Consider the following 55,697-nt stretch of genomic DNA (forward strand, 5'->3'; position numbering starts at 1 on the left):
GCCTTTGTATAGAGCCCGTGCCGGAGCGCATTGCGGTTGCCCCTGGGCGCCCCGGAGCCCTTGCCGCCATGCATCCGGCAGCGGGTAGCGCCTGCGATGGCGGGCGCACGGCAAGGCGCACCGCTTCGCGTGCGCGCCCCGCAACGCGGAGACCCCAGCATGGGTTCGGTGTTGCGTGGATGGTTCGAGGCCATGGCGCGGATCGCCTCACCCTTCCTCGTTGTGCTTGTCAACGGCAGCGATCAGCTGCGCGGTGAGCCCTGCGAGCCTGCAGGCCATGGCAAGCTTGCGCGAGCGGCCCGCGACGCGGTCGCTGATCCCGCGTGCGGTCTCGAAGCAGTCCATGGCAAAGTCATACGTCTCGCAGGATAGCTGCTTGAGCATCTGTTTATGCGCTGAGCAGACCTCGCCGTCCGAGGCGCCCTCGAGCTGGAAGCGGCGGCGGGGCTCCACGTCCTCGATGCTGGGCTTGGTGCGCGGCGGATCTTCCTCCCAGTCCACATCGCGGTAGGGATTGTGCCTGGGCACGGGCTTGCCGTCGGTTGCCGGTCCGTCGCCGGCACCATTGCCCTGCCGGGACGGCTGTCGGTCCGTGTCGCCCAGCCCAGAATAGGTAGGCTCCTCGAACCTGCCAGGAATGTCATGCTTGTCCATTGCCACTTGCTCCGCGTCGTTTCGCAGCAAGCGTGCTGTCACGACCTGCGGCGCGGCACCCAAAAATCGCATCGACACGCGGGTCGGCCATTTTGTCGGATCAACCCCATACACAGTAGCCAAGGCATCGTGGGCATACCCGCTCACCGCTGCACAAGTCGTCGGACGTCGTCCCTCTTTCCGCTGGACTGCCGGCCGCCTTGCGGCTTGTGTGCCGGTGCAGATTCGCACCGGGGCATGGGTGCCCCGGTCCGCTCCGGCGCCGAGCGTCCGGAGCTCATGGTGGTGAGAAGCAGGATTGATCCTGTGCTGATGGAGCCACCCGAACGCGATGCAGACCCTCGACCTGGACGCCGAACTCACCGCCCTTCCCCATATGTCGCGCCCCCAGCTGCGCCAGCGCTGGATTGACCTCACCGGCGGCCCTGCCCCGCGCGTCAGCGCAGGGCTGATGCGCCTTGCGCTCGCCTACGAGTTGCAGGCCGCGGTGCACGGTACGATGTCGCAGCGCAGCGCCAGGCGCCTGGAACTCGCCGCCGGCGGCAAGGATGCGACACGAACGGCCAAGCGCCGGCTGGTGCGCGAATGGCACGGAACCTTGCACACCGTGACCATTGCCGAAGACGAGACCATCAGCTGGAACGGCAGGCAGTGGAACTCGCTGAGCCAGGTCGCGCGCGCCATCACCGGCACGCGCTGGTCGGGTCCGGCGTTCTTCGGATTGAAGACGCGCAAGGATGCGGCATGACCCCGGTGCGCTGCGCGATCTATACAAGGAAGTCGAGCGACGAGGGCCTCGAACAGGGGTTCAACTCATTGGATGCCCAGCGCGAGGCCTGCGCCGCCTACGTGATGAGTCAGGCGAGCGAAGGCTGGGAACTGTGCCCCGAACACTATGATGACGGCGGCATCTCGGGCGGCACGCTCGAGCGCCCTGCCCTCAAGCAGCTGCTTGCCGACATGGCGGCGGGCAAGATCGACATCATCGTCGTCTACAAGGTCGACCGGCTGACGCGCTCGCTGCTCGACTTCGCCAAGCTGGTCGAGGCGCTCGACAAGGCCGGCACCAGCTTCGTCTCGATCACCCAGTCGTTCAACACCGCCACCAGCATGGGACGCCTGACGCTCAACATGCTGCTGTCCTTCGCCCAGTTCGAGCGCGAGGTCACCGCCGAGCGCATCCGCGACAAGATCGCGGCCTCGAAGGCCAAGGGCATGTGGATGGGCGGGATCCCGCCGCTGGGTTACGAGCCCGATGGGAGAAGCCTGAAGATCGTCGAGGACCATGCCGCGCTGATCCGTGATATCCATGCGCGCTACAGGAAGCTCGGCGCGGTGCGGCTCGTGGCCGACCAGCTGGTGGACGAGGCTATCCGCAAGCCGTTGCGCAACACGGCAGCGGGCAAGACCTACGGCGGCGGCTGGTTCTCGCGCGGCCAGCTCTATGCGATCCTCAGGAACCCGATCTATGCAGGATACATCGCGCACCATGGCAAGCTGCACCGCGGCGCGCACAAGGCGATCATTGCCCGCGAGGAATGGGACAAGGTCCAGAAGCAGCTCGACGGGAATGGAAACGGCAAGCAGGCCAGGACGCCGCGCGCGGCGTCGGCCCCGCTGGCAGGCCTGCTGGTCGACGAGGCCGGCGAGCCACTCGTTGCCACGCACACCCGCAAGGGCAGGCAGCGCTATACCTACTATGTCAGCAAGGTGCTCCAGCACGGAACACGCGATGCAGCCGACTCTGGCATGCGCATTCCCGCGCGCGAGATCGAGGACCTCGTGACCGGCGAACTCACGCGGCTGATCGAGGACCCGATCCGGTTTTGCGAACGAACCCGGCTCAAGTTCGATCCCGATGCCTTCGCCCCGTTCGTGACGCGGACCAAGGCGCTGGCCGAGAAGCTGGGCCGTTCGCGCACCAGCACGCTGCGCCCGCTACTGTCGCAAGTGCGCATCCTGCCCCGGAGCGTCGAGATCGCGCTTTCCGCCAAAGGCCTGCGCGCCGCGCTTGACCTGCCCGACGCTGAAGACCTCGCTGTCTCGCTCACCCTCACCTGCAATGTCCGCCTCACCCGCACCGGACGTGCGGTGCGGCTGGTTCACGACAACGGCGTCCCGATCAGGACCGGCGAGCCGGACCCTGCGCTCCTGCGTCTCCTGATGCGCGCCCGGGAATGGTGGGCGATGCTCGCCGAGGGCGAGTTCGACGTGACCACGCTCGCCAGGCGCGAAGGGGTCAACGATTCCTACCTGTGCCGTGTCGTGAGGCTGGCCTTCCTCTCCCCGCAGGTCGTCGACGGCATCGTCGCGGGGAAATTGAAGCCCGGGATCGATATCACCGCGCTGCTCAAGGCCGGAACGATACAAGGCGACTGGGTCGAGCAAGGCCAGGCCTTGCTGCGGTGATGACACGTTGACGGCACCTGCGATTCTGGTTCATTTTTAACCGTGAACCAGAATTATCACCCGGCCAATAGAGGCAAATCGATCCTTGCTGGTCAGCGGCTCAGTCTGGTTGACGGCCTCAATTTTGTTGACCCTAGTTGACTGGATCAGGGAATTTCTCCTCCGTCGGTCCGCCCGGTCAAAAACTCCCCGCAAATGCGACAACTAAACAGCCGCAATTGGAAAGCGTTGAACCCCGGGCATGCCAGGACTTCTGCGGCCTTCAGCGGCAACCTCGCGCTCGAGCGAGCGTCAACTTTGCGACAACAAATTGGCTGGATCGCGCAGGCCGATCATGGTTTAGCCAGTTCAAACACCTTGGCCGGCCGATGCGCACCGCCCCGGACATATTTCGTGGGCTTGAGTTTGCTGCCGTCCGAAAATATCCGCTCGAGCATTCGCTTGCGGAAGAGAGGCTTGTTCAAGCTGCGATTGAGCACCGCCTCGTGCGCCTGCTGCAACTCGAGCAGCGTAAAGTATCCCGGAACAAGCTGAAAACCGAGCATCGACCAATCGAGGATCCGGCGCAGATGGCGCACGGCCTCGACAATGATCTCGTCATGATCGAGCCCGGCCCTGACACTCAGCCCACCAAGGCTCAGGTGTGGCTGGGCCAGTTCGTCGTGAACCTCGACTTCGATCAATTGCATTTCGTGGGACACGCCCACGTGAGGCAAGATCCATGCTGACTGCACGGTTCCAAGGAAGCCGACACTTGCCATCCACCCCCGCGGGTCGCGTCCGGGATCGGCGAAGGTGTGGAATTGCTCCACCTTCACATCGACCGGTCCAACCTGGTCCATGAGAATGCTGTTGGCCTGATGTTCAAGCCTGGTCGGTCGTTGGACAAACGCGCCAGGAAGATAGAACAGCCCATCTTCTCGCTCTCGCATCACCACATGGAGCGAGCCTTCATGCACGGTGAGGAGAACAATCTCGATTGAAAGCTGCAGCGGCGACACGGCGGAGATTGCCCTCTGCAACTACGGTTGGGTCAGTGCATTGATCAAGCAGATCACGTCGCTGCACGCAATACATTGCAAAATCAATTATCTGCTGGACTGCCCGCGACCTTGCCCGCATGTGATGCTGTGTGATCGAGTCTCGGCAATGAAACTCATCAGCACACGTTGTCAGATCCGCACGACGGTCGGCACAATCACCAAATCCCGGCTCCAGAAAGGCCATCACCCCGCAAGCGCGAGATCGCGTCATTGCAGCGTTGTAGTTGTCGCCACTATCGCCATGTTGACTCTTCCCTTTTTTTGTCCGCCGAACGGTCAACCCGTCCGGGTTATAACTCAAGACAAAAAAGCGGCGTTCGAGCGCTGGGAGCGCCACGAGGCCAGCAAAACTGCCATTTTTTCGACATCAGGGTGGCGCCCCCAATCATGTTGACCGTTATTGACCCGACAACTTCGGTTATGTTGACCGTGGTTGTCAGGTCAACTTTTCCGCCTCCGAGACAACCAACTGCGCTGCAATGTCGCAGCGCCATTTTCCACCGCCTGTGGAGGGCCCTCGCCCCACCGATAACGGCGCCGATGGCTGACATTTGTTCGACCTGTGGGGCTCGCGCAGGAAGGGCGCATTCTCTCTGCCGGGGTGCGCGGAGAACAGGCGTCGGAAGCGTCGCAGTTGATTGCTCTCTGACAGTCAATCTGCTGCCCGAAGCCCGCGCAATTTCGCGGTCTTCTCTGGCGCTCTCCGGACTGGTAGCTGAGCCAAGGGGCTAGGTGGCGGAGCGGGAGGGATTCGAACCCTCGATACGGGGTTACCGTATACACACTTTCCAGGCGTGCGCCTTCGACCACTCGGCCACCGCTCCGCATGTCCTTCCGGCCAAGGCCACCGGGACAAGGGTTGCGCACCTAGCCGCGTGCGGGCGGCTTGGCAAGCGGGGCCGTGCATGGTTTGCAGGCACATCTTGAACAGCGGGTCCGCGCGCGCCAGATTATCGCGGTGACGCACCTCTTCCCCCACGATCCCACCGCGCACGAGATAGAGCGCATCGCGAGGAAGGCGATGTTGGGCCTTCCCTTGGAATTCCAGCGCACACTGGACGAAATCGTATTGCAGGTGGAAGAGTTCGCCGACCGCGAAACGCTTGAGAAAATGGGCATCGCCAGCCGCTGGCAATTGATCGGCCTGTACCAGGGCATCCCGCTGACAGAGCGCAGCATCGGCATGACCGGCCGTTTTCCCGACCGTATCCGCCTGTTCCGCCAGCCGCTGCTGGCCGACTGGCGCTCGCGCCCCGGCGAAACGCTGGAGCGCGTGGTCGCCCACGTGCTGATCCACGAGGTGGGGCACCACTTCGGCCTTTCGGACGGGGATATGTACGGGCTGGAGGACGAGCCGGAGTAGGGCGCGGGCGGAATCGCCACGCCCGTGCGTTTGCCCACCCCTGCCCCCTCCCGCAAGCGGGAGGGGAAATTCGGTCGCGTGTTCTCCCCTCCCGCTTGCGGGAGGGGCTGTGAGACTTGTCGAGCGTAGCGAGGCTAGTCGCAGCGGGGTGGGCGTGGCAGAACTCTTGCCATGAAGATACCGCTGCTTGCCCTCGCCGCGCTCACCCTCACCGCTCCCGCGCTGGCTGACGAGTCGAAACCTGCGCCCTCCCCCAATGAAATCGTCGAGGCCGCTCCCGCCTCGGACTGGGTGACGATCGCGCCGTCTGACCTCATCGTGATGGACCTCGCGCCTGACCGTGACGGCAACAAGCGCCGCGTGGTGATCCAGTTGATGCCGCCGCCATTTTCGCAAGGGTGGATCGGCAACATCCGCAAACTGGCCGAAGCGCACTGGTGGGACGGCACCGCAATCACGCGGGTGCAGGACAATTACGTGGTGCAATGGGGCGATCCCGATGCGGAGGACAAGGCGAAGGCCAGGCCGTTGCCGGCGGGCCTGACGAGCGTGCCGGAGAGCGAATATTCATCCTCTTCGTCACAGATCTGGCCGATCATCAAATCCGCAATTGGACATGAAACGATTGGAACGCCGCCGCCTGCACATCCGGTTGTCCTGAAGGATCCTTATGCCGATTCTTCGCTGGACTGGCACGGCTGGCCAATCGGAACAGACGGCGGGCGGATGTGGCCCATCCACTGCTACGGCATGGTCGGCGTCGGCCGGAACTATTCACCTGACACCGGATCGGGCGCCGAGCTCTACACCGTGATCGGCACACCGCCGCGCCATCTTGATCGCAACATCGCGCTGGTGGGCCGGGTAATCGAGGGGATGGAATACCTCTCCAGCCTGCCGCGCGGGCATGGGCTATTGGGGTTCTACCGCAACCCCGAACACCGCGTGCCGATCCGGTCGATCCGGCTGGGCTACGAAGCAAGCGGCCTGCCCGCCTATCAATACCTTTCCACCGAAAGCACCGCTTTCGCTAAATATGAAGACGCCCGCGCGAACCGGCGCGATCCGTTCTTTATCCATCCGGCAGGCGGCGCGGACATCTGCAACGTTCCCGTCCCCGTCCGCCGCGCGCCGTGACCCTTCGGCAAGCTCAGGGCAATCGGGAATCGCTTTGCCACGCCGGCCCGCTGTGGCGCTGGACCGGCCAGAGCGGCACCGGCAGCTGGCATTTTCTGTCGATAGACGGCGCCGCGGGCGAGGAACTGTCGGCCACCGCGCTGATGCGGCGGCTGGAAGGGATGACGCGCGGCTGGGGTTCGCTCAAGGTCACGGCAACGCTGGGACACAGCCGTTGGACGACATCGGTATTCCCGCAGAAGAACGACGGGCAGACCACCTGGCTGCTCCCCGTCAAACTGGCGATACGCAAGGCCGAGGATGTGGCCGAGGGCGACGAGGTATCGGTGACGCTGGAGGTGCTTTAGCGGCGGGGAAATAGCAGCGGCTATCCGGGAGCAATTGGGTCAGGTCGAACGGCGGAAATTACGGGGTTGGCTGCCCTCGCACATTTGCCTACCCCGCTGCGACTAGCACCACCTGCGGCGGCGCAAGTCTCGCTCCCCTCCCGCTTGCGGGAGGGGTTGGGGGTGGGCCGGCGCAACTTTCGCTTTCGGTCGGAAACACCGGATAGCGATAACCGCATCCGTCCGCGCGGCCTAAACCCTCTGCATCAGTTCTATGCGGTTGCCGAAGGGATCGTGGATGTCACCGCGGATATAGCCGTCAAGCGGCTTGCCTTCGGAAAAGTCGATCCCGCGCGCCTCCAGCCGGGCGACAAGTGCGGCAAGGTCATCCACCAGAAGGGCCGCGTGCGCCTTGCGCGAGGGGAAGAAGGAATCCTCCACGCCCATGTGGATGTGCGCCGCGCCGCCTTCGAACCAGCACCCGCCGTTGAGCGCAAGATGCGGCGGTTTCGGCACTTCGGTCAGCCCCAGCACTTCGCCATAGAACAGGCGCGCATCGGCCTCTCCGCCGTGGGGCATGGCCATCTGCACGTGATCGAGGCCGACCACCCTGCCCACGCGGGTTTTCGCGTCCGTCATCGCCTCAGATCCTTTCCGCCTGCGAAACCGCGTCGCTTGCGCGAAGCGCGGAGATGATGCGGGTCAGGTGCGCAAGGTCGCGCACTTCAAGGTCGCATTCGTACGTGTGAAAGGGGTCGTCGCGCTGGGTCATCTCGAGGTTCACCACGTTGGCGTGGTTCTTGGCGAAGATACCCGCCATTTCCGCCAGCGTGCCCGGACGGTTGAACAGCACCGCGCGGATGCGGCCGATCGCGCCGTCGGTCCGCTTGTCCCAGGCAAGGTCTATCCAGTCGGCATCGATACCGTTGGCCAGCGTCAGGCAGTCGATCGAATGAACCTCGACGCCCTTGTCCGGCAGGCGCAGGCCCACGATGCGGTCGCCCGGCACCGGGTGGCAGCAATCGGCCAGCTTGAATGCCATGCCCGGCGTCAATCCGCGAATGGCGATGGCGCGCTTCTGCTTGGGCCACTGGTCGGGATCGGGCAGGTCCGCCGCGCTGCCCGGCATCAGCGCTTCCATCACGTCGCGATCGTCCAGCTTGGCCGATCCGATCGCATGCATCAGTTCTTCCTCGGACGACAGCTTCAGCCGCTTGATCGCGTCCTTCAACGCCTTCTTGCCCACTTTTCCGGGCAGGCGCTCGACGATTTCCTCATAAAGCTTGGCCCCGATGGCGGCCACTTCGGCGCGTTCCTTCATCCGCACCGCGCGGCGGATGGCGGCGCGCGCCTTGCCGGTAACGACGAAGCCCAGCCACGAAAGCTGCGGTTCGGCGCTGTTGCTCTTGATGATTTCCACCACGTCGCCGTTACCCAACTGCGTGCGCAGCGGCACGTGGCGGCCGTTGATCTTCGCGCCTACCGCCTGCGCCCCCAGATCGGTGTGGACGGCAAAGGCGAAGTCAATCGGCGTCGCGCCCTTGGGCAACTGGAACAGCGCGCCCTTGGGGGTGAAGGCGAAGATGCGATCCTGGTAGATCGCCATCTTGGTGTTTTCCAGCAGCTCTTCCGCGTCGCTGCTCGCATCGAGAATCTCGACTAGGTCACGCAGCCAGCCCACCTGCCCGTCGGGCCGCCTGCCGCCTTGCTTGTAGGCCCAGTGCGCGGCCAGGCCGAATTCGTTGGTGCGGTGCATCTCGTGCGTCTTGATCTGCACTTCCACGCGCATCGACCCGCCATAGATCAGCGATGTGTGCAGGCTTTGATAGCCGTTCATCTTGGGGGTCGAGATGTAATCCTTGAAGCGTCCCGGAATCATCTGCCAGTGGCGATGGAGCACGCCCAGCGCGGTATAGCAATCGTCGGCGCTGTCGGTCAGCACGCGAAAGGCCATGATGTCGGTGATCTGTTCGAAGCTGACGTGGCGTTCGGCCATCTTGCGCCAGATCGAATAGGGATGCTTTTCCCGGCCCGAGACTTCCACCGTCAGCCCGGCTTCGGCCAGCGCCTGCTTCACTTCCAGCGCGATCTGCCCCACTTGCGCGCCACTTTCCTCGCGGATCGCGGCCAGGCGCCCGGTAATCGTGGCATAGGCTTCGGGCTCAAGCTGTTCGAAGGCGAGCAGCTGCATTTCGCGCATGTATTCATACATGCCCACGCGCTCGGCCAGCGGGGCATAGATATCCATCGTCTCGCGCGCGATGCGCTTGCGCTTGTCCTCGCGCTTGATGAAATGGAGCGTGCGCATGTTGTGCAGCCGGTCCGCCAGCTTCACCAGCAGCACGCGCAAGTCCTCGCTCATCGCCAGAAGGAACTTGCGCAGGTTTTCGGCCGCACGCTCGTTCTCGGTCATCTGCTCGATCTTGGAGAGCTTGGTAACGCCATCGACCAGCCGCGCGACATCGCCGCCGAACAACCGTTCGATCTCCTCGGTGGTGGCCAGCGTATCTTCCACCGTATCGTGCAGCAGCGCGGTCACGACCGTGTCGGAATCGAGCTTCAGTTCGGTCATCAGGCCGGCGACTTCGACCGGGTGCGAGAAATAGGGGTCGCCGCTGGCCCGCTTCTGCGTGCCGTGTTTCTGGACGGTATAGACATAGGCACGGTTCAGCACCGCCTCGTCGGCGTCCGGTTCATACGCTTTGACGCGTTCGACAAGTTCGTACTGGCGCAGCATTGCGCCCTAGATGTGCGAATTATTTGCAGAAGGGGCAAGAGGAGATGCGCGCGCAACGCAGGACGGTCGCCCGCGCGCCGAAACGCGGCAGGACCGTATCGCTCCCGTTCCTGCCCGGCCCGCGCGCGGCGGGCAAGCGATCAGCGCAGCGATCGCTGCAACTGCGCCACCAGGCCGCGCGCGGCGGGACTGAGCCGCGACGACGGCATCCCGCCGGCCTCTTGCGCCACGCTTGCGGCGGTGCGGCAGAACCGTTCGGGGGAACGCTGGTTGGAATAGCGGTTGTAAACGCGCGTCTGCTGGTGATCGAAGGCGCGCGCGCCATAGCGGTGCACCTCTTCCTGATAGGCCGCGGACAGCAGGGCGCGATGGCGGGCAAGCATCCGGCGATAGGCGGGCGCCACCGATGCGCGCGAACGGCCACGGCACGTGAGCGCCGCCACGTTCAGGCCAGAGCGCAATTCCCACACAGCGGGCGCGGCGCGGCCCGGCGATACATATCCGTTCGAAGGCGCGTTTGCAGGCGGACGCGACGCCAGCGGCGGTGGCCGCCGCGACCCCACACAACCACCCAGCAAAACAGTGCCCGTCACCACCGCGAGGACCGTCAGCCTCGCGGGAAAAAACCCGTCCAGATTCATGTGTCGACCCTTCCCTCTTGTCGGGACGGGGATGACCGTTCCGGACCTTTCGCGCCCGCGTCTTTCGGCAAGCCGTGGGCGCTCCGCGACGGGCGGAACCCAACCCGACGGCGTGACGTCAACTCCAGGTCGCTTCGGGCGGAAGGCTCATCAGGATGGCATCGATATTGCCGCCGGTCTTCAACCCGAACAGCGTGCCGCGATCGTAGACCAGGTTGAATTCGGCATAGCGGCCGCGCCATTCAAGCTGGCGCTGCTTGTCCTCTCCGGTCCATTCGGCATTCATGCGGCGGCGGACCAATTCGGGAAAGATCTCGAGGAACGCCTTCCCCACGTCGCGCGTGAATTCGAAGTTGCGTTCCCACGCCGCTTCGTCCGCGCATTCCAGGTGATCGTAGAATATGCCGCCCACCCCGCGCGCGACGCCGCGGTGCGGGATGAAGAAATATTCGTCCGCCCACTTCGAAAAGCGATCGTAATAGGTAGGGTTGTGGCGCGAACAGGCGGCGCGGAACGCCGCATGGAAATCGGCCGTGTCCTCTTCATAGGGAATCGGCGGGTTCAGGTCCGCCCCGCCGCCGAACCATGCCGCCGTCGTCGTCAGGAAGCGGGTGTTCATGTGCACGGCGGGCACGTGCGGATTGGCCATGTGCGCGACAAGGCTGATGCCGGTGGCGGTGAATCCGGGATTTTCCGCGCTGGCGCCGTTGATCGTGCGCGCGAACTCGGGCGCGAAAGTGCCGTGCACGGTCGAAACGTTCACGCCGACCTTTTCGAACACCTTGCCCTTCATCAGCCCCTGCACGCCGCCGCCGCCGTCACCGTCCGCATCGGCTTCGCGCTGCCACGGCCGGTATTCGAACGACGCATCGCTGCCGGCTTCGCGCTCTATCGCTTCGAATGCATCGCAAATGCGGGTGCGCAGGTCTTCGAACCAGTCCTTTGCGCGGGCGGTGTACGGGGTCCAGTCGGTCATGCAGCGCGGCTTGCCAAATGGCGCGCGCTGCGGCAAGGGAAAGCCCATGGTTCCCCTTTCGTTCGCGGATGAAGAATGGCGCACGGACGCGGGCCGATGGCTGTTCTGGCCGCGCGAGAACGCGCTGCTGGTGGCGGACCTGCACCTTGAAAAGGCCAGCTTCTTCGCCACCACGGGGCAGATGCTGCCGCCTTACGACAGCCGGGAAACGCTGGAACGGCTGGCGCTGGCGATCCGGGAAACCGGCGCGCGCCGGGTGTTCTGCCTGGGCGACAATTTCCACGACTCGGATGGTCCCGACCGGCTTGAGCCGCACGCGCGCGGAATGCTGTGCGCGCTTACCCGTGCGACCGACTGGGTGTGGATCACCGGAAACCACGATGCGGCCATGCCCGATGCGTTGGGCGAGACGGTGGGCGGCACGCTGGCCGAAGAGCTGGAACTGGGCGGCGTGGTGCTGCGGCACGAAGCCCGCGCCGGAGAGACGCGGAGCGAGATTTCGGGCCACTATCACCCCCGGATGCGGATCACCGCGCGCGGGCGCAGGGTGGTGCGCCCCTGCATCGTCACCTCGCAAGGCAGCGGCGGCGCGGGCGGACGCATGATCCTGCCCGCGTTCGGCGCGTTGACCGGCGGGATGGACGCGGCCGACCCGGCGATCCTTTCCGCCCTGCAACCCGCGCGGGCGATAGACGCGCACGTTCCCGCGGCGGGGCGGCTGGTCCGCTTTCCCCTATGGCGCGCCGCAGCCTGACGGCTGGCGCGCCGCGGCCTGACGGCAATCGCCCCCCGGAGCCGCGGCTGGTCCCTGTTTGGCGGGTGGCCCCGGATTGGCCCGCATCATCAAAAAGTTGCGAAACCGTGCCCGAAACCCCACATTGCAGGGTGGAAAGTCGCGCATGGCAGGCAATGCCCCCTTTATCGCATGGCACTTTGTGATATGAGCGCGCGCTAGTCGTTTGGAAGCAACCTGCAGGAGAAAGCACTATAGCTCCCCCACCCCGGCGCATGATGACGCCCCCCGTGAAGAGCGGGCCCCGTTACAATAACATGATCAACGTGCCCAAAGTGCGCGTGATCGACGAGAACGGCGAGAACCTGGGCGTCATGTACACCCGCGAAGCGATCGAGCAGGCGGCCGACGTCGGCCTCGACCTGGTCGAGGTGTCGCCCAATGCCGATCCGCCGGTCTGCAAGTTCCTCGATGTCGGCAAGTTCCGATACGAGGCGCAGAAGAAGGCGAACCTTGCCCGCAAGACGCAGAAGACCCAGGACATCAAAGAGGTCAAGATGCGTCCCAACATCGACGTTCACGACTACGACGTGAAGATGCGCAACGTGTTCCGCTTTATCGAGGACGGCGACAAGGTGAAGGTTACCCTGCGCTTCCGCGGGCGTGAGCTTTCGCACCAGCAGATCGGCATGGACCTGCTGCGCCGCGTGCAGGAAGACGTGGCCGAAATCGCCAAGATCGAAGCCTTCCCCCGCATGGAAGGCCGCCAGATGCTGATGGTGCTGGCGCCGAAGTAAGGCCTGCGCCCGGATCCGGACATTCGCGAGGGGGCGTGCCGCACGGCGCGCCCTTTTGCTTTGGCGCGGACCGGGCACAAACGCCCTCCCCCTTCCCGCACTGCACAAAAGCCGCTTGCGCCGCGCCCTGCGCCTGATAGCCTCTTGCAATCGGGGAAACGGGGACCAGCCGGCGCATGAACGCACGCAGTATCGGCTTCTGGATCGGCCTTTGCGCCTTCCTGCTGACGCTGCTTGTCCCGCCGCCCGGCTCCATGCCCGCGCAGGCGTGGCCGGTTGCGGGAATGGTGGTGCTGATGGCGGCCTGGTGGATGAGCGAGGCGATACCGCTTACCGCCACCGCGCTTGTCCCGTTTCTTGTCCTGCCGCTGACCGGCACGATGACCGCGGCCGATACCGCCTCTGCCTATTATTCGCCGGTGCTGTTCCTGATCCTTGGTGGTGCGTTCATCGCGCTGGCGGTTGAACGCACGGGCCTTCATTGCCGCCTTGCACTGGCGATCCTGCGCCACGTGGGCGAAGGCGGCGGCAGCGGGCGGCTGTTGCTGGCCTTCATGATTTCCGCCGCGATCCTTTCGATGATCATCTCCAACACCTCCACCACGCTGATCATGATGCCCATGGCGCTGGCCGTGATGGCGGGCGGCGGGATCAGGCCCGACGAGACGCGCGGGCTGGCGGGCGCGCTGCCCATCGGCATCGCCTTCGGCGCGACGATCGGCGGGCTGGGAACGATCGTGGGATCGCCCACCAACGCGATCTCGGTCGCGCTGCTGCGCCAGACGCTGGACTTCAACGTGTCGTTCGCGATGTGGACGGCGTTCGGCCTGCCGGTGGTGATCGTGGGCATCCCGCTTGCCGCCTTCATCATCGCGCGCACGCAGAAACTGGCGGACGACCGGTTCGACCTTCATGCCGCGCGCGACGCCATCGCGCAGTCGCACCACTGGACGGTGCCCGAACGACGCCTTGTGCCGCTGGTGGTGCTGATCGTGGTCGCATGGGTTTGCCGCCCGCTGTTCGACCCGCTGTTCCCGCCCGGCGCGCTGACGGACGGCACCATCGCCATTATCGGCAGCCTGCTGCTGTTCATCCTGCCCGACGGGACAGGCCGCCCGCTGCTGACCTGGGAAGAGGCGGACCGCGCGCCGTGGGGCGTGATCATGATGTTCGGCGGCGGGTTGGCGCTGGCAGCCGGCATGGGCGCGTCCGGCCTTGCAGGCTGGATCGGAGATATGCTTCTGCCGCTGGAAGCCGTGCCGCTTCCGGTGATGGCCGTCGCCGTTGTCGCGCTGGTCATCGTGGTGACAGAGTTTGCCAGCAACGTCGCCACGGCCAGCGGGATCATGCCCGTCGTCGCCAGCATGATCGCGGCGCTACACCTTGACCCGGTGCTGCTGGCCCTGCCCGTCGCGCTGGCTTCCAGCTGGGGTTTCATGCTGCCCGCCGGAACCGGCCCCAACGCCATCGCCTGGGCCACCGGGCACATCGCGCTGCCGAAAATGCTGCGCGCGGGCTTCATGCTGGACGTGGTCGGCGCCTTCATGATCGTGGCGCTGGTGTGGGCGATGGCGGCGCTTTTCTGATCGCGCTTCAACAGGTTGCACCGGCAACCGCCTTGCCTCTGCGGGCGCGATTTCCTATTCGCGTGGACGATCCGGCGGAGATGCGTTCCTGCGGAGGTTAGGAACCCTGGCCACGGTTGAAAATTCCGGCTCCCGCCTGCCTGGGAGCGTTGCAGGCGATGCTTTCGAGCGTCCGGGCAACGCCTGACAGATGCGAGGATAGCCATGAACGATCCTGTCACCCCCACAACCCCGCCCACGCCGCGGCGCAAGCCCAAGCCCGAAGCGACTACCATCGGTAACCGGCCACTGAAACCCGCCACCCTGATGATGGGCTTCGGATACGATCCCTCGCTTTCCGAAGGATCGCTGAAGCCGCCGATCTTCCAGACCAGCACGTTCGCCTTCGAGAGCGCGGCGGCTGGAAAACGGCATTTCGAAGGGATCACCGGCAAGCGTCCCGGCGGCGCGGAAGGGCTTGTCTATTCGCGCTTCAACGGGCCGAACCAGGAAATCCTGGAAGATCGCCTGTCGATCTGGGACGGCGCGGAAGACGCGCTGTGCTTTTCCAGCGGCATGACCGCGATCTGCGTGCTGATGCTGGCCTATTGCTCGGCCGGGGACGTGATCGTGCATTCCGGCCCGCTTTATGCGGCAAGCGAAGGCTTCGTCGCCAAGACGCTGACGCGCTTCGGCGTGACCTACCTCGACTTCGCGGCGGGGGCGAGCCGCGATGAAATCGACGCGGTGCTGGCACAGGCGAAGGACATGGCCGCGAAACAGGGCGGCAAGGTGGCAATGGTCTATCTGGAAAGCCCGGCCAACCCGACCAATGCGCTGGTCGACGTGGAAGCGGTGCGCGATGCCCGCGACGCGGTGCTGGGCAAGGGCGAATGCCCGATCGTCATAGACAACACGTTCCTGGGTCCGCTGTGGTCGCGCCCGCTCGACCACGGGGCCGATATCGTGGTCTATTCGCTGACCAAGTACGTCGGCGGCCATTCGGACCTTGTCGCGGGCGGCATCGCGGGGGCCAAGGCGTGGCTCGACCCGGTGCGCATGCTGCGCAACACGATGGGCGGTATCGCCGATCCCAACACCTCGTGGATGCTGCTGCGCAGCCTTGAAACGGTGGAGCTGCGCATGACCCGCGCGGGCGAAAACGCGGCGAAAGTCTGCGCCTTCCTGAAAGGCCACCCAAAGGTGGAGGGGCTGGGCTATCTGGGCATGATAGAGGACGCGCGGCAGAAAGACATCTTCGCGCGCCACTGCACCGGCGCGGGCAGCACCTTTTCGGTATTCATCAAGGGCGGCGAGGCGGAAAGCTTCCGCTTCCTCGACAGCCTGAAGATCGCCAAGCTGGCGGTCAGCCTTGGCGGCACCGAAACGCTGGCCAGCCACCCCGCGGCGATGACGCACCTTTCCGTGCCGGACGAGCGCAAGGCGAAGCTGGGCATCACCGACAACCTGGTGCGCGTGTCGATCGGCATAGAGGACGCCGAAGACCTGATCGCAGATTTCGACCAGGCATTGGCCGCGGTTTAACGGGCCGGCACGCAATCTGGCCCCGCGCCGTCCTTTGTCCTTTCCGGCAACCGGCGGTGCGGGGCTTCCGCACCGGACCCGTGTAAAGGCTTGGCAGTCCCGCCCTCCGCCCCTAGGGCAGCCCGGAAACGAACGGTTGGCCGGGAGAAACAAGGGCATGACGATCAGCGAACGGGCGAAGGGCATCGGGGCACGCGTGGAAGCCTTCGTGCGCGACATCGTGGTGCCGTATGAATCCGATCCGCGCCGCGACCATCACGGCGCGCCGACCGACGAGCTGGTTTACGAAATGCGCGAAAAGGCCCGCGCCGCCGGTGTCCTTACCCCGCATATCCTTGGTGACGGAGATCACCTGACCCAGCGCGAAACCGCCCATGTCCTGATCCGGTCCGGCCTGTCGCCGCTCGGCCCGCTGGCCTGCAACACGATGGCGCCCGACGAAGGCAACATGTACCTGCTGGGCAAGGTCGGCAGCCCGGATATCAGGGAGCGTTTCCTTGCCCCGCTGGTGGAAGGCCGCGCCCGTTCGGCCTTTTTCATGACCGAACCGGCGGAAGAAGGCGGCGCGGGATCGGACCCGTCGCTGATGAAGACCACCTGCCGGCGCGACGGCAACCACTGGGTGATCGATGGGCGCAAGGCCTTCATCACCGGGGCAGACGGTGCCAGCGTGGGGATCGTCATGGCAAAGGACGATAGCGGCGGCGCCTGCATGTTCCTGGTCGACCTGCCCGATCCGGCAATACGCATAGAACACGTGCCCAACACCATCGACAGTTCCATGCCCGGCGGCCACGCAACCGTGCTGGTAGACGGTCTGCGCGTACCGGCGGACCAGATGCTGGGCGAAGCGGGCGAAGGGTTCAAATATGCGCAGGTGCGTCTGTCGCCCGCGCGTCTTTCGCACTGCATGCGCTGGCTGGGCTGCTGCATCCGCGCGCACGAGATCGCCTCGGACTATGCCTGCCGCCGCGAAGCCTTCGGCAAGCAACTGGTCGATCACGAAGGCGTGGGCTTCATGCTGGCCGAGAACATGATCGACCTGAAGCAGGCGGAACTGATGATAGACTGGTGCGCAGGCGTGCTGGATACCGGTTCGCTTGGCACGGTCGAAAGCTCGATGGCCAAGGTGGCGGTGTCGGAAGCGCTGATGCGCATCGCGGACCGCTGCGTCCAGATGATGGGCGGCACCGGCGTGACCGACAAGACCATCGTGGAACAGGTGTTCCGTGAAGTGCGCGCCTTCCGCATCTATGACGGCCCCACCGAGGTTCACAAGTGGAGCCTTGCCAAGAAGATCAAGCGCGACTGGCGGCAGAACCGGGCGGACTGACGCGCCGTTCTGTCACCGGCGGGCGCCGTCCGCCTATTCGCCCCCCGATTATTCGTCCCCCCGATTATTCGTCCCCGATTATTCGTCCAGCGTGAAGCCGATCTTCAGCGTCACCTGGTGGTGAACCCGGCCATCGGGTTCGATATAACCGCGCGTACCGGTAAGTTCGTACCAGCGCACGTTGCGCAGCGTCTTGTGCGCGCGGTCCAGTGCGACGGCAATCGCCTTGTCGATTCCGTCGTGGGACGTGCCGACGATCTCTGTCAGCTTGTAGACATGGTCGCTCATGATGTTCTCCGTTCCTTGGTTCCGCTCCTTGGCCCCGTTCCCTGGCCATGCACGCGCGTTTCACGCGATGGGCACGCTGACCGGGAACGAACGGCGGGTTTGACGAGCGTGCCGTTTACTGGATATCGGGCCTGACCTTACCTGGAGACCCGAATGCCCGGCCTGCGCCCCGACATCGATCCCGATGGCCTGCTCGAATACTCGGTGGTGTTCACCGATCGCTCGCTCAATCACATGAGCGGCGCCTTCCAGCACGTCATGCGCGATATCCATCAGACGCTGTGCGAAGTTTACAACGCCTCGCGCGCGGTAGTGGTTCCGGGCGGCGGGACTTACGCGATGGAAGCGGTGGCGCGTCAGCTTGCCACCGGCGAAGACGTGATGGTGATCCGCAACGGGTTCTTTTCCTATCGCTGGACCCAGATATTCGAAATGGGCGCAATCCCTTCGGGCGAGACGGTGATGAAAGCCCGGCGGCAAGGCAACGGCGGGCCGGCCGACCCGTTTGCACCCGCCCCGCTTGACGAAGTGATCGCCGCGATCCGCAAGGGCAAACCCTCGCTGGTCTTCGCGCCGCACGTCGAAACGGCCAGCGGCATGATCCTGCCAGACGATTATATCCGTGACGTGGCAGACGCGGTGCACGAACACGGCGGGCTGTTCGTGCTCGATTGCATCGCTTCGGGCTGCGTGTGGGTGGATATGAAGACCTGCGGCGTGGACGTGCTGATCTCCGCCCCGCAAAAGGGCTGGTCCGCCCCGCCCTCGGCCGGGCTGGTGATGCTGAACGAAGCCGCGCTGGAACGCTGCAAGGCGCGCACCTCCACCAGTTTCGCGATCGACCTGGCGAAATGGCTTTCAATCATGGAAGCCTACCTGAACGGCGGCCACGCCTATCACGCGACAATGCCGACGGACGCGCTGCGCACGTTCCGCGACGCCATGCTGGAGAGCAAGGCCTATGGCTTTGAAAGGCTTTGCGCCGCGCAGTGGGAACAGGGCAACGCGGTGCGCGCGATGCTGGCCGCGCGCGGCGTGAAGTCGGTCGCCGCCGAAAGCTTTGGCGCGCCGGGCGTGGTGGTCTGCTATACCGACGATCCCGACGTGCAGAACGGCAAGAAGTTTGCCGCGCTGGGCCTTCAGGTCGCGGCGGGCGTGCCGCTGATGGTTGACGAAGGCCCGGACTACAAAAGCTTCCGGATCGGCCTGTTCGGGCTGGACAAGTTGAAGGATGTGCCCGCCAGCCTCGCCCGGCTGGAAGCCGCGTTCGATCAGGTGTTCGGAAAGGCCGGCTGAGCAGAGGCGCACCGCCGCGCCTGGATCAGTTCAGCCGGTCGCCCAGCCTGACCTTCGGAAGCGGCGCTTCCGCCTCCTCGTCCCCATCCGCGATCCTGTCGTGCCGATAGGAACGCGGCGCCGTTACCCGCAGCTTGTTGCCTGTCGCATCGACGAACGTGGTTCCGTCCAGCGGCTCGGCGAAGGTCATGCCGACCCAGGAACCGTCACGCCATGCGGCATGGCCGGTGACACGCGTATCGCCGAAGGTCAGTTCCACGATCTCTCCCACGTGCGGCCGGGTCGACACTTCGACCAGCGCCCCTTCCCGCGAGATATCGCGCACGCGCACATCCTGCGGGCCGGACAGCCCATCCAGCCGCCCGTGCAGAAGAACACGCGCACGCTTGCGCGATCGTTTTCTGGTCGTGGCCATCGTTTCCCCCCGGATAACCGGAGACAGGGGTAACCAGCCGCGGATTGACAAATCGCTAATCCGGGCCGGTTTGCCGATCGGTCCCGAAGCGGACAGCTGCCAGCAGACAGATCGTCATCCCGGCGCCAGATCGTCAATCCGGCGAAAGCCGGGATCGCTCACGGTGACGCGAGACGCGCGAACAGGGCACTCCACCCCGCACTGGATTTCGCAGTGGGGTCAATTTTCCATGCCCGCCCCGAACGGCCAGCGCGCGCCGTGCCTGTGCAGCAATTCCTGCACGAAATGCCGCTCCAGTCCCGAACGATGCAAGTCCACCCCCACGACGACCGATCCCTTCAGCACGCTGGCGGCATAGAATTCGGCCTCGCGGCCATCCACGTCTATATCTGTCAGCATCCGGGCGATTGCGCCGCCCGTGGCGCCCAGCGCCGATCCGAATGCGCCGATGCTGCCCAGCGCCTGCGCGGCGATGCCGCCGGCCGCGGCAAGGCCGCCTATTCCGGGGGCGAGCAGCAGGCCGACACCGAGCAGCGCGCCGACGATCCCCCCGCCCGATGCCGCGCTGGCGATGCTGGTCTTGCTGTGGCCTTTCGGGATGATACTGCCCGGCTGGATGAACTGCCCGGTGCGCCACATTTGCGAAATCGCCCGTTCGGGCACGCGGTTCGCCTTCAGGCCGATGATGGCCGCTTCGGCGCTGCTCCGGTCGGGGAATATGCCGGCAACGATGTGCGAACAGGCCGACACGTAATCGTCCAGCGCCGCCCTGAATGCCTTGTGGAAGCCGTTGCGCCTGCCTTCGGTTTCGAATTCCGCCCGCAGCCCGGCATTGGCCTGAAGCCGCCTGAGGTTGTCCGACAGGTCGGGATTGAACATGGTGCGCAGCAATTGCTCCACCGTCGACGGCCTCAGCGCCTGATCCGTGCCGCGATTGATCCACGCAAGCGCCACGGGCCTGGGATAGCCGGCCGCCAGGTAATTGAGCGCCGGAAGATCCTGAACCTTGATGACGAAGAAATGGATGGCGGCTTCTCCCAACCCGCTTGCCCCGCTACCCTTCGAAAATGGGCCTGGCGGAAAATGGGTCCGGTGGACGGAAAAGCAATATAGCACATACGCCAAGTCGCGGGCATCCGCCTTTCGTGCGCCGGCGGATGCGTTGCCGAAGGCTCGCTGACGCATAGCAGATGCGATTGCTGCACATTTTTTATCGCGTCCGGAATGAACCGGTCCGATTTTGTCTTATCTCAATGAGCGGACGCGCTTTGGCGGGCATTGGCCATTTCCATGACGCACGCACAGGCCAGGCCCGAACGCTATGCCGGCTGGGATTACTATCCCGAGCTGCTGGCAACGCCTGTTCCGCGCTATACCAGTTATCCCACGGCGGCCGAATTTACCGACGGCGATTTCGCGCCCGCGCATCGGCAGGCGCTGGCTGACTTGCGCGGCTCTGCCTCGCTGTATGTCCACATCCCGTTTTGCGAAAAGATCTGCTGGTACTGCGGCTGCAATACCAGCGCGGCCAATCGCACCGGCCGCGTCGCCAGCTATCTGGAAGCATTGCTGGCAGAAATAGAGATCGTTTCCGGCCTGCTCGATCCGTCGGTGCGCATCACCCGCATCGCGCTGGGCGGGGGAAGCCCGAACGCCATCACGGCCACCGATTTCGTGCGGCTGATCGATTGCCTGTCGCTGCACTTCCGTACCGAAGCGCCCGATATTTCCATAGAGATCGATCCGCGCAGCCTTACGCGCGAATGGCTGATGGCGATGCGCGGCGTGGGTGTGAAGCGCGCCAGCCTGGGCGTGCAGACGCTCGATCCGAAAGTGCAGGCCGCCATCGGGCGCATCCAGCCGCGCGAGGATATCGAACGCGCGGTGGAAAATCTGCGCGAAGCGGGCGTCGCCTCGCTCAATTTCGACCTGATGTACGGCCTGCCTTTCCAGGACGACACGGTGCTGGCCGAAACGCTGGACGCCACGATCGGCATGGCGCCCGAACGCATCGCGCTGTTCGGCTATGCCCATGTGCCGCACATGATCGCGCGCCAGCGCAAGATCGACGATAGCGAACTGCCGGGACAGGTGGCGCGCTTCCGCATGGCGGCCGAAGGTTATGCGCGGCTGGCGCGCGCGGGGTATCGCCCGGTGGGGTTCGATCATTTCGCGCTGCCGCACGACGACCTGGCCCGCGCCGCCGACAGCGGAACGCTGCGCCGCAACTTCCAGGGGTTCACCGAAGACCAGGCGCCTTCGCTGATCGGGCTTGGCGCGACCGCGATCAGCGAGTTTCCCGGCCTGCTCGTCCAGAACGAGAAGAACGCGGGGCGATACAGGATGCTGTCGGCCGCCGGCAAGGTGACGGGGCGGCGCGGCGTGCGGCGCACCGATGAAGACCGCCGGCGCGGCGCGGTGATCTCCGCCCTGCTGTGCCAGGGGCAGGCGATGGTCGATCCCGAACTGCTTTCGGGCGTGCGCGACCGGCTTGAACCGTTCATCGCGCGCGGGCTGGCGCGGCTTGACGGGCGCCATCTGTCGCTGGAATGCGGCTCGGAACCCTATGCGCGGACCATCGCCGCGCTGTTCGATGCTTATCGCGCAGGGCCGCACAAGTTCAGTTCGGCGGTCTGATCGCTTCCAGGAAATAGCTATTCGTTGCCCCGCGACCCGCGTTTTGCGGGTGCGAAACGATCCGTTGCGCGTTACCCTTCTGTCGCAAACAGCGAGAGGGACAGGCACGTGAGCGCGATCGAAACCATCATGCGGACCGCCCCGGTCATCCCGGTTCTGGTGATCGAGGATGTGGAACACGCGGTTCCCGTCGCCCGCGCGCTGGTGGCGGGCGGGCTGCCCGTGCTGGAAGTCACGCTGCGCACGCCCTGCGCGCTGGACGCGATAGAGGCGATGAAGACGGTGGAAGGCGCCATCGTGGGCGCGGGCACGGTTATCTCTCCGCAAGACCTTGCCGCCGCTATTGCCGCGGGCAGCGAGTTCATCGTCTCCCCCGGCCTGACGGAGCCGCTGGGCAAGGCCGCCGTGGGGGCGGGCATCCCGTTCCTGCCCGGCATCGCCAACGCGGGCGACATCATGCGCGGGCTGGACCTGGGCCTTACCCACTTCAAGTTCTTCCCGGCCATGGCGTCCGGCGGCCTTCCCGCGCTGAAGGCGCTGGCCGCGCCGTTCTTTCAGTGCCGCTTCTGCCCCACGGGCGGCATCACCGCCAAGTCCGCGCCCGAATGGCTGGGCTTCGATCCGGTGCTCTGCGTGGGCGGAAGCTGGGTGGTGCCCAAAGGCGCGCCGGACGAGGCCCGGATCGAGGCCGCCGCGCGCGAAGCGGCGGGGCTGGCCGCATGAAGTCGCTGGAAGCCCTTAGCGATCGCTTGCAGGAACTGCACCGCCAGACTGCGGAAACGCCGCTGTTCAACCCGGTGTTCCAGCTCAGCCACGATCTTTCGCGCGAACTGGAAGCCGGTCGGTCGACGCTGGACGATGTGGAAACGCTGGTGGCCGGTCTGGAATGCCGCGCGCTGAAGACCCGCGCGGAGCGGCTGCACCGCCTTGTCGCCCCGATCGGAGACGCTGAGAACGCCGCCGCGCTGGATGGCCTGTTGCCTGACGAGGACGGCTTCGCCCAGTTCCGCGCGCGCTGGGAACGCCCGCTGATGCACGCGGTGTTCACCGCGCACCCCACCTTCCTGCTCACCCCCGCGCAGGCCGATGCCGTGGCCGCCGCCGCATCCAGCGGTGACGAGATAGACGCGACAACCTGCACCGGGCCGGGCGAAGGCCCGCAGGTTACGCTGGAATTCGAACATGGCGAAGTAAGCCACGCGATCGGGGAAGCGGCGGCCGCGCGCGATGCCATGGTGCGCAGGCTCTATGCCCATGCGCGGCAGCGCTGGCCGAAAAGCTGGCTGGACTTCAGGCCGCTGCCGTTCCGCTTCGCTACCTGGGTCGGCTATGACATGGACGGCCGCACCGATATTTCGTGGACCACCTCCATCGCGTTTCGCCTGCGCGAAAAGGCGCTGCGGCTCGCGCGGTATCGCGCGTCGCTGGAACAGGCCGATCCCGCGCACCCGTTGATCGACACGCTGGCAAGGGCGCAGGCACGCGCCGGCGAGATGGCGGAGGCGTTCTCGCGCCCGCTGGACGATCCGGCGGAACTGGCCGACGCCGCCAACACGCTGACCGCCGATCACCCGGACAAGCTGTTGAGCCTTGCCCCGCTGATCGAAGCGCTGGAACGCGATGCGCAGGACTGCGAGGACGAGGACCGCGCGCTGGCACTGGCCACGCTGGCCGCCGCGATGCGGGCAGACGGGCTGGGGCTGGGCTGGATTCATTTCCGCGTCAATTCCTCGCAACTGCTGAACGCGCTGCGCCGCCGGATCGACCCGGAGGGCGTTCTGGACCTTGCAAGCAAGAGCGCGCTTTCGCGCCTGCGCGAACTGCTGGCGGAAGTTGAGCCGCTGCGCGTGAACTTCGCCGCGCTGGCGCTGGAGACGTCAACCGCGATGCGCCAGTTCCTGGCGATGGCGCAGATCCTGCACCACATCGATGCCGATGCGCCGATCCGCATGCTGATCGCCGAGTGCGAACAGCCGCAGACGGTTCTGGCCGCGCTCTATTTCTCGAAGCTGTTCGGCATCGCGGGCAAGGTGGACGTTTCGCCGCTGTTCGAAACCGAAGCCGCGCTGGAACACGGCGGACGGTTCCTGAACGCGCTGCTGGCAGAAGATGCCTATCGCGAATATGCCCGGCAGCGCGGGCGCGTGGCGATACAGACCGGGTTTTCCGATGCCGGACGCTTCATCGGCCAGATACCCGCCGCGCTGGCGATAGAGCGGCTGCAGGGCCGGCTTGCCCAGGCGATGAAGGCCAACGGCCTGACAGACGTTGCCGCGCTGGTGTTCAACACCCACGGCGAAAGCATGGGGCGCGGTGCGCATCCTTCGGGCTTTACCGACCGATTGACCTGGCCGCTTTCGCGCTGGGCGCGGCAGCGTTTTGCCCGCGCGGGCATCGCGCTTGAACCGGAGGCGAGCTTCCAGGGCGGGGACGGATATCTGTTCTTCCGCAACCGCGCGCTGGCGCTTGCCACGCTGACGCGCATTGCAGAGGCCGAAGTGGCGCTGGCGGGCGGCAACGGCGACGATCCGTTTTACGACCGCACCGACCTTAGCCTGGACTTCTATCGCTCCATTCGCCGCGTGCAGCGCGACCACCTGGAATCCGCGACCTATTCGCGCGCGCTGACCGCGTTCGGCCTGGGCCTGCTGAAAACCACCGGCAGCCGCGTTTCGCGCCGCCAGTCCGACATCGGTTCGGACCGGTCGATGAGCCTGCGCCAGATCCGCGCGATCCCGCACAACGCCATCCTCCAGCAACTGGGCTATCCGGTGAACGTGATCGCCGGAGTGGGCACGGCCGCGGGGGAAGAAACCGAAGCGATTGCCGAATTGCTCGCCGCGTCCGAACGCGGGCGGCAACTGGTTCGGCTGTTGAAATCCGCCAATGCGCTGGCCAGCATCAAGACAGTGGCCGCGCATGGCGAACTGTTCAATTCCGCCTATTGGGCAAGCCGCCCCTATCGCGGAACAGAGGAACAGCTTGAACCCGCCTGCCTGGCGCTGGCCGAGCACCTGACGCGCGACGATCGCACCGGGGTTTTCCGCCGCCTTGCCTCTCGCCTGCGGGTCGACTGGATGAAGCTGCACCGCCTGCTGGCGCTGGTGCCGGGCGGCAGCCGCGAACGCGATGCGCGCGGGAACGAGGACCGGCGCATCATCGGCCTGCTCCAGGCGCTGCGCCTTTCGCTGCTGATGCACATGTTCCTGCGCACCGTGGAAGTGCCGCCCTTCGCGCGCGCCAACGACGTAAGCCGCGATGACGTGCTGGAAATGGTGCTGTCGCTGCGCGTGGACGATGCGCTGGCCCAGTTGCGCCGCGCCTATCCGGTGGCCGCGCCGGAACTGGGCGATTTCGCGGTGGACGAACCTAGCGACTATCCCGATCATCCCGGTGAAGACTATGGCGCGGTGCGTGCCCGCTTCATCGACCCGATCGAACGCGCCCACACGCTCAATCTGCGCATAGCAGTCGCCATCGCGAACTATTTCGGCGCGCACGGATAATACCAACCTGCACTGATCCGTTCGAATGCGTTGGTTTTCCGCGGGTCGTCAGCCGGAATCGCCGGTCCGCTTGCCGGAACTGTCGATTTCGTCTTCGTCCTCGTCGTCGATCAGGATGCGCGCGGCGGCGCCGTCCAGGTCGTCGAACTGGCTGTTGCGCATCGCCCAGAAGAACGACGCCAGCCCGACCAGCCCCATTCCGATGGCAATCGGCACAAGGAACAGCAGGTTGTTCATTTCGCCGCCCGCACCAGCCGCAGCGAATTGCCGACCACCAGCAGCGAGCTGGCCGACATGGCGACGGCGGCGATCAACGGCGTCACCATTCCCGCCATCGCCAGCGGCACCGCCAGCACGTTATAGATCACCGCCAGCGCGAAGTTCTGCTTCACCACCGCCATCGTCGCCCGCGCCGCGCGCACCGCGCGCGGGATGGCGAGCAGCGAATCCCCGGTGAACACAAGGTCCGCCGAATGGAGCCCCACGTCGCTGGCCGAACCGGGCGCCATCGATGCATCGGCCTTCATCAGTGCCGGCCCGTCATTCAGCCCGTCCCCCACCATCAGCACCTTGTGCCCGGCCTGCTGCAACGCGATCGTCGCGTCCTGCTTGGCGGCGGGCGATACTCCGCCCCTGCCCGCAAGCCCCGTCTGCCCGGCCACTTCGGCCACGGCCTCGGGCGCATCGCCCGACAGGATGGAAGCCTCCACGTGCAGCGCGGAAAGCCGCGCCAGCGCCTCTGCCGCGTCGGGCCGGAGCGCATCGGCAAAGCGGATGAGGCGCGGCGGCGAGCCGTCTATCGCCAGCACGCTTGCCGTCCCCTCGCCCCGCTCGGGCCGACCGAGAGAAACGGTGCGCCCGTGCCACAGCGCGGTCAGTCCGCGTCCCGGCTCTTCGTGCACATTTGCCAGCGTCTCGGCGCGAACGCCCCGTGCGGAAAGCGCGGCGGCCAGACCGCGCGAAAGCGGATGCTTGCTGTTGCTGGCGAGCGCCAGCGCCACGGCGGCCTCTTCCACCCCCATCGCCTCTATCGTGGCGGGATCGGGAACCGGGCGGCCCATGGTGAGTGTGCCCGTCTTGTCCAGCAGCGCGCGGTCGACCCCCGCCATGCGTTCCAACGCGGAGCCGTCCTTCACCATGATCCCGCGCTTCATCAGCGCGCCCGCCGCCACGACCTGCGCCACCGGAACGGCAAGCCCCAGCGCGCAGGGACAGGTGATGATCAGCACCGCGATGGCGACGACCAGCGACTTGTAAAGCCCCGCCCCCGCGATCATCCAGCCGACGAAGGCCAGCGCGGCCAGCGTGTGCACCGCCGGGGCATAAAGCCGCGCGGCGCGGTCTGCCACGCGGACATAGGCGGACTTGGACTGGCTCGCCGCTTCCATCAGTTGCGCGATTTCCGCAAGCGCGGTGCCGTGGCCGGTGGCGGTAACCCGCACGTCCACCGGCGCATCCAGGTTCAGTGTACCCGCCAGCACATCCGCCCCCGGACCGACGGGAACGGGCGCGCTTTCTCCGGTCAGCAGCGACTGGTCGAAACTGCTGGTGCCGGACAGGATCGTGCCGTCGGCGGCAAGGCGTTCGCCCGATGACACGCGCATCACCATGCCGGGCGCCAACCGCCGCGCCTCTACCCATCCGGTCAGCCCGCTATCGTCCACCACGGTCGCGCCGTTGGCGGCCTGTCGCAGCAGGGCATCCACCCCGGCGCGCGCGCGGTCGCGCATCATGGCGTCAAGCACGCGGCCGATCAGCAGGAACACCAGCAGCATCAGCGTGCCGTCGAACCACGCGTCCTTGCCGCCGGTCACGACCTCGTAAAAGCTGAGCGCGGTCGCCAGGATCACGCCGATGGAGATCGGCACGTCCATGTTGGTGGTCCACTTCTTCAGCGCCGCCCATGCAGAGGTGAAGAACGGGCGGCCCGAATAGGCGATGGCGGGAACCGCGATCAGCGCGGAGATCCAGTGGAACAGGTCACGCGTGGCGCCGCCCGCGCCCGCCCATACGCTGACCGAAAGCAGCATCACGTTCATGCCTGCGAAGGCCGCCACCGCCAGCGGCGCAAGCAGCGGCTTCACCGCGGAAGGCGGCGGCGCGATGTCTTCACGCGGCTGGGCCTCGAACCCCACGGCGGCCAGCGCGTCCACGATCTGCGGTATCTGCACCTGCCCGTCGTGGATCACTTCCACGCTGCGCGCGGTCAGGTTCGCGCGGGCGGACGTCACGCCGGGCAGGTTTCCGAAGGCGCGTTCCACCTTGGCCATGCAGCCCGCGCAATGCATCCCCGGCACGTTGAGGACGCTGCAGGTTCCCGGCGCCTCTTCCCGCGCCGGGGCGTTCACTTTACTTCCCCGGCCGTCCGCCAGGACCGTCCCTCGGCCTTTACCAGCACGCGCACGTACCAGCGCCCTTCGGGCAGCGCGCCGGAATAGGTGCCGGGCGCGCCTTCGACCAGCGCGATGTTGACGGGCGGTTTGCGGCCCAGCGGATGTTCGGCGAACAGGCGGACCTTTGCCGAAGCGATCGGCTTGCCCGCGCTATCCACAAGCCGCGTCTGGAATGCGCCGGCGCCGTTGCGTTCAAGCGAGGCTTTCCAGCCCAGCGCCTTTTCGCGGTCCGCTTCGGCCAGCCACGTGTTGAAGTGCTGGCTGGCGACATAGGAGTTTTCCACCACCAGCCCGCCGAATGTCGATACCGCGAAGCGCGCCATCAATACGTTCACCGCGATCACCACGCCGAAGAAGGCGACCAGGATGATCGTGATGTGACGGCCCGTGAACTGACCCTTGCGGGACGGCCGGGGTGTAGAGCGGCTTTCGGGGATCATGGCCTGTCTCTTTTCCTGGTTGGTTCAGTCCGGCGTGGTGAAGGTGGTGCGTTCGGTATCGGTGCCGCCTTCCTTGTCCATCGCGCGCAAGTTGAACGAGAAGTCTCCGCCCTCGGCACCGGGGCCTTTTTCGGTCACATAGACGCGCAGGCGCATCGTCTCGTCGGCGGGAACCTCGAAGGTGAGTTTGCGGGACGCGTCGGTCGCTTCCATCTCGTCGGTATACATCGATCCAGCGGCAAGCCCGTCAAGCGTGACTTCCATCTTGCGCGGGCGGTCTTCCATGTTGCGCAGCTTCACGGTGTAGCCGTTGCGCACCGATCCGCTGGACAGCAGCACGTATTCGGGATTGCGGTCCTTGGCCACCGACAGGTCGAGCCGGGTGCGATGGCCCAGCATGAACAGCAGGCCAAGGCCCAGCGCCGCCCAGATGCCGAAATAGATCAACGTGCGCGGGCGGAACAGCGTCTTCCTGATCGGCGTGTGCGGCTCTCCGCGCAGTTCGCGCGCGGTATCGTCAAGCGTGGTGTAATCGATCAGGCCGCGCGGACGGCCCACCTGCCCCATCACGCGATCGCAGGCGTCGATGCACAGCGCGCAGGTGATGCAGCCCACCTGCGTACCTTCGCGGATATCTATGCCGGTGGGGCAAACCGCGACGCACTGGTTGCAATCCACGCAGTCGCCAAAGGCATCGGGGTTCTTTTCCGCCTTCTTCACGCTACCGCGCGGCTCTCCGCGCCAGTATTTATACGTGACCAGCAGGCTCTTTTCATCGAGCATCGCGGTCTGGATGCGCGGCCAGGGGCACATATAGACGCACACCTGTTCGCGCATGAAGCCGCCCAGCCAGAACGTGGTGAAGGTGAGCACGCCCACCGTGGCATAGGCGACGGGCGCCGCCTGCCCCGTCCAGAATTCGTGCTGAAGCGTGGGCGCATCGGCGAAATAGAAGATCCACGCGCCGCCGGTAAGGAACGCGATCAGCAGGTAGATCGACCACTTGAAAACCCGCCGTGCCACCTTGGCCGGCCCCCACGGCGCCTTGGCCAGCCGCAACTGGGCGTTGCGGTCCCCGTCAAGGAAGCGGTCCACGTGCTGGAACAGGTCTGTCCACACGGTTTGCGGGCAGGCATAGCCGCACCACGCCCGGCCCACCGCGCTGGTGACCAGGAACAGGCCGATGCCCGCCATGATCAGCAACCCGGCCACGAAATAGAATTCCTGCGGCCATATCTCGATATTGAACATATAGAAGCGGCGGTGCGCCAGGTCGATCAGCACCGCCTGGTCCGGCGCATAGGGGCCCCGATCCCATCGGATCCACGGCGTCCCCCAATAGACGAGCAGGCAGAAAGCCATGATCGCCCACTTGAGGCGGCGGAATGTGCCGTCGATCTGTTTCGGGAAAACCTGCTTGCGCTTTTCGTACAAGCCGATTTCATTCGAGTGATCGACGGCGACGGGATCGGGGCGGTTCATGTCAGACGACCTGTGCTTTTACTGCGCTTCACCGGCGGGAGCGGCATCCGCCGCGGCCGGAGCCGCAGCCGGGCTGGCCACGCCACCGCCACGCGAGTGGACATAGGCGGCCAGCATCTTAATCGTAACCGGATCGAGACGCCCACCCCAGTTCGGCATCTGGCCGTAATGGGCGTTTGTCACCGTGTTGATCAGATCCTTGCGGTCACCGCCGTAAAGCCAGATCGCGTCGGTCAGGTTCGGCGCGCCAAGCGTCTGGTTCCCCTTGCCGTCCGCGCCGTGGCACACCGCGCAGTTCTGCTCGAAGATTGCCGCACCGGCCTGCGAGGCCGCGCTGGGCTTTTGCTGGCCGCTGATCGTCTGGACGTAGGTTACCACCTGGTCGATCTGGCTTGCCGTAAGGATGCCGTCCTTGCCGAACGAGGGCATCTGGCTCATGTGGCTTTCCGGATCGGCCGCCTGGCGCACGCCATGCGTGATCGTGTAATCGATCTGGTCGATCGTGCCGCCCCACAGCCAGTCGTCGTCGTTCAGGTTGGGATAGCCCTTGCTGCCCGCCGCGCCCGCGCCGTGGCACTGCACGCAGTTCACCTTGAACGCGGCCGCACCGCCTTCGATCGCCGCGCGCATCAGCTTCGGATCGTTCGGAAGCTGGTCGAGCGGGGTCTTGGCAAGAGCGGCAAGGATCGGTGCGCGTTCGGCCTGCTCGGCTTTCATTTCCTTGTCGAACTGGCCGCGGCTGGTCCACCCCCATATCCCCGGCGTGCCGCCGTTGATCAGCGGGATCGCCGGATAGACGACCACGTAACCGATCGCGAAGGCGATGCAGGCATAGAAGGTATAGAGCCACCACTTGGGGAGCGGCGTGTTGAGTTCCTCGATACCGTCCCATTCGTGCCCCATGGTCTCGGTACCGGTGGCTTCGTCGATGCGCTTATCTGCCATCGTCGTTTTCCTTCTTCGGATCTTCTTCGCCGGGTTCGTCGTCGTTGAAGATCATGTTCGCGGCGGCGCGGTTCTTTTCCGTGGAACCGGGCCGGAAGACCCAGGCGGCCAGACCCAGGAAAACCAGGGCCATGAACGCCAGGCCGATGCTGTCGGCAAAGTGCCGCAGCCCCTCGTAGATCGAGTGTTCGAACCCGGTCACCGCCCCGTCTCCTTGGCCAGGTCTTCCTGCGCGGTGGCGTCGTTCACGTCGACCATCGTGCCAAGAACCTGCAGGTAGGCGATCAGCGCGTCCATTTCCGAAAGCTTGTCCGGATTGCCGTCGAAATCGCGCACCTGCGCCTTCGGATACCGCTTCAGAAGCCCCGCGCTGTCCGCGTTGGGATCGGCCTGCGCCTTGAGATCGGCTTCCGCGTTATCGAGGTCTTCCTTGGAATAGGGAACGCCAACTTCCTTCAGCGTTTCCATCTCCTTGCGGATAGAACCTTCCATGTCGCCGGAACTGAGCGCCGTTTCCTTGAGATAGGCGTAGTGCGGCATGATCGATTCCGGCACGACCGATTGCGGGTTGCTGAGGTGCTGGACGTGCCATGCATCCGAATAGCGTCCGCCGACGCGCGCCAGGTCCGGCCCGGTACGCTCCGACCCCCACTGGAACGGGTGGTCGTACATCGATTCCGCAGCAAGGCTGTAGTGGCCATAGCGTTCGACCTCGTCCCGGAAGGGACGGATCATCTGGCTGTGGCACACATAGCACCCTTCGCGAACATAGATGTCGCGACCGGCCTGTTCGAGCGGGCTGTAGGGACGCATCCCCTTCACCTTTTCGATGGTGTTGTGGATCCAGAACAGCGGGGCGATTTCCACGATCCCGCCGATGGCCACCACGATGAAGGCACAGATGGCCAGCAGCGTGATGTTGCGCTCGATCGTCGCGTGACGCTCCAGGATAGTTTTTGCCATTGTGGTTTTCCCTTCAGCGCGCGGTTGCGGGAGCGAGCGGAACGTCGGCCGCGGCATCGTAGGTCGCGCCGCCCATGGGCGCTTCCTCGCGAAGCGTGCTTCCGGCGATCGTACGCCACACGTTGTAGGTCATGACCGCCGCACCGGCGAGGTAGAGCATACCGCCACCCCAGCGCAGCATGTACATCGGATGGATCGCGGCCACCGTTTCGGCGAAGCTGTTCACCAGATAGCCATCCGGCCCGTATTCGCGCCACATCAGGCCCTGGGTGATCCCGGCCACCCACATGGATGCCGCGTAGAACACGATACCCACGGTCGCGAGCCAGAAGTGCCAGTTGATCATGCGGACCGAATACATCCGTTCACGCTTCCACAGGCGCGGAACCATGAAATAGAGCGCGCCGAACGTCACCATGCCGTTCCAGCCGAGCGCACCGGAGTGCACGTGCCCGATGGTCCAGTTGGTATAGTGCGACAGCGAATTGACCGTCTTGATCGACATCATCGGGCCTTCGAAGGTGCTCATCCCGTAAAAGGCGATGGACATCACCATCAGGCGGATGATCGGATCGGTGCGGACCTTGTCCCATGCGCCGTTCAGCGTCATCAGACCGTTGATCATGCCGCCCCAGCTGGGCATCCACAGCATGACCGAGAACACCATGCCCAGCGTCTGCGCCCAGTCGGGCAGCGCGGTATAGTGCAGGTGGTGCGGACCCGCCCAGATATACAGGAAGATCAGCGCCCAGAAGTGGATGATCGACAGGCGATAGCTGTAAACCGGTCGTTCGGCCTGCTTAGGCACGAAGTAGTACATCATGCCCAGGAAGCCCGCGGTCAGGAAAAAGCCCACCGCGTTGTGGCCGTACCACCATTGCGTGAGCGCGCCCTGCACGCCCGCCATCACCGGATAGCTGCGCGAACCGAACAGGCTGACCGGGATCGACAGGTTGTTGACCACGTGCAGCATGGCGATGGTCAGGATGAACGAGAGGTAGAACCAGTTGGCCACATAGATATGCGGCTCCGTCCGCTTGACGATCGTTCCCACGAACACGACGAGATAGGCGACCCAAACGATGGTCAGCCAGATATCGACGTACCATTCCGGCTCGGCATATTCCTTCGACTGGGTAATGCCGATCAGGTAACCGGTCGCCGCCAGCACGATAAACAGCTGGTAGCCCCAGAAAACGAAGCGGGCGAGGCCGGGGAAGGCCAGCCTCGCGCGGCAGGTGCGCTGGACCACGTAGAACGAGGTCGCGATCAGCCCGTTGCCGCCGAATGCGAAGATAACCGCCGAGGTATGCAGCGGCCGCAGGCGTCCGAAGTTGAACCAGGGCGCGATGTTCAGTTGCGGCCAGGTCAGCTCGGCAGCGATATAGACGCCGGCAAGGAAGCCGGCCATGCCCCAGAACACCGTCGCGATGACACCCCAGCGAATGGGCTCGTCATCGTACTTTGACTGGTCCTGCGGCTTCAGGATGCCGCGCGCGATCCCCTGATAGTCGGCGCGGCTGACGGTATACCATATGGCCAGCGCGGCGGCGGCCGCCACGATGCCCATGTGGATGGCGAAACCGCCGTCGGCCGCAAGCGCGGCCGCTGCGACAGCGGCAATGAGCGCAACGAACAGGATGCCCGTGCGCATGACTACAGATTCCATGGAGCCTTCCCTTCCATGACTTGATCCCCCTTGGAGTGAACAGGATGCCCCCTGCGCCGCCCCGCGTCCATCCTCATTGACCCGCATCAAAAATGAACTTTCTCCGGTGGATAGTTTCGCGGCGGCGAAATTTTTGCGCTTCGTCAATGTGAACCGATTCGCACGGGTGCAAATGGCGAGCCAAGCCAGGGGCCAACACATTCGACACGGGTCCGCGAGGGGCGGGCCACTCCTGGTGCAGGATGAATGCAATGAAAAAGCTGATCGCCGCCGCGCTTTGCGCCGCCTGCCTTACCCCGCTGCCCGCCATGGCCGGCTCGCCGGACGGCAAGCTTCAGGTCAAGGTGATGGGCACCGCGGTCCTGCCCGATGGCAAGATCGACAAGATCCAGGAAATCCGTCCCGATATCGCCACTGCGGTTTCGGGCCTGACGTTCGATACGAAGGCCAACGACAACTATGTCCCGACCGTCGCGATCGAATATTTCGCCACGCCCAACGTTTCGATCGAAACGATCTGCTGCCTTACCACGCACCACGTAAATGGCACGGGCGATCTTGCAGGCGCGCGCCTGGTGGATCACGTGATGATCCTGCCTGCCACGCTGACGCTGAAGTATCACCTCAACGCGGGTCCGATTAAGCCCTATGTCGGCGTCGGCCCGACGGTGTTCTTCGTGTTCGACGAACGCCCCGGTTCGGGTGCCACCGCCGCGCTGGGCGCCACGCGCGTGAAGATGTCGAACAGCTTCGGCGTCGCGCTGCAGGGCGGCGTTGACGTGCCGCTCAACCAGAACGGCCTGGGCCTCAGCCTCGATGCCAAGAAGTATTTCGTGAAGCCCACCGCCAGCTTCTACGACGCATCGGGCAGCCTGTTGCTCAGGACCAAGCACCAGCTCGATCCCTGGGTGCTGAGCGCGGGCATCGCCTATCGCTTCTGATCCGCAGGCTTCCTTCGCCTATCCCCGCCCGGCACGGGGGGAGCGGCGAAGGGAACCGGGGGCGGGTCGGCCGGAGGTTCTGGGATCACCGCCGGCAGGCCCGTCTCCACCCTGATCCGATGAACCCGGAGTCAGGCATCAAGGGGCCGTTTCGCTCAGACAGCGGAACGGCCCTTTTTTGTCCGCCGCTTCCTCCGCCGCCTAAAGCCGCAGCGCGCCAAGCCTTTCGGTCCAGTCGAGGCGCAAGGATTTCAACACCCGCTCGCGCGCGAGGCCGCTGTCCTCTTCGCCAAGCCGCTCCAGGATTTCGAACGCGAAGGCGCCCTCCCCGTGTTCGTTCCACGCCTGTTGCAGCGCGCGGTGCGTGTTGCGCCCCTGCCGCAGCGTGAACCAGATGCGGTTGCGGATCGTGGAAAGGTCTGGCGCGCTGCCCACCCACACCTGCGCGGACGGCGCGCAGCGCACCGCATAGATGCCGGCTTCCACCTCGCGTTCCTTGTAACCGCGCACGGCCGCCTTGCGGTCTTCCTGCTTCATCGAATCGTTCCTTCCGGTTTCGGGCGCGATAGCGCGACGAGGCGCGCCGCACAATATTATCCGGATAATATTGACTCACACATTTTTATCCGGATATAAAACTCCGCGAACAAAGGACCGTCCATGACCGATACCCTGTCCAGACCCTGCACCGCCTTTGCCGGCACGCGGCGCATCGCCAGCGGATCGCTGGCGGACGTTGCGCTCGCCATCAAGGCGGAAGGCGAAGCAGACGGGCCGGTGCTCACTTTCGACGATGCGACCGGCGCTGTGATCGACCTCGACCTGCGCGGGACGACCGCCGACATCGTCACCCGCCTTGCCGAACACGCGGAGCTTGTGGCGCTTGCCGCCAGCACCGCCCGCCGCCCCTCGCCCGCATCGTCCCCAAGTCCGCCGCCCACCTCGTCATCCGCTCCGCGCGGGCGCGGGCGGCCGAAACTGGGCGTCGTCGCGCGCGAGGTCACGCTGTTGCCACGTCACTGGGAATGGCTCTCCGCCCAGCCCGGCGGCGCTTCGCAGGCGCTGCGCCGCCTGGTCGAGCACGCGCGCCGCGCCGATGGCTGGCACACCCGCGCCCGGGCCGCGCGCGAAGCCGCCTATCGCTTCCTGTCCGCGCTGGCGGGCGACCTGCCCGGCTACGAAGAGGCGATCCGCGCCCTTTTTGCCGGTGACGACGACGCATTCGCGCATCGCATGGCCGATTGGCCCGAAGACATCCGCGCCCACGCACTGAAACTGGCCGGGGCGACAACACCGAAGGACACAGCATGACCACGCCGCACCCGCGCAAGCAGCGCCTTGCCGAATTCATCCGCGCGATCTGGGACGAAGGCGATGCCGACGCCGCAGACCGCTTCATCGCTGAAACCTATACGATCCATCACGATCCCGGCGATCCGTGGCACGGGCAGACGCTTGACCGGGCGGGCTTCAGGGACCGGCTGGTGAAATCGCGCGCCGCCTTCCCGGACCAGCGCTTTCACACACAGGCGATGTTCGCCGACGGCGACAGCGTGGTGATGACCTGGCTATGGTCCGCCACGCACAGCGGCGACATTCCCGGTTTTCCCGCCACGGGCAGGACGATCCGTATGTCGGGCGCCACCGTTTATGGCTTCGACCGGGACGACCGGCTGACCGGCCACTGGCAGATCACGGACAGGCTTGGCGTTTACCAGCAGTTGCAGGCAAACCTGATGGCGGCGGAGTAAGACTGCGCGGTCAGCCCGCCTGATCGACCAGCGCGCCGTGGTTCAGGATTTCCACGTCGCGGCGCGAAGGCAGGTCAATCACGCCTTCGTTCTTCAGCCGCGTGAACTGGCGGCTTACGGTCTCGATCGTCAGGCCCAGCACGTCTGCCACCTGCTGGCGGGAGAACGGCAGGGTAAAGCGCCTGCGCGGCCCCAGCGGGATGCAGCCGGGTTCCGCCAGCCGGTCCGACATTTCCAGCAGGAACGTGGCGATCTTTTCCGCTGCCGTCTTGCGGCCCAGCAGCATCATCCAGCTGCGCGTGCGGTCCAGTTCCGCCAGCGTGCGTTCCAGCAACTTGTGTTCAAGTTCGGGATGGTCTTTCGCGAAGCGATCGAAATCGCTGCGCGCAAACACGCAGACGCGCGCATCGGTCAGCGCCACGACGCTGGCCTTGGTGGTCTGGCCAAAGGGCCGCCCGATGAAGTCCGAGGGATAGGCGACGCCCACGATTTGTTCGCGCCCGTCCTCCGTACTGGTCGTCAGCTTCAGGACGCCTTCGATCACGTTCGCGACGAGAAGCGAATCGTCATCTTCCCAGATCAACGGTTCCCCGGCCGAAACCGCGCGGCGGCGGCCCAGCTGGTTCAGCGTGTTGATTTCCTGTGTGTCGAGCGCCGAGCAGATGGCCCGGTTACGCACGACGCATGTTTCGCAAGACGACATGATTGCCGCAATTATCACCGGAGTGGGCCATCGGCAATCGAAACGCGCGCGAAAAGAGACCAAAAAAATGGGCGGCACGCCAATGCGACCGCCCAAGTCGGGGAGAATTCGCCAGATGGAAGACTGCGAACAGCCGGTTTCCAACCGCCGAGTGCTCTTTCTTGCACGCTCCACGGAAATGACTTTGACTGCGGTCAAGTTTCAAGGACTTTACGGTATTTTTTCGCTCCGGAATGAAGACAACGGTCGGCGGCGCGGGTCCGATCGCAAGAACGCCATCATTGCCGTTTCATCGAACGCGGCAATGGCGCGCCACGTGCGAACAAAAGCAACGGGCAGGCGGCCCGATCCCACCGAATCTTAATCCCTTTGTGCAAGAAGCACCCGATTGCCGCTTTCGCGAAGCACCGAGGTACAAGTGAAGAATACGCTTACTCTCTCCCTTGCGCTGGCCCTTGCCGGATGCGGGCTCAGCCCCGGCGAGCAGTTGGACAGGGCCAACGCGGCCTACAAGGCGCACAAGTACCTGGATGCCAAGCTGGACCTTGTCGATCTGGCGCAGGAACAGGACGCACCGCTTCAGGCAAAGGTCCTGCTTGCCCGCACGGTGCTGGCCATGGGAGACGGAGACGGCGCCCGGACCGCGCTGGAAAACATTCCCGCATCCGGCCACCCCGCCGACTATGCGCTGCTTCTGGGCGAAGCCGCACTGTTGCGGAACCAGCCGGACGAGGCGCTGAAGGCCGTTCGCGACGCAAACGGCGCCGAGGCCGAACGCATCCGCGCCCTCGCCTACCTGGCGAAGGACGATCGCGAAGGCGCCGCGCAGGCATTCGCGAAGGGCGCGCAATCCGGGCCGAACGATCCCCGCTTCCTTTCGGACTATGCGCTGTTCACGCTGAAGAACGGAGACACCGCGAAGGCGCGGACGCTGGTAAACAAGGCGCTGCACGCCGATCCGCAATCGATAGACGCGCTGCTGGTGGACGGCGAAGTGGCAACCGCCGAAGGCGACCTGGCAAAGGCGCTGTCAGCCTATAGCAAGGCGCAATCGGCCTATCCCGGCAGCCTTGCGGCCATCGCCGGAAAGGCCGCCGCACTGGGCGACCTGGGCCGCACGGCGGACATGAAAAAGACGCTGGACGGCGCAAGGGGCATGATCGGCAGCGACGGCAAGCTCGCCTATCTCCAGGCGAGGCTGGCTGCCGCGCGCAACGACTGGAAATCGGCGCGCAAGATCCTGCAGGCGAACGAAGCGTCGATCAGGGGCAGGCCGGAAGCGACCCTGCTCTATGCCGAAGCGCTGGACCACGTGGGGCAGACCGAACAGGCGCGCGCGCATCTTGTTCCGCTGGTGAACGGTTCGCCCGATAACGCGCCCGCGCGCCGCCTGCTGGCCGGAATCCAGATGAAACTCGGCGATACGAAGGCTGCCGCCGAAACGCTCGCCCCACTGGCAAAGGCGGCCACCGCCTCCGCCGCGGACAAGCGGCTTTATGCGCAGGCGGCAAAGGCGGCCGGGCTTCCCGATGCCGACGCGATGGCGAAGAGCGCCACCTTCCCCAACCCGCAAGCGCTGGGCGCCGCGATGGCGAGCGCCGATACCGCGCTGAAAGCGGGCAACTGGGGCAACGCGGCCGCGATCTACGAACGCATCCTTGCCGCAACCGACGGCAAGAATCCGCTTGTTCTGAACAACCTGGCCTTCGCGCAGAGCCAGCTGGGCAACAAGGCGGACGCGCTGCGCAACGCGACGAAGGCGCTGCAATACGCACCCGGCAACGCATCGGTCATGGATACGGCCGCGTGGCTCATGTTCGAGACGGGCTCGGACAAATCGAAGGCGCTGGCCCTGCTGCGCAAGGCGGCCGCCAAGGCCCCGAAGAACGAGACGATCGCAAGGCATCTGGCCGCGGTGCAAGCGGACGCCTGACCGCTCGGCTGCGATTGGCACGGCCTTCGGCGGCGCAAATCTCGCTCCCCCCTCCCGCTTGCGGGAGGGGTTGGGGGCGGGCAAATTCGCAACGTCCGCAATTGCGTCGTCTCCAGAACGTCCTCTTTCGGACCATTTCAGGCAAAGTCGCCCCGTCCTCCACTCGCCATCCCGGCAAAGGCGCAAAACCGTGATGGCAATCGGCCGGGGTCCGGTCTGCGCCTGCTGTCCCGCCTTTCGGTCAACACCCACCTCGGCGCGAAAAAGGGGGCCATTGCTGACCCCCTTCTTGCGTGAACCGACAGGATCTGGCCGCGTCAGGCGTAGGCCGGGCGAAGCTCCTGGCGCAGCGGAAGCAGCCGCTTGCGTCCGAAATAAAGCCCCAGCACACCCAGCGCGAACAGCGTCAGCATGCCCGGTTCGGGAACCGGGGTGCCGCCGCTCGACGACGAGGTGATCGTGCCCGAGCCGCTGGCCGAGGAGATGCCCGGAACGCCCGAGATCGACTGGTAGCGCACATAGAAATCGCTGAGCGTCAGCGAGGAAACCGGCTGCGAGAAGCTGAGCGTGAACGATCCCGTGCCGGTGGTGCCCAGGTCCAGCCCGCCGCTGCCGCCGCCCGAGCAGCTGCCGGTGTTCGCGTCCTTGAAGCAGACGTCGACAGTGCCGATGCCGTTGGGATAGTTCTTGCCCGTCGTGGTATAGCTGAACGCGCCGGTGCTTGTGGCGCCGGTGATGTTCGGATCGGTGTTGAACGCGAAGCCGGACAGGCGCGACGCCGTCACCGGGTCCGAGCTGGTGTTCGATACGCTGTAATCGAACGTGTAATCGTTGCCCGAAATGCCGGTAAGCGTGAACGTGGTCGCCCCGGTCAGCCCGTCGATGGTCGTCCCGCTCGAATACCCGTCATAGTTCAGCGTGAAGCTCGAACCGATGTCGCCCGAGCCGAGCGTGATCGCATCGGCATAGGCCGGAGACGAAAATGCCACCGCGGACAATGCCGCCAGGCCATATACAAGCTTGCTGTTCACGTCGTTCCCCTACGTCCTGTCGCTAACCTTTTGGTTACCGATCAGATAAGCAAACGGTGTGCCAAACGCGGAAATCCAACCATTATGATGGTTAACGCATCGGTAGGTTGTAAACCTAACCGACACTAACGCGCCTGTTCGGGCCGGATTTCGGTGTGGGAATGCGGCGGACCGGCGGCGCGCGCAGCGCTCTAGCGCCGGTCAATCGCCGGTGATGCAGGCCAGGTCGTGATAGGCGCCGCGGAAGAAGGTCAGCGGGGTTCCCGCCGCGCCCTTGCCCAGCGCTTCCACCGCGCCCACCGCCAGGTAGTGATCGCCGACCTCGACCACGCGCTCTATCGTGCAGTCCACCCAGGCGAGCGCGTCTTCCAGCAGCGGCATGCCCGAGGGGCTGTGCCCATGCGCCAGCTCAGCGAACTTGTCCTCTCCCCGCGCGGCGAAGCGGCGGCACAGTTCCAGCTGGTTCGATCCCAGCACGTTCACGCAAAAGCGCCCGGTCGCCTCTATCAGCGGCCAGCTGCCCGATCCCTTGTCGGGGAAGAAGCCCACCAGCGGCGGATCGAGCGAGATCGAGGTGAACGTGCCCACCACCAGGCCAAAGCGGTTCCCCGCCTCGTCCGACGCGGTGATCACGCACACGCCGGTGGGATAGCAGCCAAGCACTTCGCGGAAGACGAGCGGGTCGATCATCGCCCGCCTGCCTGTCCGTTAAGGCGCGCGCCGTCAACCCGCGCGGCGGCGCACTCCCCGGATCGCGGCCGCCTTATTCGAAGAATGCGATGCAGCGCACTTCGATGGAGTGGCGCGTCCTGGTATCGGGCAGGCTGGTATCGTGGAACGCGGTGTGCGGGCAGCGCCAGGTTACCGAATGGTCGCTGTCCTGGAACTTGAACAGCAGCGCGTCGCCCGCGTCCATGTTCGAGAAATACCACCAGCGGTGCGCGGGATCGTGCCGGAAGATCGATGCCGCGATCATCTGGTCCTCTCCCTCCACCGGCGCGGTGAGCGCATCGCCTTCGGGGAATTCGTCCACCACGAACAGCGTATTGCTCGCCTCTGTCCCTTCCTTCACGCTGCGCCCGTCGCACACGGCCAGCGGCCAGTCCTGCGGGCCGGGCGAGAAGGTGCGCCAGAACGAAAAGCAGATATAGCGGCTGTATCCCGGCCCCTGCGGAAAGGCATCGGCATAGATCCGCTCTGCCGCGCGCTTTCCGGTGATCACGTTGTAATCGACGTGCGCCTCGCCCGCCGGGGGCTGGATTCCGCCGGAGTGCTGGTAATTCTCCGTCTTTTCCCCCGCCCGCTGCGAAAGATCGGCCGAGGTGCGGATCATCCACCCCTGCGCCGACACGCACGATGCGCCGGTAAGCGCCTTCACCGCCGCTTCCGTTTCGGCGAGGTATTTCGCGTCCACGTCTGCCTTGTCGTTGAAATCGGTCACCGCGCTTTCGTGCCGCGCGATCATGAAGCCGTGGGTATCCAGCGTGAAGTGATCGCGGATCGGCATCCCGTCACGCACCACCATTTCATAATCGAAATAGTCGCCCGTGTTCATTTCCGCGCCCTGCTTCACATAGCGGCGCGTTACATAATCGTCCGGCCCCAGATAGCGGATCAGCGCCGGCGCCTGGCGGGCGGTTTCTTCCACGTCGCGGGGTTCAAGCTGGGTGGCCATGCGCGTTCGTCCTTCTCCCGTGGCCGGGCGAATCCACTGCGCGCCGGCCTTTCGTCAGCGTTTACACGTTTGTGTAAATCGCGTCCATACCGAGAAATCGCACATCCGGAAATCGCTGTCCTACACGCCCCGCTTCGGTGCAGGCTCCCCGGCCCTTCCCCGTCTATCATGGAGCCCCGGCCATGACGATCGACAAGCGCCGCAAGCCCGCGGCCAAGGGCACCCTGCCCGATTTCACCCCCGTCCCGCGCCAGTGCAAGCGGCATGACGGCTGGACGCCCGAACGCCAGCGCGGCTTTATAGAGGCGCTGGCCGATACCGGCAGCGTGAAGGCCGCCGCGCACGCGGTGAACATGACGCCCGAAGGCGCTTACCTGCTGCGCCGCCACCCGCAGGGGAAAAGCTTTCGCAAGGCGTGGGAGGCCGCGCTGGCGCTGGGCGTGATGCAACTGGAAGACATCGCCATGCAGCGGGCGCTTCATGGCGTGGAAGTGCCGGTCTATTCCTATGGCAAGCTGGTGGGCAACCGCGTGGTGCATAACGACCGGCTGCTGATGTTCATGCTGCGCAACCGCGCCCCCGCCCGCTTTGCGGCGGACGCCCGCCCCACCAGCGGCAGCATGGGCAGCCCGCACGCGACAGAGCTTTCGCGGCTGAAGCGCAAGTGGCGCAAGGAATGGCAGGCCGAACAGGACGAGCGCGCGCGCGAGGAAGATGAGGCCACCACCGACGAGATCGACGCCAGGCTGGACGCGATGCGCGCCGACTGGCTTTCCGCCATGTCCCCGCGCACCCGCGCCGCCTATGACGCGTTCTGCCGCATAGAAGCCGAAGAACGCCCCGCCCTCCCCGCGCCCGATGCGGGCGGAGCGGATGGCGATGAAGGTGGGGAAGATGGGGAATGAGCGTGGGGATGCCGGCGATGAGGGATCGCGGGGACGTGGAGCAAGCTAGTCCTTGAAACAGTTTTCGCGATGCCACGCCAGAAACTGCGGATGCGGGCGTTCCGCTTCGCGCGTAGGCGCGAGGGCTTTGCCCGAGCGATTTATCATCGCTTCGACACTGGGCCGGTCGTTGACCTGCCGCGAGATCAGAATATCGAGGTTATCCGACAGGCTGATGAGCCCGCGATCGAACATCCAATGCGCCGTGCCGGACAAGGCGAGGCCATTTCGGACGCTGTCCGGCCCGCCCTGCTCGACCGGACGGATGTGCGCTGCTTCGGCTTCTGCTCTGCCGCCACCGTTGATGAGCTTCCAGCCAGTTACCGCACACCGCTTGTCATAAGCATTGAGCACAGCGCGCCGAAACGCGCGGTCTCTGAACGGACGGCTGACGAGCGATTGAACAATGGGGCGCTCGATTTCGAAAGGCACACGCTCGTCATGCAATCGGTCAAACGGTTCAAGTTCGCCGGTGCGCGGCAGCGTGTCATCTTCGGGCAGTCCCAGCGCGATTATGCGCGCGAAATCAGAGTTCGACAGCGGACGCACCGCAGCTTGCTGATTGGCCAAATCCCGTTCGACAGGTTCACCATCCACCACATGCGGGACAGTTGGTGAGAACGGCAGATAACTGCCATCTTCGATCGAGGCGCGGAAGTGATCCGACTTGTCAGGATCGGGGATGATCTGCTCAACCTTCGCCACGGCGAAGAAGCCTTTGGACTGTGGGACCTTCACCGGCTCGCGATACACGATCCAATCGCCGACCATTTGCTTGGCGCGGCTGAGGTAGATCTTCGGGAACTGGTAGCGCACTTCGGGAATGTCGTCGTAGATCGACCCATCCTTATGCATGAAAACGCCGAAGACCATTTGATCGCTTTCGTTCAATTCCTAGCGGATGCACCGCAAAACAACCAACACAACCCTAATATTGCTAGTTTTTCTTGACAATGACATTCAACACAAGGCTTGATCAAAGCAATAGCAAGTAGATTGGAGTGGCAAACTGAATATGCGAAAATTCGGTCCTTTCCATCGCAAAGAAAGCCCTACTCAGACGCATAAAGTCGCCGTCAAGCAGACGCAATCTTCTGAGGTTTGGGGAGCGACACCTAAAAACGGCGGCATGGTCCCAACCGTGCAAGCGTATCCTGGTATGCTGCCAGCTTGCAGAGGTGTAGAGTTCACCACCGACATATCCATTCACCCTGGTTCTTGCCCCATAGAAGCGAGATGGTACCTTGGCATCACCCTTGGGGTAGAGGAGCGAAGAGATTCAGCAGGCGAAATCTATGCGTGCATTCCGGCAGATGTCGTGAATAAGCAGCCATGAAAAAGAATGAACAAGCTGTCCATCGGCAGCCGATCCCTTGCCTTGAGGACGTAATCCCTCAAGCCATCTTGTGGCGGACAATATATTGCTTTGCCCTTGACCCCGAACGTTGCGAGGATGAATTGGACCAATTTCATGGCGCATCGTTTACAATCGGAAATCAAATTTCTTTTGACCTTAGGCATTACGATGGCCATCCGGAATCAACGGTCACCATTTACCTTCCCATCGAGACTCGCGCCAACGAAGAAATCGCGGAGGCCGTAGATGTGGTGCTCACCGGCCTTGAAGTTCCCGAAACCGGAGTAGCGTGGCGCCGCGGAGAAGACTTCGAATTCGGGAAGTTGCCACGCAGGGCCGAAGATAGACTGCGTGAATCTGAAGCTCGCCTTCTTGCCTTAAAAATAGCAGCGGAATGCAAAAATTTTGAGGCTACGACAACTTATATCAAAAATAGAATTCCAGAAATTGTCCCTCTCACCGAGAAGGATTTGGAACAGTCAAAAAGTCGTCCTCGAGAGAAGCTTTGGCAGCAAATTGTCGGAAACGTTATATCTCACTCCGGAACTTCAAAAAGTATTTTTGCACGCGGCTTTGCCACTCGAACAAATGAGGGCATTAGAGTGACCAAAGCGGGAATTAATTATCTAAAAAGCGTAGGGTTTCTATTCTCATGATCGTAGCGGGCTTTATACCCTAGCGGAATCCATTTTAGTTCTGTTGAGCCTATACTCTCTTTGTCCCAAACAAACCATGCGTACGCCGTTGTGCCAGAACCTCTCTTTTCAGCATTTGCTGGGTAAAATGTAATCCGTTCGCTGAATACCCACACTCGCGTCGGCGGAGTTTTTAAAAAAATCGTCTTTTGCCGATTTGCTCCTTCCAAAAAGGCTAGACGAAGCAACAAGGCAAATTTCCGCCGTGTTAATTGGAGCGATTTAGCCACAAACCCTTCGGCCGCGTTGAAAGGCGGATTGGTTATTATATTATCGACTTCCACATCTGTTTTCAAAAAATCTATGCCCGTAGTACCAAATCCTCGATCATAAAGGTCTGTTGCCCTGACACGATGGCCAGCTGCCTCAATTACCCGAGCCATCGTCCCATCGCCGCATGCAGGTTCCCAAATTTCTCCGTCAAACTTCTCATTGTCCACTAGTGCGAAAGTTGCCCATGGTGGAGTTGGATAGAAATCGGGACCGTCGAGATCAGCGAAACGCTTCGTTGCAGGCTTAGGCGCTCCCTGCAAGTTGTAGGTCTTGTCGATTGAATGCCCGGTTTTGTTCACTCTTCACCCATCCTCAAAGCCGCGATAAACGCCTCCTGCGGGATCGACACGTTGCCATATTCGCGCATCCGCGCCTTGCCCTTTTTCTGCTTCTCCAGCAGCTTCTTCTTGCGCGTGATGTCGCCGCCATAGCACTTGGCGGTCACGTCCTTGCGCAGCGCGGCGATGGTTTCGCGGGCGATCACCTTGCCGCCGATCGCGGCCTGGATGGGGATCTTGAACAGGTGGCGCGGGATCAGGTCTTTCAGCCGTTCGCACATGCCGCGTCCGCGCTCTTCGGCAACGCTGCGGTGGACGATCAGCGATAGCGCGTCCACCGGCTCACCGTTCACAAGGATGTTCATCTTCACCAGATCGCCCTCACGCAGGCCGATCTGTTCATAGTCGAAGCTGGCATAGCCGCGGCTGATGGATTTCAGCCGGTCATAGAAATCGAACACCACTTCGTTCAGCGGCAGCTCGTATGTCACCTGCGCGCGGCCGCCCACGTATGTCAGTTCGCGCTGGATGCCGCGCCGGTCCTGGCACAGCTTCAGGATCGCGCCCAGGTATTCGTCGGGCGTATAGATCGTGGCCTTGATCCACGGTTCCTCGATCGTCTCGATCCGGCTGGGATCGGGATAGTCGGCCGGGTTGTGCAGCAGGATTTCGCGCGCGTCGTCGTTCTTGCTGGCGCGCAGCTGGATGCGATAGACAACCGATGGCGCGGTGGTGATCAGGTCAAGATCGTATTCGCGGCTCAGCCGTTCCTGGATGATTTCCAGGTGCAGCAGGCCCAGGAAGCCGCAGCGGAAGCCAAAGCCCAGCGCCGCGCTCGTCTCCATCTCGTAACTGAAGCTGGCATCGTTGAGCCGCAGCTTGCCGATGGATTCGCGCAGCTTTTCGAAATCGGCCGCGTCCACCGGGAACAGCCCGCAGAACACCACGGACTGCACGTCCTTGTAACCGGGCAGCGCCTTGGTCGCGCCGTTCTTCACGGTGGTGATGGTGTCGCCCACGCGGGCCTGCTCAACTTCCTTTATCTGCGCGGTGATAAAGCCGATCTCGCCCGGCCCAAGCTCGGGCAGGTCGGTGCGCTTGGGGGTGAAGCAGCCCACGCGGTCAATCAGGTGTTCGGTGCCGCCCTGCATGAACTTGACCTGCAGGCCCTTTTTGATCGCCCCGTCGATCACGCGCACAAGGATGACGACGCCCAGATAGGGATCGTACCAGGAATCGACCAGCAGCGCCTTCAGCGGCGCGGCGCGGTCGCCTTGGGGCGGGGGGATGCGCTTTACCACGGCTTCCAGCACGTCTTCGATGCCGATGCCCGATTTCGCGCTGGTCAGCACCGCTTCGCTGGCGTCAAGGCCGATGATATCCTCGATCTCGGCCTTGACCTTTTCGGGCTCGGCCGCGGGAAGATCGATCTTGTTGATGACGGGAACGATCTCGTGATCGTGCTCTATCGACTGATAGACGTTGGCCAGCGTCTGCGCCTCCACGCCCTGCGCCGCGTCAACCACCAGCAGCGCCCCCTCGCACGCGGCAAGGCTGCGGCTGACCTCATAGGCGAAGTCAACGTGGCCGGGCGTGTCCATCAGGTTCAGCTCATAGGTCTCGCCATCGTGCGCGGTGTAGTTCAGCCGGACGGTCTGCGCCTTGATGGTGATCCCGCGCTCACGCTCAATGTCCATGTTATCAAGGACTTGCTGGCTCATCTCGCGCTCGGTCAGGCCGCCGGTAAGCTGGATCAGCCGGTCGGCCAGCGTGGACTTGCCATGGTCGATATGGGCAATGATGCTGAAATTGCGGATCTTTGAAAGGTCTGTCATCGAATGTCTTTGCGAAGGTCACGGCGCCCCTGCGCCCTTGCCCCGCCGTTAGACGCTTGCAGCCGCCCTGTCAGCCCACCTTACACCCTCCCCCGCAACTTGCCGCAATGCGCCTTGCCGCTTTTGCCGCACATGCGAACATGATAGGCGCACCCTGCGCCGATTCACCGGCACGCAATTGCAACACGGGGACAACCGGTTGAACCGGCCATCACCAAACTATCGAACAATAGGTGTCACCGGCCGCCGCATCCGCATCGGGGAATGGGGTCCGGCGTCGCACCAAGACGCTGGATCGGCGTTTCGCCCCCTGCTGCTACTCAACGGTATCGGCATCAACATGGAACTGGTCGAGCCGTTGGCGCTTGCCCTTCCCGAAAGGCGCGTCATCAGTTTCGACATGCCCGGCATCGGAGGATCGCCTGATCCGATCTTTCCTTACACCATGGCGTGCATGGCGCTCACCTGCTCCGCCTTGCTGGACCGGCTCCGCATCGCCAAGGCGGATGTCCTGGGAATAAGCTGGGGCGGCGCACTGGCGCAGCAATTCGCTTTCCAGCACCGCAGCAAGACAGGCAGCCTGGTTCTTGCCGCCACTGGCCCCGGCGCGACAATGGTGCCCGGCAACCCCAAGATGCTTAGCCATCTGGCCGACCCGCGGGAATACACGGTGGAGCGAACGTTGAAGCGCAATCTGGCGATGCTTTATGCAGGTGGCGGAAGCGGCGGAGAATCCTTCTCCATCAATGCGATACGAGCGCCCACCCCTTTGGGTTGGGCATGCCAGGTCGGGGCCTTCGCCGGCTGGTCCAGCCTGCCCTTTCTGCCGTTACTCGACGTTCCGACGATGGTCATGGCAGACGACGAGGACCAGATCGTTCCGCCGGTAAACGCCAATATCCTGCACCAGGCGATTCCGGGCAGCAAGCTGGCGATGTTCAAGGGCGGCGGACACCTGTTCATGCTCTCGCAGATGGCCCGCTTCGTGGATTTGCTTCAGGACTTCCTTGACGAAAGTTCCACAGCCAAGACAGCCTGACCCTTCCCTTTTGCGCACGCCTCTTTAGCATTGCAGCATCGCCGCTAGTCCGGGAGGGCCCATGCTGCACATTGCGATCGTCGGATCCGGACCTGCCGGTTTCTATACTGCCGAAGCTGCCCAGAAGCAGTGGGGCGACGACGTTACCATCGACATATTCGATATGCTGCCGGTCCCCTATGGCCTGATCCGCACCGGCGTTGCCCCCGATCACCAGTCGATCAAGGGCGTGGCCCGGCGTTTTGAAGCGACCGCCTGTTGCGAGAATTGCCGGTTCACCGGAAATGTCGCGATCGGCCGCGATGTGTCGATCGCCGAACTCCAGTCATTGTACGACGCGGTGGTGATGGCCACCGGCGCGCCCAACGACAAGGTTCTGGATATACCCGGCGCGGACCTGAACAACGTGTTCGGAAGCGCCGCCTTCGTCGGGTGGTACAACGGGCACCCCAAATTCGCCGAACTTGCGCCCGACTTTACCGGGGACACCGCTGTTGTCATCGGCATGGGGAACGTCGCGCTGGACGTGGCACGGATACTCGCAAAGACCACGGACGAGCTTACCGGCAGCGATATCGTCGCCCATGCCTTCGATGCGCTCAAGCAGTCGCGCATCCGCCGCATCGTAATCCTTGGGCGCCGCGGGCCGCACCAGATCATGATGACACCCAAGGAACTGGGCGAACTGGCGCGGCTGGAGCGGGCCAGCCCACGTGTCGACTTGCGCGACCTGCCGCCCGAAGGCGACGACGCGATGCTCGAGCCGGGACTGCGCAAATCGGTTACCCACTTGCGCAGCTTTGCCGCCATCCCCGAAAGCCACCATGCCGACATGGCGGTGGAGATCGACTTCGATTTCTTCGCCAGCCCGCGCGCCATTCTGGGAGATGGCAAGGTAGAGGCCGTCGAAGTGGAACGCACCGAAGTTAAGGCTGGCCGCGCGGTCGGCACCGGAGAAACATACAAGGCTCCGTGCAGCCTTGTGATCAGTTGCATCGGCTATCAATCGTCGCCCATCGCGGGCCTGCCGTTCGACGAGCGGGCGGGCCGTTTCGCAAGTGACGAGGGGCGAATCCTTCCGGGCCTCTATTGTGTCGGCTGGGCACGGCGCGGGCCTTCCGGCACAATCGGCACGAACCGGCCCGACAGCTTCCACGTGGTTGAACGCATGGCCGAGGATCTGCGCCCCTCGGGCAAGCGGGGTCGCGCCGGGTTTGACGAACTGGCGGCCAGCCGCGGGCTCGACCTGGTGACGTTCGACGACTGGAAGCAGATCGAAAAGGCAGAGGAAGACCGCGCCCGAGACGGCGCCCCGCGCGAAAAGTTCGTCGACGTGGACGAGATGATCAAGGCGCGCGGCTGACGCCCGCCAAGGCGGCTTGCCCCCTATCCTATCACGTGATCTAATCGCGCGGTTAAATCAGGCCGCGCGAGTCGGTCGTTCGAGAGGAGAACCCCAAATGCCCGCTTACGACCTCATTATCCGGGGCGGCACGATCGTGGACGGCACCGGCGCGAACCGCTTCACGGGCGACGTTGCAATCAAGGACGGACTGATCGCCGCGGTCGGACACGTAGATGGCGATGCCTCGCAGGAAATCGATGCGATCGGCAAGATCGTGGCGCCAGGCTTCGTCGACATTCACACCCACTATGACGGGCAGGCGACCTGGGACGCGGAGATGGCACCGTCCTCGTGGCACGGCGTAACAACGGTCGTAATGGGCAATTGCGGTGTCGGCTTCGCGCCGGCAGCGCCAAACCGCCATGAATGGCTGATCGGCCTGATGGAAGGCGTGGAGGACATTCCCGGCACAGCGCTGGCTGAAGGCATGAAGTGGGACTGGGAGACCTTTCCCGAATACCTTGACGCGCTGGAACGCCTGCCGCGCACGGTGGACGTGGGTACGCACGTCCCGCATGGCGCGGTGCGCGCCTATGTGCTGGGCGACCGAGAACAGCCGGGCGCGGTGCCGACCGCCGAAGATATCGCCAGGATGGGTGATATCGTGGAAGAAGGCGTGCGCGCGGGCGCGCTGGGTTTTTCCACCAGCCGCACCGTGCTGCACAAGTCGGTCGACGGCGAGCTGGTGCCCGGCACGACAGCGACAGCGCAGGAACTCGTCGAGATCGGCCGCGCGATGGGGCGCGTGGGCCACGGCGTGTTCGAAATGGCAAGCGACCTCAAGCGTGAGTGGAACGAGTTCGACTGGATGGGCAAGTTGAGCCGCGAAACCGGGCTTCCGGTCACATTCGCCGCGCTCCAGTCGATTGCCAAGGAGCTCCCGCTCGACGAGCAGATCGCAACGATGCGCGCCGAAAACGACAATGGCGCCAATATCGTCGCGCAAATCGCGCTGCGCGGGAACGGCATCGTCATGGCCTGGCGCGGGACGGTGCACCCGTTCCGTTTCCGGCCGAGCTGGAATGAAATCGCGGACCTGCCCTGGGAAGCACAGAAGGCCAGGCTGCTGGACCCGGCATTCAAGGCAAGGCTGCTGGCCGAAGAGAACGACTTTTCCGAAGCCCCGCAAGACATCGTCGGCCTGCTGATGGTGGTTGCGGGAGGCTGGACCATGCAGTTCGAAATGGACCCCGATTTCGACTATGAGCCCGGCGCGGACGCCAGCATAGCCGCGCGCGCGGCGGCGGCGGGCGTCTCGCCCGAGGAATACGCCTATGACCTGCTCTGCCGCGATGACGGCAAGGGCTTCATCTACCTGCCGATCCTCAATTACGCAGACGGCAACCTGGACTTCCTCGAAGCACTACAGATCAGCGACGACACGGTGAATTCGCTGTCAGACGGCGGCGCGCACTGCGGGACGATCTGCGATGCGGCCAGCCCCACGTTCATGCTCCAGCACTGGGTACGCGACCGCAAGCGCGGCGAAGGCAAGGCCGGCGGGCGCATCACCCTGGAAAACGCGATCAAGCGCCAGTGCCATGACACCGCGCGGCTTTATGGGCTGGACGATCGCGGCCTGATCGCGCCGGGATACACGGCCGACCTGAACGTTATCGATTTCGACAATGTGAAGCTGGGCAAGCCGTGGCTGGCTTTCGACCTTCCGGCGGGCGGTAAGCGTCTGCTCCAGAAAGCCGAGGGCTATGTCGCGACGATCAAGTCGGGTGTCGTGACGTTCCGGAACGGCCAATGGACGGGCGAGACGCCCGGCGGCCTGATCCGCGGACCGCAACAGGTGCCCATGGCCGAAGCCGCCGAATAATCCTGTCAGGGGCGCGCAGCCGCTGCGCGCCCCGCCCGTCCATGCTACAGCACACGGCAGCATTGCCTGCCGGCAACCACCTTTTCTTCGGAGACCGTTTCCGCGATGAAAGCTATCCGCGTTACCCATCCCGCCAGCCTTGATACGCTTACCTATGGCGACATTGCCGATCCTGGCCAGCCCGGCCCCGGCGAAATTCGCGTGAAACTCGCGGCATCGTCGCTCAACTATCACGATTATGCGGTGGTCAGCGGTATGTTGCCCAGCGAGGATGGCCGCATTCCCATGTCGGACGGCGCCGGCACGGTTGAGGCGGTTGGCGAAGGCGTTACGGAATTCAAGGCCGGTGACACCGTCGTTTCCATCTTCTTCCCCGACTGGATCGACGGTGCGCCGCCGACCAGCGCCTTTACCCGCGTACCCGGCGACGGGATCGACGGTTATGCCCGCGAAGCGGTTGTCACCCCCGCGCACTGGTTCACGCGCGTTCCCAAAGGCTATAGCGCGGCGGAAGCGGCGACGCTCACCTGCGCGGGACTGACCGCGTGGCGCGCGCTGTTCGTCGACGACAACGTGAAGCCGGGTTCTACCGTGCTGGTTCAGGGCACCGGCGGCGTCTCCGTCTTTGCGCTGCAATTCGCCAAGGCGGCCGGTGCGCGCGTGATCGCCACCAGTTCTTCCGACGCGAAGCTGGAGCGGCTGAAAGACATGGGCGCGGACGATCTGATCAACTACAAGGAAACCCCCGCCTGGGGAGCCAGGGCGCTGGAACTGACCGGCGGCGCGGGCGTGGATACCGTGGTGGAAATCGGCGGCGCGGGCACGCTCGACCAGTCTATGCTCGCCTGCCGTGTGGGCGGCCACGTTGCGCTGATCGGCGTACTGGCGGGTTTTGCCGGCCCGGTGCAGACCGCACTGCTGATGGCGCGCAACCTGCGCGTCCAGGGGCTTACCGTGGGAAGCCGCCAGCACCAGTTGGACATGATCGCCGGTATCGAGGCGAACGGCATAAAGCCGGTAATCAGCGATCATTTCCCGTTGGAAAAGCTGGCCGATGCCTTCCGCCACCAGGAAAGCGGCAAGCACTTCGGCAAGATCGTGGTCGATATCTAGGGTCAGGACCCAGGCGGGACGTGCCGGCTGTCGCCCGGCATTCCCGAGTCCCATCCGCACGTTGCGGGGCGTGTCGCCGCCAGGGCAAGGCATGCCCCGTAATAGCACACCGGCCGAATTCTCCTCACATTTCCAAATTCTTACAATAACTTTCAGTCGTGGTTAATCGCCTCGCCGCGAAACTGGCGAAGTGGTAAGATCAGCGACCTGAAGGATTGAAACGTCCTGCAGCAACGAAACGTCACGTTACGCACTGACACCCGGTCGCATCTTATGAAGCGAACCTTTGAAAGGGGAAATGTGATGGCAACCGTGATTGAAGCCTACAAGGACGCCAGGGGCAACTTGCACCTTGATCCTTCCAGCGCGATCATTGCCGATATTGCGGCCGCGATGGGGCGCGTGGGGGACGAAGGCGGCCTGACCGAAGGCGTTGCCCGGCGCATTCTGGAAAAGCGCGGCGAGATCGAAAGCGCCTTTGCCGATCTGGACCGGCTTGAAGGCAAGACGGCCATGCTGATCGACCTGAACGACCATCAGCGCCGCCAGCCCAAAAGCGCCTGAACGGAAACCCACTCGACTCACGGCCGCGCAAGGCGCATTTTCCCGTCTCCCAGCGAATGGAGGACGGATCATGCCGCAATTCGTAATCGAACGGGAAATGCCCGGTGCCGGATCGCTTGGCCCCGATGATCTCAAGGGTGCATCGCAGAACTCGTGCAGCGTGCTGCGCGACCTTGGTCCCGAGATCCAGTGGGTGCACAGCTACGTCACCGACAACAAGATCTATTGCGTCTATCGCGCGCCCAGCGAAGATCTGATCCGCAAGCACGCGGAAACGACGGGATTCCCCGCGAACAGCATCCAGGAAGTGAAGAGTGTGATCGACCCGACTACCGCGGAGTAGCCGGGACAATTACACCCGCATCGGCATCAGCACGTAAAGCGCAGGGCTTTTCTCGTCCTTGCGGATAAGCGTGGGCGCGCCTGCATCGGCCAGATGAAGTTCAACGGTTTCGCCGTCGATCTGGCTGAGGATGTCCTTCAGGTAATTGGCGTTGAAGCCGATTTCGAACCCGTCAGACTTGTATTCGGCCGGAATCTCTTCCGCCGCCGTGCCGTTGTCGGGGCTGGTGACCGACAGCGTAACCTTGTCGGTATCGAGCGCCATCTTCACCGCGCGGGTCTTTTCCGTGGCAATGGTCGCCACGCGGTCCACGCCTTCGAAGAAGCTGCGCGGATCGACCGTAAGCAGTTTGTCGTTACCGGTAGGGATCACCCGTGTGTAATCGGGGAACGTGCCGTCGATCAGCTTGCTGGTCAGCACAACACCGTTCTCACCGCCCAGCGTGAAGCGCACCTTGCTGGCCGAAAGGTCGATCAGAACGTTGGTGTCGAGCGCCTCTTCCAGCAGCTTGCGCAGTTCGGCCACGCATTTGCGCGGTACGATCACGTCGGGCATCCCCTCGGCGCCATCGGGCCGGGCGATGGTGAAGCGGGCAAGGCGGTGCCCGTCGGTCGCTGCGGCCTTGAGCACAGGCTGCGCTTCGTCCGAAACGTGGAAGAAGATGCCGTTCAGGTAATACCGCGTCTCTTCGGTGGAGATCGCAAAGCGCGTACGGTCGATCAGTTCGGCCAGCACGCGGGCGGGCAGTTCGAAACTGGTCGGCAGGTCGCCTTCCACGATCACCGGAAAATCGTCTCGTGGCAGCGTGGGAAGCTGGAAGCGGCTGCGCCCGGCCTTCACCACCATGCGATTGTCGTTCGTTTCCAGGCTTACCTGGCTGCCATCGGGCAGCTTGCGCGCGATATCGAACAGCAGGTGCGCCGAAACGGTGATCGCGCCGGGGCTTTCAACCGATACGGCGGCCATGCTTTCCACGATCTGCAGATCGAGGTCGGTCGCCATCAGCTTCACCGCGCCCCCGGCAGACGCCTCTATCAGCACGTTTGAGAGAATCGGGATTGTATTGCGCCGCTCAACCACCGACTGGACGTGGGACAAGCACCGCAGAAGCGTTGCGCGTTCGATCGTGGCCTTCATGCTCGTCTCACATTTCCCCTGGGCAATTCCACCCCGCTCGGGATCGGCGATGACCCGTCAATGCGGACTACCTTCCTTAACGCGAGTGTCCCGCCGGGCAAGCGCGAACCGGCCACATCAGGGCGTTTCTGGGGATAAATGCAGATTCCGCAAGCGCCTGGGCCGGGAGGAAGCATCTTTCGCCCCTCCCGACGGCAAACCTTCAGCCCAGCATCGCCATTCCGCCGTTCACGTGCAGCGTCTGGCCGGTGACATAGCCCGCTTCCTTGCTGGCAAGGTAGGCAACCGCCGCGCCGATGTCCTCACCCTCGCCCATGCGGCCCATCGGGATGCGCGCATTCAGCGCGTCCTTCTGCGCATCGGGCAACACATCGGTCATCGCCGTGCGGATAAAACCGGGGGCGACGCAGTTGACGGTAATCCCGCGGCTGGCGACTTCCTGCGCAAGGCTTTTCGACATGCCGACAAGCCCCGCCTTGGCGGCGGCATAGTTCGCCTGCCCCGGATTGCCGGTGCTGCCTACCACGCTGGTGATCGTGATGATCCGGCCGAAGCGCGCCTTCATCATCGGCTTCATCGAAGCGCGCATCAGGCGGAAGGCGGCTTCAAGGTTCACCTTCATCACCGCGTCCCATTCCTCGTCCTTCATGCGCATGGCAAGGTTGTCGCGCGTGATGCCGGCGTTGTTCACCAGGATGTCGATCTTGCCCAGCGAATCGATCGCCGCCGGAACCAGCTTTTCGACCGAGTCCGGGTTCGACAGGTCGCAGGTAATGGCCACGTGATCCGGATCGCCGTCGCGGCGGTGGTGATCGGTTTCGTCCAGATCGTCACGGAAGGCACGAAGCTTCGCGGCGTTCGACCCCGAAAGCGCCAGCCTTGCGCCCTGCGCGGCAAGCGATCGGGCGATGGCCGAACCGATTCCGCCCGAAGCCCCGGTTACGAGCGCGGTCATTCCGTGCAGGTCGAACATGCGGTGTTCCATCGATCAGAGCTCCTTCGCCAAGGCTTCGATATCGGCCATGCCTACAACGCTGGTAACGCCAACGTCGCCGCCTGCCGAACGGGTAATCATCGGCCCGAGCACCTTTCCGCCCAGTTCGACGAACCTGTCCACGCCGGCATCGCGCATGGCGATCGCACTTTCGCGCCAGCGCACGCGCCCCGTCACCTGCTCTACCAGCAAGCGCTTCACATCCGCCGGATCGGTCACCATCGCGGCGGTGACGTTGGCAAAAAGCGGAACGGCCAGCGCGCCCGGCGGCGTCCGGTCCAGTGCTTCGGCCATGGCGTCGGCGGCAGGCTGCATCAGCGGACAATGGAACGGCGCGGATACCGGCAACAGCACGCCGCGCTTGATGCCATGATCCTTGACCATCGCGATGGCGCGCTCGATCGCTTCCCGGTGACCCGATATCACCACCTGCGACGGATCGTTGTCGTTGGCGACGGTGCAGACCTGCCCTTCGGCTGCCGCTTCGGCAAGGGCGCTCGCCTTGTCGATATCCGCGCCCAGCAACGCGGCCATCGCGCCCACGCCCACCGGCACGGCCGCCTGCATC

56 protein-coding genes and 1 tRNA gene (2 of these 57 running past the window's edge) are annotated in these 55,697 nt (G+C 64.3%); 27 read left to right on the forward strand and 30 right to left on the reverse strand.

Annotated elements, in window-relative coordinates; translation table 11 throughout:
* Together RXV95_RS11845 and RXV95_RS11850 are read right to left on the reverse strand one after the other, a co-directional pair.
* A protein-coding gene (locus RXV95_RS11845) for an HGGxSTG domain-containing protein (protein WP_338466250.1) crosses the window boundary here: on the reverse strand, positions 1 to 194 show its 5' portion. Its footprint begins 73 nt before the window's first position; only the first 194 of its 267 coding nucleotides appear in the window; the start codon lies at positions 192 to 194; its stop codon lies off the left edge, out of view.
* 13 nt (positions 195 to 207) lie between these two features.
* On the reverse strand, positions 208 to 654 hold the full coding sequence (locus tag RXV95_RS11850) for a hypothetical protein (protein ID WP_338466251.1): 447 nt from the start codon (positions 652 to 654) through the stop codon (positions 208 to 210).
* Between the two features lie 331 nt (positions 655 to 985).
* On the opposite strand from RXV95_RS11850, the gene RXV95_RS11855 reads away from it, so the two are divergent.
* Together RXV95_RS11855 and RXV95_RS11860 are read left to right on the forward strand one after the other, a co-directional pair.
* The gene (locus RXV95_RS11855) at positions 986 to 1,402 is read left to right on the forward strand and encodes a DUF2924 domain-containing protein (protein ID WP_338466252.1); all 417 of its coding nucleotides are present in this window, start codon (positions 986 to 988) and stop codon (positions 1,400 to 1,402) included.
* On the forward strand, positions 1,399 to 3,063 hold the full coding sequence (locus RXV95_RS11860) for a recombinase family protein (RefSeq protein ID WP_338466253.1): 1,665 nt from the start codon (positions 1,399 to 1,401) through the stop codon (positions 3,061 to 3,063). The genes RXV95_RS11855 and RXV95_RS11860 overlap by 4 nt, the downstream gene beginning before the upstream one ends.
* 332 nt (positions 3,064 to 3,395) lie before the next feature.
* Here RXV95_RS11860 and RXV95_RS11865 read toward each other — a convergent pair whose 3' ends face one another.
* Together RXV95_RS11865 and RXV95_RS11870 are read right to left on the reverse strand one after the other, a co-directional pair.
* Complete coding sequence (locus tag RXV95_RS11865; protein WP_338466254.1) at positions 3,396 to 4,064, reverse strand: hypothetical protein; 669 nt, start codon at positions 4,062 to 4,064, stop codon at positions 3,396 to 3,398.
* A 775-nt stretch (positions 4,065 to 4,839) separates the two neighbouring features.
* A tRNA-Ser gene (locus RXV95_RS11870) sits at positions 4,840 to 4,930 on the reverse strand.
* 86 nt (positions 4,931 to 5,016) lie between these two features.
* Here RXV95_RS11870 and RXV95_RS11875 point away from each other — a divergent pair.
* The 3 genes from RXV95_RS11875 to RXV95_RS11885 all read left to right on the forward strand — a co-directional run bounded on the left by RXV95_RS11875 (position 5,017) and on the right by RXV95_RS11885 (position 6,953).
* Positions 5,017 to 5,469 (forward strand): metallopeptidase family protein, encoded by a 453-nt coding sequence (locus RXV95_RS11875; RefSeq protein WP_338466255.1) that lies wholly within the window; start codon positions 5,017 to 5,019, stop codon positions 5,467 to 5,469.
* A gap of 171 nt (positions 5,470 to 5,640) precedes the next feature.
* Entirely contained in the window at positions 5,641 to 6,606 is a 966-nt protein-coding gene (locus RXV95_RS11880) for a peptidylprolyl isomerase (protein ID WP_338466256.1), read from the forward strand.
* Positions 6,603 to 6,953, forward strand: coding sequence for a DUF1905 domain-containing protein (locus RXV95_RS11885; RefSeq protein WP_338466257.1), 351 nt, complete (start codon positions 6,603 to 6,605; stop codon positions 6,951 to 6,953). Before RXV95_RS11880 ends, RXV95_RS11885 begins: the two co-directional genes overlap by 4 nt.
* A gap of 231 nt (positions 6,954 to 7,184) precedes the next feature.
* On the opposite strand, the gene RXV95_RS11890 is transcribed toward RXV95_RS11885, so the two are convergent.
* The 4 genes from RXV95_RS11890 to hemF form a co-directional block, all read right to left on the reverse strand.
* Positions 7,185 to 7,571 (reverse strand): VOC family protein, encoded by a 387-nt coding sequence (locus RXV95_RS11890; RefSeq protein WP_338466258.1) that lies wholly within the window; start codon positions 7,569 to 7,571, stop codon positions 7,185 to 7,187.
* 4 nt (positions 7,572 to 7,575) lie between these two features.
* Positions 7,576 to 9,669, reverse strand: coding sequence for a bifunctional (p)ppGpp synthetase/guanosine-3',5'-bis(diphosphate) 3'-pyrophosphohydrolase (locus RXV95_RS11895; RefSeq protein ID WP_338466259.1), 2,094 nt, complete (start codon positions 9,667 to 9,669; stop codon positions 7,576 to 7,578).
* Positions 9,670 to 9,809: 140 nt separating this feature from the next.
* Complete coding sequence (locus RXV95_RS11900; protein WP_338466260.1) at positions 9,810 to 10,310, reverse strand: hypothetical protein; 501 nt, start codon at positions 10,308 to 10,310, stop codon at positions 9,810 to 9,812.
* 118 nt (positions 10,311 to 10,428) lie between these two features.
* Positions 10,429 to 11,286: an oxygen-dependent coproporphyrinogen oxidase gene (hemF, locus tag RXV95_RS11905; RefSeq protein ID WP_338466261.1), complete on the reverse strand. Its 858-nt coding sequence runs from the start codon at positions 11,284 to 11,286 to the stop codon at positions 10,429 to 10,431.
* A gap of 46 nt (positions 11,287 to 11,332) precedes the next feature.
* Here hemF and pdeM point away from each other — a divergent pair, with 46 nt between their 5' ends.
* The 5 genes from pdeM to RXV95_RS11930 all read left to right on the forward strand — a co-directional run bounded on the left by pdeM (position 11,333) and on the right by RXV95_RS11930 (position 17,259).
* A complete protein-coding gene (gene pdeM / locus RXV95_RS11910; protein ID WP_338466262.1) occupies positions 11,333 to 12,040 on the forward strand; it encodes a ligase-associated DNA damage response endonuclease PdeM in 708 nt (235 codons plus the stop codon).
* 254 nt (positions 12,041 to 12,294) lie between these two features.
* Positions 12,295 to 12,816 (forward strand): translation initiation factor IF-3, encoded by a 522-nt coding sequence (gene infC / locus RXV95_RS11915; RefSeq protein WP_338466263.1) that lies wholly within the window; start codon positions 12,295 to 12,297, stop codon positions 12,814 to 12,816.
* 176 nt (positions 12,817 to 12,992) lie between these two features.
* A complete protein-coding gene (locus tag RXV95_RS11920; RefSeq protein ID WP_338466264.1) occupies positions 12,993 to 14,402 on the forward strand; it encodes a DASS family sodium-coupled anion symporter in 1,410 nt (469 codons plus the stop codon).
* A 204-nt stretch (positions 14,403 to 14,606) separates the two neighbouring features.
* Positions 14,607 to 15,926: a cystathionine gamma-synthase family protein gene (locus tag RXV95_RS11925; RefSeq protein ID WP_338466265.1), complete on the forward strand. Its 1,320-nt coding sequence runs from the start codon at positions 14,607 to 14,609 to the stop codon at positions 15,924 to 15,926.
* Positions 15,927 to 16,083: 157 nt separating this feature from the next.
* Positions 16,084 to 17,259: an acyl-CoA dehydrogenase family protein gene (locus RXV95_RS11930; RefSeq protein WP_338466266.1), complete on the forward strand. Its 1,176-nt coding sequence runs from the start codon at positions 16,084 to 16,086 to the stop codon at positions 17,257 to 17,259.
* A 78-nt stretch (positions 17,260 to 17,337) separates the two neighbouring features.
* On the opposite strand, the gene RXV95_RS11935 is transcribed toward RXV95_RS11930, so the two are convergent.
* The gene (locus tag RXV95_RS11935; RefSeq protein WP_338466267.1) at positions 17,338 to 17,547 is read right to left on the reverse strand and encodes a dodecin; all 210 of its coding nucleotides are present in this window, start codon (positions 17,545 to 17,547) and stop codon (positions 17,338 to 17,340) included.
* A gap of 153 nt (positions 17,548 to 17,700) precedes the next feature.
* Between RXV95_RS11935 and RXV95_RS11940 the strand changes: the two genes are divergently transcribed.
* Positions 17,701 to 18,843 carry an aminotransferase class V-fold PLP-dependent enzyme gene (locus RXV95_RS11940; RefSeq protein ID WP_338466268.1) on the forward strand — a complete coding sequence of 381 codons (1,143 nt, stop codon included), beginning with the start codon at positions 17,701 to 17,703 and terminating at the stop codon, positions 18,841 to 18,843.
* 25 nt (positions 18,844 to 18,868) lie between these two features.
* Here RXV95_RS11940 and RXV95_RS11945 read toward each other — a convergent pair whose 3' ends face one another.
* Both RXV95_RS11945 and RXV95_RS11950 read right to left on the reverse strand, forming a co-directional pair.
* On the reverse strand, positions 18,869 to 19,258 hold the full coding sequence (locus RXV95_RS11945) for a PilZ domain-containing protein (RefSeq protein WP_338466269.1): 390 nt from the start codon (positions 19,256 to 19,258) through the stop codon (positions 18,869 to 18,871).
* Between the two features lie 219 nt (positions 19,259 to 19,477).
* Entirely contained in the window at positions 19,478 to 20,299 is an 822-nt protein-coding gene (locus tag RXV95_RS11950) for a hypothetical protein (RefSeq protein WP_338466270.1), read from the reverse strand.
* Between the two features lie 249 nt (positions 20,300 to 20,548).
* On the opposite strand from RXV95_RS11950, the gene RXV95_RS11955 reads away from it, so the two are divergent.
* From RXV95_RS11955 to RXV95_RS11965, 3 genes are all read left to right on the forward strand, one after another.
* Positions 20,549 to 21,895, forward strand: coding sequence for a radical SAM protein (locus tag RXV95_RS11955; protein WP_338466271.1), 1,347 nt, complete (start codon positions 20,549 to 20,551; stop codon positions 21,893 to 21,895).
* A 108-nt stretch (positions 21,896 to 22,003) separates the two neighbouring features.
* Positions 22,004 to 22,618, forward strand: coding sequence for a bifunctional 4-hydroxy-2-oxoglutarate aldolase/2-dehydro-3-deoxy-phosphogluconate aldolase (gene eda, locus RXV95_RS11960; protein ID WP_338466272.1), 615 nt, complete (start codon positions 22,004 to 22,006; stop codon positions 22,616 to 22,618).
* Positions 22,615 to 25,401 carry a phosphoenolpyruvate carboxylase gene (locus tag RXV95_RS11965; protein WP_338466273.1) on the forward strand — a complete coding sequence of 929 codons (2,787 nt, stop codon included), beginning with the start codon at positions 22,615 to 22,617 and terminating at the stop codon, positions 25,399 to 25,401. The genes eda and RXV95_RS11965 overlap by 4 nt, the downstream gene beginning before the upstream one ends.
* Before the next feature lie 48 nt (positions 25,402 to 25,449).
* On the opposite strand, the gene ccoS is transcribed toward RXV95_RS11965, so the two are convergent.
* The 8 genes from ccoS to ccoN are packed head-to-tail and all read right to left on the reverse strand — an operon-like array spanning position 25,450 to position 33,293.
* Positions 25,450 to 25,638 (reverse strand): cbb3-type cytochrome oxidase assembly protein CcoS, encoded by a 189-nt coding sequence (gene ccoS / locus RXV95_RS11970; RefSeq protein ID WP_338466274.1) that lies wholly within the window; start codon positions 25,636 to 25,638, stop codon positions 25,450 to 25,452.
* Positions 25,635 to 27,749, reverse strand: coding sequence for a heavy metal translocating P-type ATPase (locus tag RXV95_RS11975; RefSeq protein ID WP_338466275.1), 2,115 nt, complete (start codon positions 27,747 to 27,749; stop codon positions 25,635 to 25,637). Before RXV95_RS11975 ends, ccoS begins: the two co-directional genes overlap by 4 nt.
* Positions 27,746 to 28,234, reverse strand: a complete 489-nt coding sequence (locus RXV95_RS11980; protein ID WP_338466276.1) for a FixH family protein — start codon at positions 28,232 to 28,234, stop codon at positions 27,746 to 27,748. The genes RXV95_RS11975 and RXV95_RS11980 overlap by 4 nt, the downstream gene beginning before the upstream one ends.
* 24 nt (positions 28,235 to 28,258) lie before the next feature.
* Complete coding sequence (gene ccoG, locus RXV95_RS11985; protein WP_338466277.1) at positions 28,259 to 29,716, reverse strand: cytochrome c oxidase accessory protein CcoG; 1,458 nt, start codon at positions 29,714 to 29,716, stop codon at positions 28,259 to 28,261.
* A gap of 18 nt (positions 29,717 to 29,734) precedes the next feature.
* Positions 29,735 to 30,661 carry a cytochrome-c oxidase, cbb3-type subunit III gene (ccoP, locus tag RXV95_RS11990; protein WP_338466278.1) on the reverse strand — a complete coding sequence of 309 codons (927 nt, stop codon included), beginning with the start codon at positions 30,659 to 30,661 and terminating at the stop codon, positions 29,735 to 29,737.
* A complete protein-coding gene (locus RXV95_RS11995) occupies positions 30,651 to 30,863 on the reverse strand; it encodes a cbb3-type cytochrome c oxidase subunit 3 (protein WP_338466279.1) in 213 nt (70 codons plus the stop codon). Before RXV95_RS11995 ends, ccoP begins: the two co-directional genes overlap by 11 nt.
* Entirely contained in the window at positions 30,860 to 31,624 is a 765-nt protein-coding gene (gene ccoO / locus RXV95_RS12000; RefSeq protein ID WP_338466280.1) for a cytochrome-c oxidase, cbb3-type subunit II, read from the reverse strand. The genes RXV95_RS11995 and ccoO overlap by 4 nt, the downstream gene beginning before the upstream one ends.
* A gap of 13 nt (positions 31,625 to 31,637) precedes the next feature.
* A complete protein-coding gene (gene ccoN / locus RXV95_RS12005) occupies positions 31,638 to 33,293 on the reverse strand; it encodes a cytochrome-c oxidase, cbb3-type subunit I (RefSeq protein WP_338466281.1) in 1,656 nt (551 codons plus the stop codon).
* Between the two features lie 251 nt (positions 33,294 to 33,544).
* Here ccoN and RXV95_RS12010 point away from each other — a divergent pair, with 251 nt between their 5' ends.
* Positions 33,545 to 34,234, forward strand: a complete 690-nt coding sequence (locus RXV95_RS12010; RefSeq protein WP_338466282.1) for an OmpW family outer membrane protein — start codon at positions 33,545 to 33,547, stop codon at positions 34,232 to 34,234.
* A gap of 201 nt (positions 34,235 to 34,435) precedes the next feature.
* On the opposite strand, the gene RXV95_RS12015 is transcribed toward RXV95_RS12010, so the two are convergent.
* Complete coding sequence (locus tag RXV95_RS12015; RefSeq protein ID WP_338466283.1) at positions 34,436 to 34,771, reverse strand: GIY-YIG nuclease family protein; 336 nt, start codon at positions 34,769 to 34,771, stop codon at positions 34,436 to 34,438.
* 123 nt (positions 34,772 to 34,894) lie between these two features.
* Between RXV95_RS12015 and RXV95_RS12020 the strand changes: the two genes are divergently transcribed.
* Positions 34,895 to 35,545 (forward strand): DUF2239 family protein, encoded by a 651-nt coding sequence (locus RXV95_RS12020; protein WP_338466284.1) that lies wholly within the window; start codon positions 34,895 to 34,897, stop codon positions 35,543 to 35,545.
* A complete protein-coding gene (locus RXV95_RS12025; RefSeq protein WP_338466285.1) occupies positions 35,542 to 35,985 on the forward strand; it encodes an ester cyclase in 444 nt (147 codons plus the stop codon). The genes RXV95_RS12020 and RXV95_RS12025 overlap by 4 nt, the downstream gene beginning before the upstream one ends.
* 10 nt (positions 35,986 to 35,995) lie before the next feature.
* Here the strand turns inward: RXV95_RS12025 and RXV95_RS12030 are convergent, their stop codons facing one another.
* Positions 35,996 to 36,688, reverse strand: coding sequence for a Crp/Fnr family transcriptional regulator (locus RXV95_RS12030; protein ID WP_338466286.1), 693 nt, complete (start codon positions 36,686 to 36,688; stop codon positions 35,996 to 35,998).
* Here RXV95_RS12030 and RXV95_RS12035 point away from each other — a divergent pair.
* Positions 36,687 to 37,052: a hypothetical protein gene (locus RXV95_RS12035; protein ID WP_338466287.1), complete on the forward strand. Its 366-nt coding sequence runs from the start codon at positions 36,687 to 36,689 to the stop codon at positions 37,050 to 37,052. The genes RXV95_RS12030 and RXV95_RS12035 overlap by 2 nt on opposite strands.
* Positions 37,053 to 37,106: 54 nt before the next feature.
* Complete coding sequence (locus RXV95_RS12040; RefSeq protein WP_338466288.1) at positions 37,107 to 38,621, forward strand: tetratricopeptide repeat protein; 1,515 nt, start codon at positions 37,107 to 37,109, stop codon at positions 38,619 to 38,621.
* A 317-nt stretch (positions 38,622 to 38,938) separates the two neighbouring features.
* On the opposite strand, the gene RXV95_RS12045 is transcribed toward RXV95_RS12040, so the two are convergent.
* The 3 genes from RXV95_RS12045 to RXV95_RS12055 all read right to left on the reverse strand — a co-directional run bounded on the left by RXV95_RS12045 (position 38,939) and on the right by RXV95_RS12055 (position 41,327).
* A complete protein-coding gene (locus RXV95_RS12045) occupies positions 38,939 to 39,652 on the reverse strand; it encodes a cistern family PEP-CTERM protein (RefSeq protein WP_338466289.1) in 714 nt (237 codons plus the stop codon).
* A 201-nt stretch (positions 39,653 to 39,853) separates the two neighbouring features.
* Positions 39,854 to 40,342, reverse strand: coding sequence for a flavin reductase family protein (locus tag RXV95_RS12050; protein WP_338466290.1), 489 nt, complete (start codon positions 40,340 to 40,342; stop codon positions 39,854 to 39,856).
* Positions 40,343 to 40,415: 73 nt separating this feature from the next.
* Entirely contained in the window at positions 40,416 to 41,327 is a 912-nt protein-coding gene (locus RXV95_RS12055) for a CmcJ/NvfI family oxidoreductase (RefSeq protein ID WP_338466291.1), read from the reverse strand.
* Positions 41,328 to 41,509: 182 nt separating this feature from the next.
* On the opposite strand from RXV95_RS12055, the gene RXV95_RS12060 reads away from it, so the two are divergent.
* Positions 41,510 to 42,232 carry a hypothetical protein gene (locus RXV95_RS12060; protein WP_338466292.1) on the forward strand — a complete coding sequence of 241 codons (723 nt, stop codon included), beginning with the start codon at positions 41,510 to 41,512 and terminating at the stop codon, positions 42,230 to 42,232.
* A gap of 45 nt (positions 42,233 to 42,277) precedes the next feature.
* Here RXV95_RS12060 and RXV95_RS12065 read toward each other — a convergent pair whose 3' ends face one another.
* Entirely contained in the window at positions 42,278 to 43,162 is an 885-nt protein-coding gene (locus tag RXV95_RS12065) for an HNH endonuclease (RefSeq protein WP_338466293.1), read from the reverse strand.
* Between the two features lie 441 nt (positions 43,163 to 43,603).
* On the opposite strand from RXV95_RS12065, the gene RXV95_RS12070 reads away from it, so the two are divergent.
* Positions 43,604 to 44,284 carry a hypothetical protein gene (locus RXV95_RS12070; RefSeq protein WP_338466294.1) on the forward strand — a complete coding sequence of 227 codons (681 nt, stop codon included), beginning with the start codon at positions 43,604 to 43,606 and terminating at the stop codon, positions 44,282 to 44,284.
* Here the strand turns inward: RXV95_RS12070 and RXV95_RS12075 are convergent.
* Positions 44,251 to 44,895 carry a hypothetical protein gene (locus tag RXV95_RS12075; RefSeq protein ID WP_338466295.1) on the reverse strand — a complete coding sequence of 215 codons (645 nt, stop codon included), beginning with the start codon at positions 44,893 to 44,895 and terminating at the stop codon, positions 44,251 to 44,253. The genes RXV95_RS12070 and RXV95_RS12075 overlap by 34 nt on opposite strands.
* On the reverse strand, positions 44,892 to 46,709 hold the full coding sequence (gene lepA / locus RXV95_RS12080) for a translation elongation factor 4 (protein ID WP_338466296.1): 1,818 nt from the start codon (positions 46,707 to 46,709) through the stop codon (positions 44,892 to 44,894). Before lepA ends, RXV95_RS12075 begins: the two co-directional genes overlap by 4 nt.
* Positions 46,710 to 46,908: 199 nt before the next feature.
* On the opposite strand from lepA, the gene RXV95_RS12085 reads away from it, so the two are divergent.
* The 6 genes from RXV95_RS12085 to RXV95_RS12110 all read left to right on the forward strand — a co-directional run bounded on the left by RXV95_RS12085 (position 46,909) and on the right by RXV95_RS12110 (position 52,998).
* Positions 46,909 to 47,748 (forward strand): alpha/beta fold hydrolase, encoded by an 840-nt coding sequence (locus tag RXV95_RS12085; protein WP_338466297.1) that lies wholly within the window; start codon positions 46,909 to 46,911, stop codon positions 47,746 to 47,748.
* Positions 47,749 to 47,809: 61 nt separating this feature from the next.
* Positions 47,810 to 49,111, forward strand: a complete 1,302-nt coding sequence (locus RXV95_RS12090; protein ID WP_338466298.1) for an FAD-dependent oxidoreductase — start codon at positions 47,810 to 47,812, stop codon at positions 49,109 to 49,111.
* Positions 49,112 to 49,208: 97 nt separating this feature from the next.
* Positions 49,209 to 50,978 (forward strand): D-aminoacylase, encoded by a 1,770-nt coding sequence (locus tag RXV95_RS12095; RefSeq protein WP_338466299.1) that lies wholly within the window; start codon positions 49,209 to 49,211, stop codon positions 50,976 to 50,978.
* A 105-nt stretch (positions 50,979 to 51,083) separates the two neighbouring features.
* Positions 51,084 to 52,091 (forward strand): NAD(P)-dependent alcohol dehydrogenase, encoded by a 1,008-nt coding sequence (locus RXV95_RS12100; RefSeq protein WP_338466300.1) that lies wholly within the window; start codon positions 51,084 to 51,086, stop codon positions 52,089 to 52,091.
* A 303-nt stretch (positions 52,092 to 52,394) separates the two neighbouring features.
* Complete coding sequence (locus tag RXV95_RS12105; RefSeq protein WP_338466301.1) at positions 52,395 to 52,655, forward strand: hypothetical protein; 261 nt, start codon at positions 52,395 to 52,397, stop codon at positions 52,653 to 52,655.
* Between the two features lie 70 nt (positions 52,656 to 52,725).
* Positions 52,726 to 52,998 carry a DUF4242 domain-containing protein gene (locus tag RXV95_RS12110; protein WP_338466302.1) on the forward strand — a complete coding sequence of 91 codons (273 nt, stop codon included), beginning with the start codon at positions 52,726 to 52,728 and terminating at the stop codon, positions 52,996 to 52,998.
* A 9-nt stretch (positions 52,999 to 53,007) separates the two neighbouring features.
* On the opposite strand, the gene dnaN is transcribed toward RXV95_RS12110, so the two are convergent.
* The 3 genes from dnaN to fabD form a co-directional block, all read right to left on the reverse strand.
* Positions 53,008 to 54,135: a DNA polymerase III subunit beta gene (gene dnaN, locus RXV95_RS12115; protein ID WP_338466303.1), complete on the reverse strand. Its 1,128-nt coding sequence runs from the start codon at positions 54,133 to 54,135 to the stop codon at positions 53,008 to 53,010.
* 202 nt (positions 54,136 to 54,337) lie between these two features.
* Entirely contained in the window at positions 54,338 to 55,108 is a 771-nt protein-coding gene (gene fabG, locus RXV95_RS12120) for a 3-oxoacyl-[acyl-carrier-protein] reductase (RefSeq protein WP_338468555.1), read from the reverse strand.
* A 15-nt stretch (positions 55,109 to 55,123) separates the two neighbouring features.
* On the reverse strand, positions 55,124 to 55,697 hold the 3' portion of the coding sequence (gene fabD / locus RXV95_RS12125) for an ACP S-malonyltransferase (RefSeq protein WP_338466304.1). The gene runs 365 nt beyond the window's last position; only the last 574 of its 939 coding nucleotides appear in the window; its start codon lies beyond the right edge, outside the window; the stop codon is at positions 55,124 to 55,126.

The sequence above is a fragment of the Novosphingobium sp. ZN18A2 genome, assembly GCF_036784765.1.
Lineage (GTDB): Bacteria > Pseudomonadota > Alphaproteobacteria > Sphingomonadales > Sphingomonadaceae > Novosphingobium.

Excerpts from the sequence above, each read along its gene's own strand:
- RXV95_RS11850 (WP_338466251.1), bottom strand. The coding sequence starts at position 654 with ATGGACAAGCATGACATTCCTGGCAGGTTCGAGGAGCCTACCTATTCT.
- RXV95_RS11855 (WP_338466252.1), top strand. The coding sequence starts at position 986 with ATGCAGACCCTCGACCTGGACGCCGAACTCACCGCCCTTCCCCATATG.
- RXV95_RS11860 (WP_338466253.1), top strand. The coding sequence starts at position 1,399 with ATGACCCCGGTGCGCTGCGCGATCTATACAAGGAAGTCGAGCGACGAG.
- RXV95_RS11880 (WP_338466256.1), top strand. The coding sequence starts at position 5,641 with ATGAAGATACCGCTGCTTGCCCTCGCCGCGCTCACCCTCACCGCTCCC.
- RXV95_RS11890 (WP_338466258.1), bottom strand. The coding sequence starts at position 7,571 with ATGACGGACGCGAAAACCCGCGTGGGCAGGGTGGTCGGCCTCGATCAC.
- RXV95_RS11895 (WP_338466259.1), bottom strand. The coding sequence starts at position 9,669 with ATGCTGCGCCAGTACGAACTTGTCGAACGCGTCAAAGCGTATGAACCG.
- RXV95_RS11900 (WP_338466260.1), bottom strand. The coding sequence starts at position 10,310 with ATGAATCTGGACGGGTTTTTTCCCGCGAGGCTGACGGTCCTCGCGGTG.
- hemF (WP_338466261.1), bottom strand. The coding sequence starts at position 11,286 with ATGACCGACTGGACCCCGTACACCGCCCGCGCAAAGGACTGGTTCGAA.
- pdeM (WP_338466262.1), top strand. The coding sequence starts at position 11,333 with ATGGTTCCCCTTTCGTTCGCGGATGAAGAATGGCGCACGGACGCGGGC.
- infC (WP_338466263.1), top strand. The coding sequence starts at position 12,295 with ATGATGACGCCCCCCGTGAAGAGCGGGCCCCGTTACAATAACATGATC.
- RXV95_RS11920 (WP_338466264.1), top strand. The coding sequence starts at position 12,993 with ATGAACGCACGCAGTATCGGCTTCTGGATCGGCCTTTGCGCCTTCCTG.
- RXV95_RS11925 (WP_338466265.1), top strand. The coding sequence starts at position 14,607 with ATGAACGATCCTGTCACCCCCACAACCCCGCCCACGCCGCGGCGCAAG.
- RXV95_RS11930 (WP_338466266.1), top strand. The coding sequence starts at position 16,084 with ATGACGATCAGCGAACGGGCGAAGGGCATCGGGGCACGCGTGGAAGCC.
- RXV95_RS11935 (WP_338466267.1), bottom strand. The coding sequence starts at position 17,547 with ATGAGCGACCATGTCTACAAGCTGACAGAGATCGTCGGCACGTCCCAC.
- RXV95_RS11940 (WP_338466268.1), top strand. The coding sequence starts at position 17,701 with ATGCCCGGCCTGCGCCCCGACATCGATCCCGATGGCCTGCTCGAATAC.
- RXV95_RS11945 (WP_338466269.1), bottom strand. The coding sequence starts at position 19,258 with ATGGCCACGACCAGAAAACGATCGCGCAAGCGTGCGCGTGTTCTTCTG.
- RXV95_RS11955 (WP_338466271.1), top strand. The coding sequence starts at position 20,549 with ATGACGCACGCACAGGCCAGGCCCGAACGCTATGCCGGCTGGGATTAC.
- RXV95_RS11965 (WP_338466273.1), top strand. The coding sequence starts at position 22,615 with ATGAAGTCGCTGGAAGCCCTTAGCGATCGCTTGCAGGAACTGCACCGC.
- ccoS (WP_338466274.1), bottom strand. The coding sequence starts at position 25,638 with ATGAACAACCTGCTGTTCCTTGTGCCGATTGCCATCGGAATGGGGCTG.
- RXV95_RS11980 (WP_338466276.1), bottom strand. The coding sequence starts at position 28,234 with ATGATCCCCGAAAGCCGCTCTACACCCCGGCCGTCCCGCAAGGGTCAG.
- ccoG (WP_338466277.1), bottom strand. The coding sequence starts at position 29,716 with ATGAACCGCCCCGATCCCGTCGCCGTCGATCACTCGAATGAAATCGGC.
- ccoP (WP_338466278.1), bottom strand. The coding sequence starts at position 30,661 with ATGGCAGATAAGCGCATCGACGAAGCCACCGGTACCGAGACCATGGGG.
- ccoO (WP_338466280.1), bottom strand. The coding sequence starts at position 31,624 with ATGGCAAAAACTATCCTGGAGCGTCACGCGACGATCGAGCGCAACATC.
- ccoN (WP_338466281.1), bottom strand. The coding sequence starts at position 33,293 with ATGGAATCTGTAGTCATGCGCACGGGCATCCTGTTCGTTGCGCTCATT.
- RXV95_RS12010 (WP_338466282.1), top strand. The coding sequence starts at position 33,545 with ATGAAAAAGCTGATCGCCGCCGCGCTTTGCGCCGCCTGCCTTACCCCG.
- RXV95_RS12015 (WP_338466283.1), bottom strand. The coding sequence starts at position 34,771 with ATGAAGCAGGAAGACCGCAAGGCGGCCGTGCGCGGTTACAAGGAACGC.
- RXV95_RS12020 (WP_338466284.1), top strand. The coding sequence starts at position 34,895 with ATGACCGATACCCTGTCCAGACCCTGCACCGCCTTTGCCGGCACGCGG.
- RXV95_RS12025 (WP_338466285.1), top strand. The coding sequence starts at position 35,542 with ATGACCACGCCGCACCCGCGCAAGCAGCGCCTTGCCGAATTCATCCGC.
- RXV95_RS12035 (WP_338466287.1), top strand. The coding sequence starts at position 36,687 with ATGATTGCCGCAATTATCACCGGAGTGGGCCATCGGCAATCGAAACGC.
- RXV95_RS12030 (WP_338466286.1), bottom strand. The coding sequence starts at position 36,688 with ATGTCGTCTTGCGAAACATGCGTCGTGCGTAACCGGGCCATCTGCTCG.
- RXV95_RS12050 (WP_338466290.1), bottom strand. The coding sequence starts at position 40,342 with ATGATCGACCCGCTCGTCTTCCGCGAAGTGCTTGGCTGCTATCCCACC.
- RXV95_RS12055 (WP_338466291.1), bottom strand. The coding sequence starts at position 41,327 with ATGGCCACCCAGCTTGAACCCCGCGACGTGGAAGAAACCGCCCGCCAG.
- RXV95_RS12060 (WP_338466292.1), top strand. The coding sequence starts at position 41,510 with ATGACGATCGACAAGCGCCGCAAGCCCGCGGCCAAGGGCACCCTGCCC.
- RXV95_RS12070 (WP_338466294.1), top strand. The coding sequence starts at position 43,604 with ATGAAAAAGAATGAACAAGCTGTCCATCGGCAGCCGATCCCTTGCCTT.
- lepA (WP_338466296.1), bottom strand. The coding sequence starts at position 46,709 with ATGACAGACCTTTCAAAGATCCGCAATTTCAGCATCATTGCCCATATC.
- RXV95_RS12090 (WP_338466298.1), top strand. The coding sequence starts at position 47,810 with ATGCTGCACATTGCGATCGTCGGATCCGGACCTGCCGGTTTCTATACT.
- RXV95_RS12095 (WP_338466299.1), top strand. The coding sequence starts at position 49,209 with ATGCCCGCTTACGACCTCATTATCCGGGGCGGCACGATCGTGGACGGC.
- RXV95_RS12100 (WP_338466300.1), top strand. The coding sequence starts at position 51,084 with ATGAAAGCTATCCGCGTTACCCATCCCGCCAGCCTTGATACGCTTACC.
- RXV95_RS12105 (WP_338466301.1), top strand. The coding sequence starts at position 52,395 with ATGGCAACCGTGATTGAAGCCTACAAGGACGCCAGGGGCAACTTGCAC.
- RXV95_RS12110 (WP_338466302.1), top strand. The coding sequence starts at position 52,726 with ATGCCGCAATTCGTAATCGAACGGGAAATGCCCGGTGCCGGATCGCTT.
- dnaN (WP_338466303.1), bottom strand. The coding sequence starts at position 54,135 with ATGAAGGCCACGATCGAACGCGCAACGCTTCTGCGGTGCTTGTCCCAC.
- fabG (WP_338468555.1), bottom strand. The coding sequence starts at position 55,108 with ATGTTCGACCTGCACGGAATGACCGCGCTCGTAACCGGGGCTTCGGGC.